Origin of the sequence: Salmonella sp. SAL04214 (genome assembly GCF_046550615.1) — a bacterium.
Classification (GTDB): Bacteria; Pseudomonadota; Gammaproteobacteria; order Enterobacterales; family Enterobacteriaceae; genus Salmonella; species Salmonella enterica.
The window spans coordinates 460,548-516,527 of sequence record NZ_JBGDXT010000002.1 but is presented as its reverse complement, the minus strand read 5'-3'; the positions used below and the strand labels follow the sequence as shown (position 1 = coordinate 516,527).

The 55,980-nt window shown below is 52.3% G+C and carries 59 protein-coding genes and 2 pseudogenes (2 of these 61 running past the window's edge); 26 read left to right on the top strand and 35 right to left on the bottom strand.

Going from position 1 to position 55,980, the window contains the following annotated elements:
• The 28 genes and pseudogenes from ACLJQD_RS05640 to ACLJQD_RS05505 all read right to left on the bottom strand — a co-directional run.
• Nucleotides 1–99: the 5' portion of a DUF3811 domain-containing protein gene (locus ACLJQD_RS05640; RefSeq protein WP_017441270.1), read on the bottom strand. It extends 174 nt beyond the left edge of the window; the window shows 99 of its 273 coding nt (coding positions 1–99); the start codon lies at nucleotides 97–99; the stop codon falls past the left edge of the window.
• Between the two features lie 97 nt (nucleotides 100–196).
• The gene (gene panS, locus ACLJQD_RS05635; RefSeq protein WP_000881647.1) at nucleotides 197–1,138 is read right to left on the bottom strand and encodes a ketopantoate/pantoate/pantothenate transporter PanS; all 942 of its coding nucleotides are present in this window, start codon (nucleotides 1,136–1,138) and stop codon (nucleotides 197–199) included.
• A 261-nt stretch (nucleotides 1,139–1,399) separates the two neighbouring features.
• Complete coding sequence (locus ACLJQD_RS05630) at nucleotides 1,400–2,128, bottom strand: hypothetical protein (protein ID WP_000587738.1); 729 nt, start codon at nucleotides 2,126–2,128, stop codon at nucleotides 1,400–1,402.
• A 578-nt stretch (nucleotides 2,129–2,706) separates the two neighbouring features.
• Nucleotides 2,707–2,994 (bottom strand): DapH/DapD/GlmU-related protein, encoded by a 288-nt coding sequence (locus ACLJQD_RS05625; RefSeq protein ID WP_223164424.1) that lies wholly within the window; start codon nucleotides 2,992–2,994, stop codon nucleotides 2,707–2,709.
• 30 nt (nucleotides 2,995–3,024) lie between these two features.
• Nucleotides 3,025–3,251, bottom strand: a pseudogene (locus ACLJQD_RS05620) (hypothetical protein); the annotation flags it as partial.
• Between the two features lie 248 nt (nucleotides 3,252–3,499).
• Nucleotides 3,500–3,955: a hypothetical protein gene (locus tag ACLJQD_RS05615; RefSeq protein WP_017441268.1), complete on the bottom strand. Its 456-nt coding sequence runs from the start codon at nucleotides 3,953–3,955 to the stop codon at nucleotides 3,500–3,502.
• Nucleotides 3,952–4,566 carry a DUF4376 domain-containing protein gene (locus ACLJQD_RS05610; RefSeq protein WP_017441267.1) on the bottom strand — a complete coding sequence of 205 codons (615 nt, stop codon included), beginning with the start codon at nucleotides 4,564–4,566 and terminating at the stop codon, nucleotides 3,952–3,954. The genes ACLJQD_RS05615 and ACLJQD_RS05610 overlap by 4 nt, the downstream gene beginning before the upstream one ends.
• Nucleotides 4,567–4,572: 6 nt before the next feature.
• Nucleotides 4,573–6,231: a phage tail protein gene (locus tag ACLJQD_RS05605; RefSeq protein ID WP_017441266.1), complete on the bottom strand. Its 1,659-nt coding sequence runs from the start codon at nucleotides 6,229–6,231 to the stop codon at nucleotides 4,573–4,575.
• A 2-nt stretch (nucleotides 6,232–6,233) separates the two neighbouring features.
• Entirely contained in the window at nucleotides 6,234–6,866 is a 633-nt protein-coding gene (locus ACLJQD_RS05600; RefSeq protein WP_000359502.1) for a phage tail protein I, read from the bottom strand.
• Nucleotides 6,859–7,974 carry a baseplate J/gp47 family protein gene (locus tag ACLJQD_RS05595; RefSeq protein ID WP_017441265.1) on the bottom strand — a complete coding sequence of 372 codons (1,116 nt, stop codon included), beginning with the start codon at nucleotides 7,972–7,974 and terminating at the stop codon, nucleotides 6,859–6,861. Before ACLJQD_RS05595 ends, ACLJQD_RS05600 begins: the two co-directional genes overlap by 8 nt.
• Nucleotides 7,965–8,324 carry a GPW/gp25 family protein gene (locus ACLJQD_RS05590; RefSeq protein WP_001093501.1) on the bottom strand — a complete coding sequence of 120 codons (360 nt, stop codon included), beginning with the start codon at nucleotides 8,322–8,324 and terminating at the stop codon, nucleotides 7,965–7,967. Before ACLJQD_RS05590 ends, ACLJQD_RS05595 begins: the two co-directional genes overlap by 10 nt.
• Before the next feature lie 163 nt (nucleotides 8,325–8,487).
• The gene (locus tag ACLJQD_RS05585; protein ID WP_017441264.1) at nucleotides 8,488–10,035 is read right to left on the bottom strand and encodes a DUF6056 family protein; all 1,548 of its coding nucleotides are present in this window, start codon (nucleotides 10,033–10,035) and stop codon (nucleotides 8,488–8,490) included.
• A complete protein-coding gene (locus ACLJQD_RS05580; RefSeq protein WP_000703634.1) occupies nucleotides 10,035–10,964 on the bottom strand; it encodes a glycosyltransferase family 2 protein in 930 nt (309 codons plus the stop codon). Before ACLJQD_RS05580 ends, ACLJQD_RS05585 begins: the two co-directional genes overlap by 1 nt.
• Complete coding sequence (locus ACLJQD_RS05575) at nucleotides 10,961–11,323, bottom strand: GtrA family protein (RefSeq protein ID WP_000593184.1); 363 nt, start codon at nucleotides 11,321–11,323, stop codon at nucleotides 10,961–10,963. The genes ACLJQD_RS05580 and ACLJQD_RS05575 overlap by 4 nt, the downstream gene beginning before the upstream one ends.
• Before the next feature lie 326 nt (nucleotides 11,324–11,649).
• Nucleotides 11,650–12,372 carry a phage baseplate assembly protein V gene (locus ACLJQD_RS05570; protein WP_000679395.1) on the bottom strand — a complete coding sequence of 241 codons (723 nt, stop codon included), beginning with the start codon at nucleotides 12,370–12,372 and terminating at the stop codon, nucleotides 11,650–11,652.
• A gap of 9 nt (nucleotides 12,373–12,381) precedes the next feature.
• Nucleotides 12,382–13,425, bottom strand: coding sequence for a phage late control D family protein (locus ACLJQD_RS05565; protein ID WP_017441263.1), 1,044 nt, complete (start codon nucleotides 13,423–13,425; stop codon nucleotides 12,382–12,384).
• Nucleotides 13,413–13,622, bottom strand: coding sequence for a tail protein X (locus ACLJQD_RS05560; protein ID WP_001269716.1), 210 nt, complete (start codon nucleotides 13,620–13,622; stop codon nucleotides 13,413–13,415). The genes ACLJQD_RS05565 and ACLJQD_RS05560 overlap by 13 nt, the downstream gene beginning before the upstream one ends.
• Nucleotides 13,622–14,575 (bottom strand): phage tail protein, encoded by a 954-nt coding sequence (locus ACLJQD_RS05555; RefSeq protein ID WP_017441262.1) that lies wholly within the window; start codon nucleotides 14,573–14,575, stop codon nucleotides 13,622–13,624. The genes ACLJQD_RS05560 and ACLJQD_RS05555 overlap by 1 nt, the downstream gene beginning before the upstream one ends.
• Nucleotides 14,575–16,929, bottom strand: coding sequence for a phage tail tape measure protein (locus tag ACLJQD_RS05550; RefSeq protein WP_017441261.1), 2,355 nt, complete (start codon nucleotides 16,927–16,929; stop codon nucleotides 14,575–14,577). The genes ACLJQD_RS05555 and ACLJQD_RS05550 overlap by 1 nt, the downstream gene beginning before the upstream one ends.
• 96 nt (nucleotides 16,930–17,025) lie before the next feature.
• Nucleotides 17,026–17,154, bottom strand: coding sequence for a GpE family phage tail protein (locus ACLJQD_RS05545; RefSeq protein WP_001185654.1), 129 nt, complete (start codon nucleotides 17,152–17,154; stop codon nucleotides 17,026–17,028).
• On the bottom strand, nucleotides 17,114–17,431 hold the full coding sequence (locus ACLJQD_RS05540) for a phage tail assembly protein (protein WP_001003641.1): 318 nt from the start codon (nucleotides 17,429–17,431) through the stop codon (nucleotides 17,114–17,116). The genes ACLJQD_RS05545 and ACLJQD_RS05540 overlap by 41 nt, the downstream gene beginning before the upstream one ends.
• 51 nt (nucleotides 17,432–17,482) lie before the next feature.
• A complete protein-coding gene (locus ACLJQD_RS05535; protein WP_017441260.1) occupies nucleotides 17,483–18,007 on the bottom strand; it encodes a phage major tail tube protein in 525 nt (174 codons plus the stop codon).
• Nucleotides 18,007–19,434: a phage tail sheath family protein gene (locus ACLJQD_RS05530; RefSeq protein ID WP_017441259.1), complete on the bottom strand. Its 1,428-nt coding sequence runs from the start codon at nucleotides 19,432–19,434 to the stop codon at nucleotides 18,007–18,009. The genes ACLJQD_RS05535 and ACLJQD_RS05530 overlap by 1 nt, the downstream gene beginning before the upstream one ends.
• Complete coding sequence (locus ACLJQD_RS05525) at nucleotides 19,424–19,621, bottom strand: hypothetical protein (RefSeq protein ID WP_000875313.1); 198 nt, start codon at nucleotides 19,619–19,621, stop codon at nucleotides 19,424–19,426. The genes ACLJQD_RS05530 and ACLJQD_RS05525 overlap by 11 nt, the downstream gene beginning before the upstream one ends.
• Nucleotides 19,618–20,073 carry a Gp37 family protein gene (locus ACLJQD_RS05520; protein WP_017441258.1) on the bottom strand — a complete coding sequence of 152 codons (456 nt, stop codon included), beginning with the start codon at nucleotides 20,071–20,073 and terminating at the stop codon, nucleotides 19,618–19,620. Before ACLJQD_RS05520 ends, ACLJQD_RS05525 begins: the two co-directional genes overlap by 4 nt.
• Nucleotides 20,074–20,232: 159 nt before the next feature.
• The gene (locus tag ACLJQD_RS05515; protein ID WP_000777266.1) at nucleotides 20,233–20,547 is read right to left on the bottom strand and encodes a membrane protein; all 315 of its coding nucleotides are present in this window, start codon (nucleotides 20,545–20,547) and stop codon (nucleotides 20,233–20,235) included.
• A 12-nt stretch (nucleotides 20,548–20,559) separates the two neighbouring features.
• Nucleotides 20,560–21,165: a lytic transglycosylase domain-containing protein gene (locus ACLJQD_RS05510; RefSeq protein ID WP_017441257.1), complete on the bottom strand. Its 606-nt coding sequence runs from the start codon at nucleotides 21,163–21,165 to the stop codon at nucleotides 20,560–20,562.
• Nucleotides 21,166–21,167: 2 nt separating this feature from the next.
• Nucleotides 21,168–21,455 carry a putative holin gene (locus ACLJQD_RS05505; protein WP_001226440.1) on the bottom strand — a complete coding sequence of 96 codons (288 nt, stop codon included), beginning with the start codon at nucleotides 21,453–21,455 and terminating at the stop codon, nucleotides 21,168–21,170.
• 576 nt (nucleotides 21,456–22,031) lie between these two features.
• On the opposite strand from ACLJQD_RS05505, the gene ACLJQD_RS05500 reads away from it, so the two are divergent.
• Nucleotides 22,032–22,379: a Mor transcription activator family protein gene (locus ACLJQD_RS05500; RefSeq protein WP_001651225.1), complete on the top strand. Its 348-nt coding sequence runs from the start codon at nucleotides 22,032–22,034 to the stop codon at nucleotides 22,377–22,379.
• 134 nt (nucleotides 22,380–22,513) lie between these two features.
• Here the strand turns inward: ACLJQD_RS05500 and lysC are convergent, their stop codons facing one another.
• Entirely contained in the window at nucleotides 22,514–23,863 is a 1,350-nt protein-coding gene (gene lysC / locus ACLJQD_RS05495; protein WP_000136392.1) for a lysine-sensitive aspartokinase 3, read from the bottom strand.
• A 388-nt stretch (nucleotides 23,864–24,251) separates the two neighbouring features.
• Between lysC and pgi the strand changes: the two genes are divergently transcribed.
• From pgi to psiE, 6 genes are all read left to right on the top strand, one after another.
• A complete protein-coding gene (gene pgi / locus ACLJQD_RS05490; protein WP_000790025.1) occupies nucleotides 24,252–25,901 on the top strand; it encodes a glucose-6-phosphate isomerase in 1,650 nt (549 codons plus the stop codon).
• A gap of 443 nt (nucleotides 25,902–26,344) precedes the next feature.
• Nucleotides 26,345–26,587, top strand: coding sequence for an exopolysaccharide production protein YjbE (gene yjbE / locus ACLJQD_RS05485; protein WP_001541297.1), 243 nt, complete (start codon nucleotides 26,345–26,347; stop codon nucleotides 26,585–26,587).
• A 63-nt stretch (nucleotides 26,588–26,650) separates the two neighbouring features.
• Nucleotides 26,651–27,289 (top strand): YjbF family lipoprotein, encoded by a 639-nt coding sequence (locus ACLJQD_RS05480; RefSeq protein WP_000824801.1) that lies wholly within the window; start codon nucleotides 26,651–26,653, stop codon nucleotides 27,287–27,289.
• The gene (locus ACLJQD_RS05475) at nucleotides 27,286–28,023 is read left to right on the top strand and encodes a capsule biosynthesis GfcC family protein (protein WP_017441256.1); all 738 of its coding nucleotides are present in this window, start codon (nucleotides 27,286–27,288) and stop codon (nucleotides 28,021–28,023) included. The genes ACLJQD_RS05480 and ACLJQD_RS05475 overlap by 4 nt, the downstream gene beginning before the upstream one ends.
• Nucleotides 28,023–30,119 (top strand): YjbH domain-containing protein, encoded by a 2,097-nt coding sequence (locus ACLJQD_RS05470; RefSeq protein ID WP_000750805.1) that lies wholly within the window; start codon nucleotides 28,023–28,025, stop codon nucleotides 30,117–30,119. Before ACLJQD_RS05475 ends, ACLJQD_RS05470 begins: the two co-directional genes overlap by 1 nt.
• A 142-nt stretch (nucleotides 30,120–30,261) precedes the next feature.
• On the top strand, nucleotides 30,262–30,672 hold the full coding sequence (psiE, locus tag ACLJQD_RS05465) for a phosphate-starvation-inducible protein PsiE (protein ID WP_000982752.1): 411 nt from the start codon (nucleotides 30,262–30,264) through the stop codon (nucleotides 30,670–30,672).
• Between the two features lie 165 nt (nucleotides 30,673–30,837).
• On the opposite strand, the gene malG is transcribed toward psiE, so the two are convergent.
• Nucleotides 30,838–31,728: a maltose ABC transporter permease MalG gene (gene malG, locus ACLJQD_RS05460; RefSeq protein WP_001252081.1), complete on the bottom strand. Its 891-nt coding sequence runs from the start codon at nucleotides 31,726–31,728 to the stop codon at nucleotides 30,838–30,840.
• A 14-nt stretch (nucleotides 31,729–31,742) separates the two neighbouring features.
• Entirely contained in the window at nucleotides 31,743–33,287 is a 1,545-nt protein-coding gene (malF, locus tag ACLJQD_RS05455; protein WP_000382573.1) for a maltose ABC transporter permease MalF, read from the bottom strand.
• 42 nt (nucleotides 33,288–33,329) lie between these two features.
• Here malF and ACLJQD_RS05450 point away from each other — a divergent pair.
• Nucleotides 33,330–33,470 (top strand): annotated as a pseudogene (locus ACLJQD_RS05450) (hypothetical protein); the annotation flags it as partial.
• Here ACLJQD_RS05450 and malE read toward each other — a convergent pair.
• Nucleotides 33,419–34,609 (bottom strand): maltose/maltodextrin ABC transporter substrate-binding protein MalE, encoded by a 1,191-nt coding sequence (gene malE, locus ACLJQD_RS05445; protein WP_001651229.1) that lies wholly within the window; start codon nucleotides 34,607–34,609, stop codon nucleotides 33,419–33,421. The pseudogene ACLJQD_RS05450 and the gene malE sit on opposite strands and share 52 nt — an antisense overlap.
• A 361-nt stretch (nucleotides 34,610–34,970) precedes the next feature.
• Here malE and malK point away from each other — a divergent pair, with 361 nt between their 5' ends.
• The 5 genes from malK (at nucleotide 34,971) to ubiA (ending at nucleotide 40,169) form a co-directional block, all read left to right on the top strand.
• Nucleotides 34,971–36,080 (top strand): maltose/maltodextrin ABC transporter ATP-binding protein MalK, encoded by a 1,110-nt coding sequence (gene malK / locus ACLJQD_RS05440; RefSeq protein ID WP_000179176.1) that lies wholly within the window; start codon nucleotides 34,971–34,973, stop codon nucleotides 36,078–36,080.
• A gap of 88 nt (nucleotides 36,081–36,168) precedes the next feature.
• Nucleotides 36,169–37,524, top strand: coding sequence for a maltoporin (locus ACLJQD_RS05435; RefSeq protein WP_001594897.1), 1,356 nt, complete (start codon nucleotides 36,169–36,171; stop codon nucleotides 37,522–37,524).
• A 163-nt stretch (nucleotides 37,525–37,687) separates the two neighbouring features.
• A complete protein-coding gene (gene malM / locus ACLJQD_RS05430) occupies nucleotides 37,688–38,605 on the top strand; it encodes a maltose operon protein MalM (protein ID WP_000782497.1) in 918 nt (305 codons plus the stop codon).
• A 180-nt stretch (nucleotides 38,606–38,785) separates the two neighbouring features.
• Nucleotides 38,786–39,283, top strand: coding sequence for a chorismate lyase (ubiC, locus tag ACLJQD_RS05425; protein ID WP_017441255.1), 498 nt, complete (start codon nucleotides 38,786–38,788; stop codon nucleotides 39,281–39,283).
• A 13-nt stretch (nucleotides 39,284–39,296) separates the two neighbouring features.
• The gene (gene ubiA, locus ACLJQD_RS05420) at nucleotides 39,297–40,169 is read left to right on the top strand and encodes a 4-hydroxybenzoate octaprenyltransferase (protein WP_000455249.1); all 873 of its coding nucleotides are present in this window, start codon (nucleotides 39,297–39,299) and stop codon (nucleotides 40,167–40,169) included.
• A 98-nt stretch (nucleotides 40,170–40,267) separates the two neighbouring features.
• On the opposite strand, the gene plsB is transcribed toward ubiA, so the two are convergent.
• Nucleotides 40,268–42,688 (bottom strand): glycerol-3-phosphate 1-O-acyltransferase PlsB, encoded by a 2,421-nt coding sequence (plsB, locus tag ACLJQD_RS05415; RefSeq protein ID WP_000017360.1) that lies wholly within the window; start codon nucleotides 42,686–42,688, stop codon nucleotides 40,268–40,270.
• Nucleotides 42,689–42,858: 170 nt separating this feature from the next.
• Here plsB and ACLJQD_RS05410 point away from each other — a divergent pair, with 170 nt between their 5' ends.
• From ACLJQD_RS05410 to ACLJQD_RS05390, 5 genes are all read left to right on the top strand, one after another.
• Nucleotides 42,859–43,227 carry a diacylglycerol kinase gene (locus ACLJQD_RS05410; RefSeq protein ID WP_000002902.1) on the top strand — a complete coding sequence of 123 codons (369 nt, stop codon included), beginning with the start codon at nucleotides 42,859–42,861 and terminating at the stop codon, nucleotides 43,225–43,227.
• Between the two features lie 108 nt (nucleotides 43,228–43,335).
• Nucleotides 43,336–43,944, top strand: a complete 609-nt coding sequence (lexA, locus tag ACLJQD_RS05405) for a transcriptional repressor LexA (RefSeq protein WP_000646079.1) — start codon at nucleotides 43,336–43,338, stop codon at nucleotides 43,942–43,944.
• Nucleotides 43,945–44,122: 178 nt separating this feature from the next.
• Entirely contained in the window at nucleotides 44,123–45,448 is a 1,326-nt protein-coding gene (gene dinF, locus ACLJQD_RS05400) for an MATE family efflux transporter DinF (protein ID WP_001128113.1), read from the top strand.
• Nucleotides 45,445–45,558, top strand: coding sequence for a hypothetical protein (locus tag ACLJQD_RS05395; protein WP_010989093.1), 114 nt, complete (start codon nucleotides 45,445–45,447; stop codon nucleotides 45,556–45,558). The genes dinF and ACLJQD_RS05395 overlap by 4 nt, the downstream gene beginning before the upstream one ends.
• A 21-nt stretch (nucleotides 45,559–45,579) precedes the next feature.
• Nucleotides 45,580–45,789, top strand: a complete 210-nt coding sequence (locus ACLJQD_RS05390) for a CsbD family protein (RefSeq protein ID WP_001030592.1) — start codon at nucleotides 45,580–45,582, stop codon at nucleotides 45,787–45,789.
• Nucleotides 45,790–45,887: 98 nt separating this feature from the next.
• Here ACLJQD_RS05390 and zur read toward each other — a convergent pair whose 3' ends face one another.
• Nucleotides 45,888–46,403 (bottom strand): zinc uptake transcriptional repressor Zur, encoded by a 516-nt coding sequence (zur, locus tag ACLJQD_RS05385; RefSeq protein WP_017441254.1) that lies wholly within the window; start codon nucleotides 46,401–46,403, stop codon nucleotides 45,888–45,890.
• Nucleotides 46,404–46,649: 246 nt separating this feature from the next.
• Between zur and ACLJQD_RS05380 the strand changes: the two genes are divergently transcribed.
• The 3 genes from ACLJQD_RS05380 (at nucleotide 46,650) to pspG (ending at nucleotide 49,456) form a co-directional block, all read left to right on the top strand.
• On the top strand, nucleotides 46,650–47,960 hold the full coding sequence (locus tag ACLJQD_RS05380) for a conjugal transfer protein TraF (protein ID WP_001039335.1): 1,311 nt from the start codon (nucleotides 46,650–46,652) through the stop codon (nucleotides 47,958–47,960).
• Nucleotides 47,961–48,047: 87 nt separating this feature from the next.
• Nucleotides 48,048–49,046 carry a tRNA dihydrouridine(20/20a) synthase DusA gene (gene dusA, locus ACLJQD_RS05375; RefSeq protein ID WP_001825318.1) on the top strand — a complete coding sequence of 333 codons (999 nt, stop codon included), beginning with the start codon at nucleotides 48,048–48,050 and terminating at the stop codon, nucleotides 49,044–49,046.
• 167 nt (nucleotides 49,047–49,213) lie between these two features.
• Nucleotides 49,214–49,456 carry an envelope stress response protein PspG gene (gene pspG, locus ACLJQD_RS05370; RefSeq protein WP_000891414.1) on the top strand — a complete coding sequence of 81 codons (243 nt, stop codon included), beginning with the start codon at nucleotides 49,214–49,216 and terminating at the stop codon, nucleotides 49,454–49,456.
• A gap of 174 nt (nucleotides 49,457–49,630) precedes the next feature.
• Here the strand turns inward: pspG and ACLJQD_RS05365 are convergent, their stop codons facing one another.
• Nucleotides 49,631–50,614, bottom strand: a complete 984-nt coding sequence (locus ACLJQD_RS05365) for a quinone oxidoreductase (RefSeq protein WP_000235555.1) — start codon at nucleotides 50,612–50,614, stop codon at nucleotides 49,631–49,633.
• Between the two features lie 64 nt (nucleotides 50,615–50,678).
• Between ACLJQD_RS05365 and dnaB the strand changes: the two genes are divergently transcribed.
• From dnaB to ACLJQD_RS05340, 5 genes are all read left to right on the top strand, one after another.
• A complete protein-coding gene (gene dnaB / locus ACLJQD_RS05360; RefSeq protein ID WP_017441253.1) occupies nucleotides 50,679–52,094 on the top strand; it encodes a replicative DNA helicase in 1,416 nt (471 codons plus the stop codon).
• Nucleotides 52,095–52,125: 31 nt separating this feature from the next.
• A complete protein-coding gene (gene alr, locus ACLJQD_RS05355) occupies nucleotides 52,126–53,205 on the top strand; it encodes an alanine racemase (protein WP_001147296.1) in 1,080 nt (359 codons plus the stop codon).
• A 185-nt stretch (nucleotides 53,206–53,390) separates the two neighbouring features.
• Nucleotides 53,391–54,584: an aromatic amino acid transaminase gene (gene tyrB / locus ACLJQD_RS05350; RefSeq protein WP_000486910.1), complete on the top strand. Its 1,194-nt coding sequence runs from the start codon at nucleotides 53,391–53,393 to the stop codon at nucleotides 54,582–54,584.
• Between the two features lie 186 nt (nucleotides 54,585–54,770).
• Nucleotides 54,771–55,484: an acid phosphatase AphA gene (gene aphA / locus ACLJQD_RS05345; protein WP_000724435.1), complete on the top strand. Its 714-nt coding sequence runs from the start codon at nucleotides 54,771–54,773 to the stop codon at nucleotides 55,482–55,484.
• A 128-nt stretch (nucleotides 55,485–55,612) separates the two neighbouring features.
• A protein-coding gene (locus tag ACLJQD_RS05340; RefSeq protein ID WP_000270392.1) for a secondary thiamine-phosphate synthase enzyme YjbQ crosses the window boundary here: on the top strand, nucleotides 55,613–55,980 show its 5' portion. It continues 49 nt past the right edge of the window; only the first 368 of its 417 coding nucleotides appear in the window; the start codon lies at nucleotides 55,613–55,615; its stop codon lies beyond the right edge, outside the window.

Genomic DNA, 55,980 nt, shown 5'->3' with positions numbered 1-55,980 from the left:
CGGACGTCCGTGCGCAATACGGGCGCGGTCCAGCAACGTTTTCAGTTCGCGCTGTTCGCGCTCGGTCATCTCTTTTTGGGTAATGCGGGGGAGTGCCATACGGGTGCCCTCAGTTAGCCGATGCATTTAGTCTACGGCAATACGCAACGGGCGGATAGCGTGTAAGCCGGGTAAGCTTGCGCCACCCGGCAATATTTTAATTTACCTTTGCCGTTTCGCCCGATTTTTCAACAATCGGTTTCCCGGACCAGTAACCAGCCAGTAGTGACCCTGAAAGGTTGTGCCACACTGAGAACAGCGCGCCAGGCAGCGCTGCGAGCGGGCCAAAGTAGATTTTACCCAATGCAGCAGCAAGACCAGAGTTCTGCATCCCGACTTCGATCGCCAGCGTTCGACAGGTTGACTCATCAAAACCGAACAGACGCCCACCCCAGTAGCCGCCAAGCAGGCCAAGGGTGTTATGCAGGATCACTGCGATGATCACCATAAAGCCGACGGAGGCGATATGTGAAGCTGAACCCGCGACCACCGCGCTGATGATTGCCAAAATGCACACCATCGAGAATGCTGGCAGATAAGGTTTTACCACTTTCACTACGCGCGGAAACAGATGGTGAATCACCAGCCCCAGCGTGATTGGAATGACCACAATCTGTAGAATGCTCAGCAGCATACCCATCACGTCGACTTGAATATGGGCATCGACGTACAGGCGCGTGAGTAGTGGTGTGGCGACCACGCCGACCAGCGTGGAGACCGATGAAATGGTGACTGAGAGCGCGACGTCTCCCTTCGCCAGATAGATCATTACGTTAGAGGCGGTGCCGCTGGCTACGCTGCCGACCAGTACCATCCCGGCGGACAGATCTGGCGGCATCTTAAACAGCAACGCCAGCAGCCATGCCGCGAGCGGCATTACCAGATAGTGCAGGAATATCCCTGCGGCGACAGGGGCTGGTCGGGAGAGCACGCGTTTAAAGTCGTCAACGTTAAGATGGACCCCCATACCGAACATAATCAACATCAGTAGTGTCGCGACCCACGGCCCAACAGGAGTGAAGGTGGATGGTGTGTAATACGCAATGAGAGAGAGCAGCAGCGCCCATAACGGGAACAGCCGGGTAATGACGGCGAGCATGTTGTTTTCCTTGCAAGTATGTTGTGTTTGTTATCAACGGGTCAGGATCGAGCCAGACCATAGTTATTGTTTATCGCGTGAAGGAAGATTATTCAAACAAATTACGCTCATGATCCAGTGTGGGCACATGGCAGGCTGGATGACGCGCCTGCGTCGCCATCCGGCAACGTATCGCCCGATGGCGCTTACGCTACCGTATTAGAAATATATAGAGGTTCTGGTGGCGTAAAGAAAAGCGCCGGCATTGAAGAGAAGGAAGCTTTAACGCAGTGATAACTTATATTGTTTCACTTTGCTTTGGATTGTGTTTTTTAAACTAAAATAAGGCACCCAGGGCAATGCTGTGTTCCAGGGGCGAGGGGAACCATGAAAACAGACTATGCTTGCTCCGTCAGGTAATTTTCCATTACCTGTCCCATCGTATAGTTCAGGGTTAAAACCAATCATTTTTGGTGTTGCTATATTAGCTTTGTAACTAATAATTCTTCCGGGTAAGATGTTTTGCCATCTTTCAGCATCTTGACATATTCTGCCGATAAATCCTTGATCGCCATGATAGGGCGGGGTTCTTATGGCATTGATTTCCTTTTCAGGATTTTTCATAAATTCATCCCACACATTTTTTTTTGCGGGTGCAGGAATAAACATAATACCTGTTGCTGGCGCAACTGAAGCACCATGCTGAGAAAAGTCATTAAGTAATGTTATTTTTTTCATAGTTGTCAGAGGAGTAATATCTCCCACAATAACGCTATCTATATCAATATAGAGAATATCCTCATTACCAAGAACAGGATGCAGTGGATTGAAAAGTTCTAGTTTTGCCCACCATCCTGGCCAATCATACAAAAGAGGCGCTGTATTTACCCCTTTTATCTTTAGCGCATCTGTTAAACAAACAGAATCATAACCTTTGAGCTGCTTATGTAACCATTGAGCATGTTTTGTGGTGAAGTCTTTGCTTTGTCTGAGCACAGAAACAATAATCATTATATTCCCCGGTGAATATTAGGTGTTTTTAGCCATGTTCCACTATATTTAATGTGCTTTATATTGCAACAAAATTAGTGTTCATATGGTTATTGAAGTTTAATTACATTCAAGATGTGAATGTAACTTATTTGTTTATAATGTTATTAATATATGTAATGTAAGTTGATAAATGGTTTAGTGATTGTTTTGTCTTTTATATTTTCATGGGGAGATATAAAATAAGAGTTGGGATGGGAGTGATCTTATTTCCCCTTTTTGTTTGTGGTGGTTTTTATGTTGCTGAATTGGATTAAACACTTCAGTGTTTAAAGCGCGAGGTCCGCAGTATTTTTATCCATCTTCTCAGGCAACCGGGAGGCAGGTATCCCGGAGTTGGACAGACTGCAGTGATGTTACGAGAACGATGCCCGATAGCGTTTACGCTACCGGGCCTTACTAAACGCTCTATCAGAATAGTGATGTGGACATCAGGTCAGAGAATGAACTTAACAATCATTCACAAAAGAAATGTTTTATTTTTAGTCTATTAACCTGATGAGAAAAGTCTATAAAATATTGCAATATTAAGATTTAGATTAATCCCATTTTTTGTGATTCATTAATGGGATTACTTCTGATATTTTTTTTGTTATATATATGCTATTTGCTGGAATGCTCTTATTTACAAATGACATTGCTCCAATAGTGACATTATCACCGATAGTAATAGAGCCTATAATGCAGGTGTTGGCTCCTATATCTACATTATTGCCGATAATAATGAAATCATCTTCTTTTAAACCTTGCTTGTTTCCTACTGTTGTATTTTGCTTAAGCGATAAATTACAACCGATACGAGCTTTTTTCGTGATGACGATCCCCATGTGATGCGGAATATCCAAACCATAGCCGATTACTGCTCCCAGCTCTATATCAATTCCAAATTTGGAATTTAGCTTGCGATTAATCCATAATCCAGTTTTTTTCTGTTTTTTTGAACCATAGATATACATCTCATTTGCCAGACGCCACCAAAATAAAAAGTTACGACGGCGATTGTTATTGGCCTGCATAAGTAATCGACATAATGAAAATTCATTCCTGCGAATAATCTCATGCCGCCAGTATTCCCGTAATTCACTTCCTTTTTTAGATATGGAAAATAATAAGCAATGTAAGAGTTTGATTTTTTCTTCCTCCAGTGAAGAAAGCTAGCTTGTTAGATAAATGTTATTATCGTAGGGGGTTCACGTATCAATTGGTAAAAATACTATAAGATGGTTTTTTATAATACTTCATTTGCTATGCAAACTGAACATTTGATGCTAAAAAATAATAAAGGGTATTACTTTAATTCAACACCGCCGGGCTTTATACCCGGCGAGAGATTCAACAATCGTATTGCCAGCTACTGACTAAGGCATAAAGGTGGCTGGGGGAGTAGCGCCAGCTATCGTTTAGCCCGAGAAATTCAGCGCAAAACTCGCTGCAAAACAGTCTATCTTTGCGCTCCCGGTTATACAGCGCGATACCGAGCGCGCCCTGCCAGTCATAGCGTTTGCCGTTATGTTTGCGGAAAAAGACTTCCACTTCCGGCAACGTGGCCTTTAACGGTAGCTTATCCCACTTATCGTCCGGTAACGGTATTATCTTTCCCCGCACGCCGCGATCGCGAAACGACGCGGAGTAGCAGAGGTATTCATTACCGCCGTGTTCTACCGCCAGTTCACAGTGAGAGTAGATACCGCGCGTGACTTTGCGCGTGAGCCAGTCGGCCAGCCTGGCGATGCCGCGATACTCCGATCGCCCCTTATAGCAAGCGAGCCAGACGGTGGTTTGACTCATGGCTGCCAGCCTGATGAGTAGTCGTAGTCGAGCACAGCCTCGATATCCTCCAGCGCCTCTACCGCCGCAATATGCCGCTGCGCGTTGGCAAACAGGCGCATATCGTGATCCACGGTGACGGTTTCAAACTGCGCGGCGATGTCGTTGGTCAGTTTAATCAAACCGTTATTTTTGGTCTGCCACATTAACCCTGCCGGAATCTGCTTTGCCTGACCCATTCTGGTGAGTGACATTTGCTGAATACGGCTGTTAGCATCGCTGTGGAAATGGTTGCCGTCGATAATGATGTAATCGGCGGTAACGGTGTCGCGCCGGGTTTTGATTTGCTGAATTTTGGCTGCTTTTATATCGCTAAGAACCATACGCATCTGAGTTTCATCAAATACCCATTCGCCTTTTTCCAGCTTATAAAAGTTACCTGGTGGTGGAGCAGTGACAAATGATAATGTTTCACTATTAACCCAGGTACGATTATTCGTGTTTGCGTATTCTTGCCATTGTTGTTCAGTAACTTCAATCAAATATTTTCTTTCTGGATAATTGTAGAGTTCTGTATCCATCCAGTCTAGGACAATAAATGATTGTGGATCATAATATGCGTATTTTGCCATTTTAATTTACCATGAAATTTTCACGAAACCGGAGGAGCCTTTTGTGCCACTGGTATTTCCAAGATTTGTTAAGTCACTATTTTGGTAATTAAATGGTGGAAGATAGGAGCCGCCAGCCCCTCCTGCACCATAGCCTGTCGCTGATGTAGGAGGTATCATATTTGCTTTATATCCTCCATTCGCTAATGATTCGGTTATAACTGTTCCTGGTTTCCCTCCGGTTCCATAAAGTGAGCCTTCACCGCTGTGTCCATAGTATAATTCTGCATATAAAACCATTTCGTGCGAGACATATGGCATAGGATGATCAACAAATTTAATATAAGGTTGAATATTTCTAGCATGGTAAATACTTTCGCCTCCAATCCCCCCAGCCGCAGTGATGTCTGAGAAGGAGGTGCTACCGCCATCAAAACTCTTTCTATAGAGAGTCGTTTGATCAGTCACTGTTCCTACTGATGTCGTCGGGGGATTTGACCAAAATGCTCCCCCACTCCCACCAGCTCCAATTTTTACGGGAAATTGTTGGCCTGGAACTACATTAACAATACTGACAATTTGTTCTCCAGCGTGACCGCCACGCGCCTCGTAATTGATTGATTGAGACCCGCCAGCCCCACCGCCGCCGCCGCCCATTATTTCGACAAATAGAGTCGTCACTCCATCTGGAACCGTAAATGTCCCATTTGTGGTAAAAAACTGCGTATGAGTATGGCTGGCCGGGGCCGCCGCGTTTGCCTTATCCATCGCCGCCTTTACCGCACTGGGCGTTGCCGCTTCTGTGGTACTGGTGCTGTCCGTCGCGCTGTTAAGCTTCACAATCCCTTTTTGCGTCAGCGTGCCGTCCGGGACGCCGATAATCTGGTTCCAGACGTGAGTATGGTTCGCCGGAGCTGCCGCATTCGCCTTATCCATCGCCGCCTTGACCGCGCTCGGCGTTGCCGCTTCCGTTGTGCTGGTGCTGTCCGTCGCACTGTTAAGCTTAACAATCCCCTTTTGCGTCAGCGTACCGTCCGGAACGCCGGTAATCTGGTTCCAGGTATGCGTGTGATTACGCGCTTCCGCCATCGCCGCTTTTACCGCCTTTGGCGTAGCCGCTTTGGTTTCGTCATCGCTGTCGGTGGCGTTACTGAGTTGCGTAAAGCCTTTCTGTGTTAATGTCGCATCCGGGTGATTTGTCGAATGTTCATGCTCGTCCAGCCGGACATCCACATAGTCGCGCGTCGCCAGCACGATGCTCGGATCTACGGTCAGCGTGACCGCCGTGGTGTTGGAGACTTCCATAATCAGGCGGATACAGACCTGCTTGCCGCAACCGCCCGGCAGCAGCGGTTTGTAGGATTCCGGGAATTTGCCGATCGCGATCAGCTCGCCCTCGTCGTCGAATACGCCCACTTCGCGCACGTACCAGCCGCCAATCTCTTCCGGCAGCACCAACTCGGCAATCAGCCAGTTAGGATTATTCGGCGCAACGGTCAGCGTATTCATCTCGCCGCGCCAGACTTCGTGGCGTAATTTGGTCTGGCTGGCGGTGGGCTCATAATATTGCCCACCGCCGTCGCCAACCGCCATCTTTTGCAGATGTATCTGTTTCTTATCCGCAAGGGCGCTGGCGATTTTCGCCATTCCCCTGTCGGTCAGGAGGGTATAAAACTCATTATCCATAATTACTCCGGGTAAATAGATGTAATTTCAAGGCTCCATTGCCCTGTACCGAAATAGAACGGTTTAGTTTGTTGAACTTCCAGAACCTGGAAGGGTAAGACGGTCGTTATTTCTCCACCGTAAAGCGCGCTGCCGATAACAGGAATAGCGCTTTGGTTAATTATCCAGACAATTAACGCTTCCAGCTTTGAGCGCACGTTCTTATACTCATGAATAAGATCGACCAGGTTATTAAACAGATTTTCATCCATGCCCTGGTTAATTAGCTCAATTTCAACCTTAAAAAAATAAGCCTTACCGCCATACTCAAACCATTCGGAAATCGTGCCGGGTAAGGATAATATTTCCAGAACGCGGCGAACGGCCCAGGGAGTTCCTTTATATTTATGCAGTTCAATCGCCTGTTTAATTAACTCTCGTTTCTCCTGTTCATTGGCGGCAAATAGCCAGCCCTCCAGCCCCTGAACATGAAACTGTCCGGCCAACGAGGGCAGTGCCGAGGCATCAACGATATCCACCAGATAGACCAGCAACGCCGTCAGGTCGATTTGCGCAAAGCGTTCGGCGGCAATATTCGCCAGAATCGAAAAACGTTCGTCGCTGGCCAGCGGCGGCGGCAGAAGCAGTTTATCCATCGCTGACCCCGGCAATCGTCACGTCAATGGCCGTGCATTCCGCCCATTCGTGTGCCTGCAATACCTTTTTCGCGGGCATATCCAGCGCCACGTCGTAAACGCCATCAACCTGCAGCACTTTAATTATCTGGTTTGGCACAATGTCCTGGCCCAGCCGGGTCTGGCGCGAGCGCGTCCATGTATTAATCGCTTCACGCGCGGCGGCAAGCGTCGTCTCCTGATCGGCGGTGGTAAACAGCGTTAGCCGGGCGCGGATCTGATAAGCCACGCGCGGAGAACATTTAGCGCTCACCTTATCGGTTAGCGGGCGCTTTTTCTCTTTGCTCACCTCCCGTTCGATCTGGGCAAGAAGCTCCGGCCCCGGCAAACCGTTCAGGGTCAGCGGATAGAGTTCCACGCAGCCTTCCGCCAGCCCTTCATCCGGCCCCAGCACCGCCACGTCGATAATCGACTGGCTGACCGAGAGCGTATGGAAGCGATAGGCGCCATAGCTGCCCGCGTTGCTGAAACTCTCCGGCGCCAGTTGAATACGCTCGCGCAGCGCATCGTCGTTTTCTTCGCCGCAGCCGCCTGTCGATGCGGTCAGGTTGGTGACGCTGAGATCGTAATTGCCTACCCGGTCCACCAGCGCGCTGATTTGCGCAGGCTGCCAGTTGTTGCCGGATTCACCGGTCGTTACACAGGTTGCAGTTACCGCAATGCTCAGGCTGCCCGCAGGCAACAGAACATCTTCGTCGGTGGCGAACATCACGCTATCCGACGCGCTGGCGCGGGTACCCTGTGGAATCACCAGGTTGGTTTTAGCCGCTGTCGTAACGGAAAACTGTAGCGTGGTTTTCGCCGCCTGAGCCGGCAGACGGTGAACGCCGACCAGTTCGCCTAAATAATCCAGCATCGGCGCGCGGGAATACGCGACCAGGTTTTGCTTCGCCGCCTCCTGGATGGCGATGCGGACAAGGTTTTCACGATAAGCAAACAGGTCAATGAGCAGCCGCTCAGCCTGTGCCGGGTAGAGTTTTTTACCGCTGGCTTCTTCATATTGCGCAATCATCTCGCTGGTGATTTGCGCGGGATCGCGGTCAATAAAGTCGGGTTCGGCTATCGCCATAACACCTCCGTTGAGTTGATTACGCCGTCTGCGGCGCGCCATTGCACGCGTAACGTCAGGTGTTCGCCGTCAATCGTCGGCGTCACCTTCAGCAACCGGCAGCGGGGTTCCCACATGCGAATCGCTTCCACCGATTCGCGAACAACGTGCGGAATGGCCCGCTCGATCGGGTAATCGATGTAGCGCCACAGATTGCTGCCAAAAAGCGGCCTGTGGGGATCGCTGCCGCGCGGCGTGCGCAGAATGATGTGTATTGCCTGATGAATATCATCCAGCCCGCAGACGTATTCTTCAGGACGTTGCAAGGCAGGTTGCCAGTGCAGGGTCGAGGGTCGTGTTTTCGTGTTCATGAGGCTATTTTCGCCTTCCGGCGGGGGGAGAGATATTAAAGCGCTTTAAGGAAATAATTGATGGCGGGGTCAGAATGTGTTTTGCCCGGCGGCGCTTCTGCGCTTACCGGGCCTGTGTTGATGCACATTTTGTTAAATGGCGAAGATCGCGTTTTACGTAAAGTTAAAATGAAATTGCTGTAATTTCACCTTTGCCTACAGAAGCGTAGTACCAGAATTCATCATTGATTTCTGCGTGCTTCATTTTTTCAACTGGAATCGTTTTCTGCCGTCCATTAACCGAGAGTGTGATCGAACCCGTTAGCTGCTCCCGGCTGATAATAGCGAAATCCCCGCGGGTGTTGCTATAAGCCGTCGTTTCATTGGAAAGGCTGTGCTTCGCTCCATTAGCGATTACAGAATAATCAAAATTGACTTTCTTTTTGAAAATAGCTTGTACATGATAATACTCGCCGTAAACAGCAGGATCATGGAATAAACCAAAATGACCACCGCTATTTTGCAATTTGACGAAATAATAGTCAGGGATGATAAACTCCTGCTTACCTGCCGCTATTTCTTTAGTAATGATTTTTTGTCTTACGATTTCCTGTCCGGCCGTTTTTTTATAACCGTTAAGCATCAATGAATAGGACCAAAGGAATACGATACCACAGAGGACAGTCACGGCAGTTACGCCTACGACTCCAGCCTTAACGCCACTTTTCAACAGGGCGTAAGCGATGAAGGAGATAGCTAAAAGGAAAAACATAAACGTACCGTTCATAACCCGATCGGGGTAGGACGGCGACGCGAACATGATTAAGGAAGTGCCAATACCTATACATACGACTAACGCAGCGCAGATAAGGGACGTTTTATCAATTTTGGCGCGAATCTGCTTATTGAATATGACCAGTAAGACCAGCAATAACAAAACAACATAAGCTATCCAGATCAGCGCCAGATGGTTATGAACGCGTTCTGTTAAGTGAATGAAAATACGTTCAAAAATCGGCCTTCCATACCAGAATTCTTTGCCGCTGGCGCGGATGAAATTGCCCGGAGAAAGTATCAATACGCATGAACCTGCGATTGCACAGAAACTATAAACTATCTTATTGCGCGAAACAGATTTGTTTTGCCATAACTCGTATGCAATGGCCAGAACAGAAATAAGCGAGACGAAAGGTGAGACGCTTTCATTGGAACAGCCTGCCATAAAGCTTAGTAATGCAACCCACGGGCTGATCGCTTTACTGTTTTTTATTGTTATGGTGTAAAAGAAGAACAGCCATGCAACAACGAACAGATTCGTCCACAAATAATTCGCAGCACCAACGATCCAGAAAGTGGTTTGACCCAAATTCGGGTTCGAAATCCAGTAAGTGAAGAATATTAGTGGGAATAATAAGTAGTCGGATTTATTCCAGCGTAATGTACCTGAGGGTGTCTTCACAATGAAATAACAAAATACCAGTGTCGAAACGGCAGCGCTGATGGAATACACGAGTTGAGAACGTGTATACAGGATGAGTGCGCTGGTGTAATCAGCTATAATCCTGCCACTCCATGTCATATAATGATGAAAATGTGATTCCGGCGAAATTCCTAAAAGGTAATAGCGGTAATCATCAGAGTGAATGGGGGTATACCATTCAATAAGAAAAATGGCCAAAAAAGCCAGTAGTATCATCGCCGTTTTCGGTAATATCTTGAGCATAGTAATCATTATTCCATCATTGTTTTTTTGTTTTTCACGATATAGCGGGGTCTTTGCTTCACCTCCGTGTAAACGCGTCCGATATATTCACCCATGATGCCTATGCCGATAAGCTGGATGCCGCCTAAGAAGAGAATCGCGGTCATAAGCGAAGGATAACCAGGAACAGGGTTTCCCCACATCAATTTATCAATGATCATCCACATGGCATATATCAGGGAGAGGGCAGAAACGCTCACTCCTATATACGTCCAGATACGCAAAGGGAAAGTAGAAAAACTTGTAATCCCCTCCAGCGCCAGGTTCCAGAGTTTCCAGCCATTAAATTTTGAGCTACCTGCGACACGTTCAGCACGGGCATATTCGACAACATCTGTTTGACCTCCAACCCATGAAAGTATACCTTTCATGAAAAGGTTACGTTCTGGTAATAGCTTGATATTTTCTACAATCTCGCGCGACATCAATCGAAAATCACCGACATTCTCTTCAATCTTTGGCGTACTGATTTTGTTATGCAGCCTGTAGAACCACTCAGCGCTTTTACGCTTCAGGTGGCCATCCGTTGAACGATCGATACGTTTAGCTAGCACCATTTCTGCACCAGCCTGCCATTTATTGATCAAATGTGGGATTACTTCGATGGGATCTTGTAAATCAACATCGATAGGGATCACCACATCTCCGGTCGCGTAATCCAATCCGGCAAAAAGTGCAGGTTCTTTACCAAAATTGCGGGTAAATGAGATCGGAACAACAAGAGGATCGGCAACAGCTAATGCGCTGATGATTGATTCAGTCGCATCGTGACTCCCATCATTAACGAAGATAATCTCAACGTTATAAGGTTTAAGTGAACTGTATTCTCTGACCGTTTTATAGAAAATAGGGATCGCGTCCTCTTCATTAAAGACGGGAACCACTAATGAAATTTTCATTTCTCATTCCTGAAAACAATGAATCTGGAATATAAAAATCCGCAAATAAGGCTAATTGCGGAAAATACAATGAGCGTAAAAATGGGAGGCATAGCACACTTGTCGCCTGTCCATCCCACGACAGCGCTCAGCACGCCCATAAAACCGACGTACAGCAAATAACGTCCGGTTGATACGCTGGCTCCAAAGGTAAACCGGGCGTTAGCGAAAAAACTAAAACTGACAGCGACAGCAAAGCCCGTTACGTTTGCCAAAGCCTGACTTGTTTGAAATCCATAGACGCAAAGGGCAAAGATAGCCCAGTGCAAAGCAGTATTAAGTACGCCTATCGAAACGTACTTTATAAATAATTTTATCATTATAGCAATCAAGAAGTTGTAATTCAGCGAAGTCTACCAGACAAAACTGAGAGGATCATTCCTGAACAGCAGATTTTATGTAAGCAGGGCGAAGTTAAAGTAAAAAATAGCGTTAGTTTTCCAATATACATATATGCAATATTTGCAGTGCAAAGTGATTACATTTTCATCGGAAATAGCGCGGGAAAAGGGCTTAATCACGTTGCGCTGAAATAAATATCCTCCAGCAATTTGCCCGGTGGCGCTTCTGCGCTTACCGGGCCGGTGTTTATGCACCTTTTGCAGGCTGGATAAGGCGAAGCCACCATCCAGCAGCAATTTGCAGGTTAGTGAGAGTGGTGGTTGGAGTTGCCGCCGCTGTCCATCACTGAACCGCTGGCGTTAACGTTGCCGAGGACATTCACGTTGCCCGTGATAACCGCGCTGTTTCCGACGCCGCCGCTACCGGCCATACCGCCAAGCCAGGTGAGTTTTTTCATCACGGTAACGTCACCGGTAAAGGTGCTGAGCGGCGCATCGACGGTGACATTCAGCGCTTTAATGCCCGTATGGGACGCTTCCACGTTGACATCTACCGCCTTGACGCCCACGGAGGTGGCCGCCACGTCTACGGTTTCTGATATCACCGTGACGTGCTGCGCCCTGACCTCCACTTGCGGCGAAGTAAGCTGCGTACGTTCCTTCACTTCAATGACGATTTTTTCTATGCCGCCGTTGACGGTGAGCTGGTGTAACGCACGGTCATATTCAAAGGCCGCGCCGTCGGAAAACTGCACGTAGCGTTTGTCGCGCGAGGCCAGCGGCGCGGTATCCACGCTGGAGTAGACCGCGCCCAGCACCACCCCATCCTCGCCGTTGTCGTCGAGCAAAACTTCCACCTGTTCGCCAATATCCGGCAACCAGTAATCTTTGTTGTCCTGCGTGTTGCGTTGCAGCACCGCAAGCCAGTTACTGCGCAGGTTATCGCACTCTGGTAGAGTGACTCTGACGCGCACGACCGCCTCATCAATATCGCTGATAATGCCCGTCTGGCGGGTAACGCCTTTCATATTGCCTCCTTACTGGCTGGTTGCCGGTCCGCGTGAAATGTCGATTTCGGTAGTGTAGCCGCCGCTGCGCGTGAGTTTGTGCATGGATTTATCAATCAGCCACTGCCCGGAAAGTACGCCAAAATCGCTCAGTTCTATCTTGTTGCCCGCCGTCAACTGCGGGCAGCCCATCAAGCTGAGCGTGCCGGTTTGCTGGTATTCGTTGTGGCTGTCCAGCGCGGCATTGGCTTTAGCCTGCGCCGCGCCGGCATCTGGGGCGCGACTGTTGATCTTCAGGGTATCGGCGCTGGTCGCCGCACCGCGCGCCGGGGCTTTTTCCTGGCTGTCATGGGTGTAGATAACCAGTTCTTTTTGCTTGCTATTTTGATGCTGCACGGTGGCGTTTTTGTAGATCCGGTTGATGGTATCTTTGAACGTGTAGTGCGAAATATCCGTCCGCCTGAGCGTCTTCACCGGCGCCAGACAGCGCAGCGTCGGCAGATGCGAAAAGATCAGCTCCGTCGCCGTCACTTTCACGGTATAGCCATATTCACTCGCCAGCCGTTTGAGAAACGCCACATCGGTTTCGGCATATTGCGTGACCCGATCAATCGTCAGCGGCGCAATCTTGCCCGCCAGTGTTAAACCGTGTTTTTGCGCGATGCGACTGGCGATGGCGGAAAGCGTCGTCTCCTCAAAGCCCTGGCTGTTTTTGGTGCGTAGCGCTTTGCTGACCGAGGTGGCGATACCGTCGATATTGACCGTCGAAGGTGGCGCGCTGATATCAATTTTATCAATGATATAGGTTCCGCAATCGAGCAGATCTTCACCCTGGTAGCCCAGGCGCAGCGCCAGCGTGTCGCCTTTTCCCGGATACCATTCGTTTACCCAGCGCCCGGCGCTATCTTCCAGCGCAATGGCAATAACATCCGACTCGTTTTTAATGCTGTCGCTGTAACTGATGCTGGTGACATAAGGCGCGATGTCGTAAGTGATCTCTTTATGTCCGTACCAAAGGGTAAAAATAGGCGTCAGGGTGGCGAACACCCCGCCGGATACCGTTATCTCAGCCATGGCGGTAGCTCCGGGGTCGTTTGCGTGACGCTGATAACCGGGATGATCAGCCGCACGCCTGACGGTAAAACCGGCATAATAGCGACGTGCGGATTGGCCGCGATGATGCGTTCGTAGGCCAGCGCATCGCCGTAATAGCGCCAGGCGAGATTATCCCAGCGTTCGCCGTCGGTGGTGACATGTTCAAGGTAGCGCATTACAGACTCCTCGTAATATCGGCGGCGGCAAGCTGGCTCACGTCGGGCGCGCTTGTTTGCAGCGCGCCGCGCGCCTGATTGACCAGCGTCGCGGCGCTGTCGTAAGTCGCTTCCGCGACGCTGCTGGTGATAGCGTCAAACAGCGATTCGGCGTGTTCAATAAGCGTGCCGGCATCGCCCGCGCATTCGCGGATCCCCGGCAGGCTGTCGACCAGTTCCTGCATTTTTGCCGCCAGCGCTTTCGGCAGCCCGGCCAGCGTTTGCAAATCCAGCGGCTGCTGGAACAGCGCGTCTATCGAACGAATGGTTTTTTTCAGCGAATCGACGATATCGCCGCATTTTTCTTTCAGCGCTTTGGCTTCCTTCACCAGCTCTTTCGCCTGGGCGATCGTTTTTTTGATGTCATCAATGGCGTCGGCCACCTCATCCATCATCTCTTTGGCTTCACGCATACCCTCTTCAACGGCGCTCAGCAGTTCATCAAACCAGGAATCGCTAACGTCGGGAAGCTCATCCAACATCTCGTCAATGTTCGGTTCCTGGGTGGTGATGGCCGGAGGCAGCAACGGGCTCTTCGGATCGCCGGTGTACTCCTGTAGCGACAGAGTGCCGCCCTGGGCAATGACGTTACCGTAAGGATCGGTGTGTTGGTGGGTAGCGGTCAGATCGGTAATCACGAACCAGCCGCGATAATCGCCATTGCCGAACACCAGCGCCATCGCCTGGTGCGCGGTCATCGCTTCCCGCAGACGGTTCAGCTCGGTGGTCGGCTGGCAATACTGACTATGAAAGTTGAATTTCAGGGTGATTTTGTCCAGCTTATCGCCGATAAATTGCACGCCCGGTTTCCCTTCAATACGGGCATGGCTGGTATAATCCACGCCCATCGTGCTTTCAAATTCGTCCCAGTAAGCGACGACGTCAAATTCTATTTCGCCTAATACGGCATACATTATGCGTACTCCCGGCGCCGTTGTTGCGCCATGACATCGTTAATCATTCTCTCCAGCTCGCGTTTGCTCAGCGACAGCACGTTGTTGATATCTTTGGCGGCATTCGCGCCGCTTCCCTGCACGGTAACCTGCGGGGAAAAGTGTACCTGCACGTTGCTTTGCGCGCGGGAGGGCAGCGTATAAGGTTTCCCGCCGGATTTGCCGGGAAGCGCAGCTGGCGTCGGCGGCGTGGCGGCGCTTTTCGTCTTCATAGGCTGCGGCGAGGTCATCGTTTTGGCCGAGGTTGTCACCGCTTTCGCTCCCGATGCCAGCGGCGCGCTGGCCTGTTGCGCGACCATTGTTCCGGCAATACCGGGGACGGCGGCGGCGACAGACGGCATTTCAGCGCTGATGCCCAGCGCGCTTTTCGCCCAGTCGGGGATCAGCGCTTTTATCTTCTCAATCGCCCCGTTCAGGAAAGGAAGCGCGTTCAGAATGCCGTTGATCAGGCTATCGAGAATATTGCCGCCAAATTCGCTGAAGCTGGCGGGGAGTTCAATGCCAAACCAGTCCAGTACGCTGGCGAAGGCGCGGTAAAACAGCCCCAGCGGCGACCAGTCGAGAATCAAACGCGTGACGCCGGCAACGCCTCCGTCAAAGGCGGTTTTGATGCGCTCCCAGACTCCGGCAAAGAAACCGGAAATCGGTTCCCAGTAGCGATAAAGTAAATAGGCGGCGCCTGCGATAGCGATGATAGTCAGACCGACAGGGTTCATCAGCAGCGCCCGACCCAGCCAGATAAACGTCTGGCCGACCAGCCGTAGCCCTTTTATCAGGCCGTTTCCCAGCAGCATCGTCAGGCTTTTCGCACCGTTGCCAAACGATTTCAGAACCGATAGCGCGCGACTGCCGCCGCCCAGCGCCAGACCGGCTTTGACCTTCAGGAAGATATCGATCAGGCGAATAAACGGCGACGCAATGAGGTTTGCTCCCAGCCTGAGAATATTCAGCGCCCCGTTGAACAGCCAGATAACGCCAACGACTTTAGCGACCCCTTGCACCAGAGCCGGATTTTCCCGCAGCCAGGCGCTGAACTGCCGCACCAGCGGCGTGATGCTTTGCGCCAGTTCGCCAATGGCGGGCATCAGCGCCAGGCCGACGGTCAGCCACAGATCGTTAAGTGAAAGTTGTAACGCTTTGGTCTGTTCTCCGGGCGATGTCATTTTCGCGGCGAAGTCATCATCGATAAAATGTTGCTCCGCCGCCTGCATTGCGGAGGCTTTTAGCTGGCGATATTCGTCCATATTCGCCAGCATCGGGGCGAGAAAATCCCGCGTTTGCGCATCGCCGAACATCGCGCCGAGGTTAAATTTCTCCGTCATGGCCTGTAGCGCGTTGCCGCGCGCGGAAAGATCCTCAATCTTCATGGTTTGCCTGAAGGTGTCGAGGATCTGCGGGTTCATTTTCTCCAGTTGCATCTGCACGATGTGGGCCATCGCTTCCGTCACGCCGATCCCGTTTTGCTGATGCTCCAGCAGCGATCCCTGAAGATCCACGCCCTGACGGGCAAACCAACTGTCCGTCTCTTTCGAGAAGGCGGATTTCAGGAAATGGTCGAAATTCGCTGCCGCCACGCTTGCGTCAGGGGCGTTTTTCATGGCGATTTGCATCGTTGCGGTCAGTTCCGCAATGCCTTCTTTCCCCTGAGCGTCGGTTTTTCCGGCAAAGGCGTTAATCCACTGGGTTTGTTCTGCAACGGAGCCGCCGCCGCTTTTTGCCACGCTGTACAGCATATTTTGCGCAAAACGGAAGTCGTCAGGGGCGATGTTCAGTTTGTCGCGAGTGGCCAGAGCCGCCTGCGCCCAGCTTTGCGCGCTGTCGCGGGAGGCGGTCGCGGCTTTGGCGATATCGGGCATGTAGCGGCTAAGATCCTGCAATGCGCTGACGCCGCCTTCGATCATCGTGGCGGCGGCGCTTTGCAGATCTTTTTGCTCCTGATTGAAATCAAGGCTCCAGTCGCGGATATTCAGGCTCAGGGCGTCCCGCGCGGTGTTATCCATGCCGCCTTTCGCCGCCATATCGACCATGTTGCCCTGAAATTCGTAAGGCAGCTTCCAGTCGGGAGTGTCAACGTTCAGGAGCTTGCCGAACTGTCCGGCGAACGTTTGTGTTTTTTCCAGCAACCCGACGCGCTGTTTATCGTTCTCTTCCCGGCGAAGGGCAGAGTTAGCGAGCTGTTGCGTAAGCCGGGAGATTTTTGTTTGCTCAAAGCTGAGCGTGTGCAGCGTGCTGGCGTTGAGTGAGCCGTAACGGGCTATTGCCTGCGTCAACGTCTCATTACGCGCCTGAAGCTGAGTAATAATGTCGTTGGCCAAAATAGTGTCTCGTATAAGTTGCCCGGTAACAGGCTGCTTGCCGAAAAAAGAACAGGGAAGGAGTGAACCGGGCTTGGGTCAGGAAACCCGCAGGCATTAAGCCTGCGAGTCGTATTCGTGTTTAATTTGCGCGCTGGCTTCATCCAGCCAGCAGGTAAAATCGTCAACCGACAGCGCGTCAATTTCACTGGGCGGAAAGCGAAACCACCTCGCCAGCAGCGCCATTGCCTGCCACAACTGCTGTGGGTTCTGTAGCCATGCTAAGCATGGCCTGAAATCGTTTCTGCAATGCCTGATAGTCCAGCAGATCCATTTCCGCCAGATCTTCTGTTACCAGCCCGGTCATAGCCGCCATCAGCGGCTCATCCCACTCTTCCGGTTTATCGCTGGCGCGTCGCGCGGCGCGCATATCTTTTACCTTCAGGCGACGTAATTGCAGAACGTCGATACGTTCCCCGGCGGCGGAGGTAAACGGGAATTGCAGGGTATATTTTTCGTTCATGGTGTAGTCCTTATTCGTCGTGTTAAATTCGGGGCCGTAGCCCCGAAGTAATTAACCACCAATATTATTGCGGTAGGCATTTAATTGATCCGCGTCATTTACGCGGAAAATATTCGCCAGATAATCCAGTTCAAGAAGCGTTTCACCGTCAACCACCTGTTTAATATAAGTGCAGCCGAAGGCGCTGCTAAATTCCGGGTTTTCATTCTGTTTAAACGTTCCCAGCGGGTTCTTTTTAAACATTACGGTCATATGCGTCACCAGCGCTAACTGATCCGCTTTACCCTGCGAGTTATAACAATCGATGCTGGAGCGGCACTGCAATGCCACCGCCTGCCACGGGTTTGCCGTTTTACGCATGACGTCGTGGTAAAACGAGTTCCATTTAATTTCGCCCTCCAGTTTGTCAAAACCGGCAGGCAGCTCAATTTTACCGACCATCCCCAGCGCTTTATGCTCCTGCATAATCATGCTGATATCAGGCAGTTTAATTTCACTCGCGCGACCTAAAAGATTATTACCATCAAGATAAATATTGGCGTTGGTAATACGGTTAATTTGAATTTTTCCAGCCATTAGCGATTGCTCTCCAGAGAAACTAAATATTCAGAGGTAATTTCGGTTTCAAACGTCAGACGTTCCAGCGGCGGCGGCGGGGTGAATTTATAGCTCAGCAACAGATGCCCGGCTGCCAGTTCAGTCTGTTCGTTACGCGCCGGGTCGTACCAGCATTCAAAGCCCAACAACGCGCCGTCGGCAATCAGCTTGCGACCCCAGGTGTTCACCGATTCGGTCAGCGCGTCGATCAGCGCTTGGTTTATCGGCATATCCATATACTGCTGGCTGAAATAGCGAATGGATTCGTTAATCACATCACCAGTACGGCGCACGTTCTCAAAGTTACGCATATGAGTAACCGTCGGCCAGGCAGCGGTACGGTTGCCCCACAGGCGCAAACCGGAGCCATAGCTGTTGAAGACGGTGGTGATGCCGTTTTCGTTCAGTTGATTCACCTCGCTTTGCGGATCGTCGATCATCGCTGACAGCGAGCGCTCTACGCCGGTAATGCCCTGAATTTCCTGATTGGAGTTGCTCCACCAGAAGCCTTTTTCCAGATCCACTTTAGCACGCAGGCCAGCGGCGCGGGAGGAGAGCGGCTCCAGGACTTCGCTGTCCGTCGCGCTGTCGTAAACTTTGACATGCGGATAGCACAGACGCGCGCGATCGGAACTGGTATTGAAGTTAATCGCCCCCTGCGGACCGCGCCCTGCCAGAACCTGCTGGAAAGTCGTGCCGATGGGCGCATCAATGTAGGTAATGGCTCCCAGCGCTTCTGCCTGAGCGATAAGCTTAACGGCGACCGAGTTTTGCGTACAAAAGACCGGCGCAATCAGGATCTTTGCGTAAAAACCAAACTGGTTCCAGGTGTCCTGTAACAGCTTCATACCGGTACGGTCACCCGCAGTGTTTACCGCGCCAACAATATCGGCGGCAGTCACTTTGGTGGGGTCCGCGTAAGTATAATTTACATAGGCCTGAACGCCGGGTTTCAGGTTGGTCCCCATGCAGGTGATTTTACCGGTCAGCATATCAATGGTGTAATCGGTGCCTTTGATATAAGCGTTTCCGGCGTTCGTGCTGCGGCCAATGTTCATCGTTTGCACGGCCCCGTGCTTGAGTTGAATCTGACCGTTGTCATCAACCTTCACGGTTTCACTGGGAATGGTACTTTTGTGTACCGCCGGATTCAGCACGTTAATCACCACGACCGTCCCCGCGCCGTGATCGTAGATCGCCTTCAGCGCCTGCGGGATGGTGAAATTTGCCAGGCCTGGGCCAAACTGCGCCGCGTCGCTTTCAGAAAGGCACAGCGTTGGCTGGTTAACCGGGCCGCATGGCGCGGTGCCGATCAGACCAATAACCGCAGATTTAACCGCCTTAACCGGACGTGGACCGGTTTCGATCTCAATGGTCTCTACACCGTGCAGGTAATTAGCTGCCATGGACAATTTCCTCTTCATTAGTTTCTACTTCTTGCGTAACCACTGGCGCCAGGTGACGGCGGGCAATCATGGTGATTACCCACTCGTTATCTTCCGGTAGCGAGATTTCGCTATTGGGCCACAGTAAGACTTCCTGACCGTCGGCGAGCGTGACGCCGCTTGCCGGGCCACTGTAGATATATTTCATTGAATTTCCTCATAATTAACGACTGTAAGCAGGGGTAAATCCTTGCTTTCCTGTTCCGCGATAAACAGGGTGCCGGCGGTCATGTCCAGGGCGTAACGGCAGAAATTTGCGGCGTCGCCGATATATTTTTCGCTTTCCAGCCAGAGCGGACGATCGCAGTCTGGAAGTTCAATGCCCCCCAACGAACGACGTAGACGATCCAGCGCGTTTATCGCGTCACTTATTTGCGGAACAATAACGGTGGCGGAAATCCGGATTAGTTGTTTTTGTACCGTGGCATCCGTATTTTCTGGGGCGGTAAAAACCGAACCGCAGTAGTGAATTAATACCGTTACCTGCTGTCCTGTTGGGATATATACTTTCGCATCGGTTGATGAAATATGTATATCCATATCAGGGTTTAATTCACGTAATCTATTCGCCACGGTATGTATAACAGATAATGTTTCCATATACGGTTTTCCTTGATTTACCGGGAGAGATAATATTCTCTCTTCGTTATCGTTCAGACATATTTTGATGTATCAGGCATCAGGCGTCTTTTAATCTCCTTTAGAGAAAAAAGTTAAAACAAATAAAAAATCCCCGGCGTATAAACGACGGGGATTTGTTTAATGGTTACCTCGTTGAATCAGTTCTATTTTGCTATATAGCGCATCCAGTTTTGCTTCCAGAACGGCCTGGCCGCGAAGATAATCCTCGCGGCGGACATAATGCAGCGGTAAATCGGCGCGAAATTCCAGAAATTCTCTCTCCAGCCTGGACCAGCCCGCTTCTGATTCGCGCCGGGCAGCTTCCAGTGCTTCAAAACGTTCATTCAGCCGTTTTTCAATTTGCGCCAGCAGCAATTTACCGGCGGCAAACATTAATCCAACAAACGAAAGTAAGAGGGAGATGACTTCCCAAAAATCGATACTGAGTTTCATTACTCCCTCTGATTAATGAATGCAGCTAGCCTGCCCCCATTGCAAATAACGGGAAGCGTGTTGATATAAAATCGCTTTGGAATAGTGACGATTCTCGCGCCAGTTTGCGGCACTGCGCCCGGCGTTAACGCGTTCTACATGTTCAAACCAGATGGACGCATCTAACCCCTTTGCGGCGGCCAGCTTTTTATCTCTGTTAACCCAGCCTTGCCCGCCGTTATAGGCGCTCAGAGTGAAAGCCATTCGCTGGCAGCTATTTTTTGCTAACACGCTTTTCCACAACTGGCGGTCATACTGTACCAGCGCGCGTATCGCCCAGGCGGGATTAAACGGCTTGTTCTCGCGAAGCGCTGGGTACAACTGGCTTACCCATTTTGCCGTTGCGGGCATAAATTGCGCCATACCCTGCGCGCCAGCCGGAGAAAGCACGTCAGGCGCCCAGCCGGATTCCTGATGTAGTTGCCCGGCAAAATCAGCAACGGGGGCGTTAAGCCCCCAGATTTCGCGCGCGGTACGAATCACTTCGTTGCGCCATTGCAGAGAAGCGCGCGGCGGTTCGGCAGCATCGGCAGGCAAGAAAGTCATAGCGCAGACCAGGCATACGTATTGATAACGCATCGTTACAGCCCCAGCGCGACGGCAAGGCAAATTGCCGCAACGATGATCGCGCGACGAATCATCGCAGCGGCGCAGCACAGCGATTCTTCCCAGGGGCAAAAGGAGTCGGGACGCGCCCAGGGGAAAAGACTGCGGTCGAGCCAGTAACCCAGCACCGCTGATAACGAAACCAGGCTGAGTTTATAGATAACGACCGGAATTTGCGCTGATGATGTCCAGCCGATAAGCGCAAACAGTACGACAGAGGCCATCAGCCAGCCGGAAAGTCGGGGAACAATAATTTTTCGCATACTCTATCTCCTGATAATTGAGAGAAAAGTATCGCTTTTCCCCATAGCGGAAGAACGAAAAGGGCTTTAATAAATAACTTTAAAAAATGTTTAGCGCATGGTGTCAAATGCCAACAAATAAACGAATAAATAAAGCTTTCGGGGCAGGGGGTAGAGGCTGCCTGCGGAGAGTCAGTATGTGTCTGTGGCAGGCTACGATGGCGGTATTGCTGCGTCATAATAATCTTTGATTAAAATTATCTTATTGATTTTTAAAGTCACTTTAAAAATTCACGCGATCGTGAGGAAAGCGATCTTTTTGATCGAACGCAGAAAAAAATGCAAAAAATTAACTGTATGTGCATACAGTATTGTGTAAAATGATGACATCAGTGAAGGCTTACTTCACCTATAAAATAAATACATATTATAAATTGAAAACGATATATACATTCTTTTAATTTATAATTAAATGTCGTTGATAGTAAATATTTATATATATTTTGAATATATTGTTAGGTAGTTATTGCACCGTTTTTTACGCTTCCCTTTTTGGTGCCGTCACGGGGAGCATGGTGCTGGATATGGAGATAAAATATGATTCAGAAATCAAAAGAAATGGTTCGGCTTCCGGAGATTATTAACGATCTGGCGTTTCATGCGTCGCAGGTACTTATTGAAAGCATGAATATTGATAGCGCGTCAGCCGAAAATGCCGGTCAGGAAATTGCTGACAGAATGATGCGCAACTGGGGCGGGCAAAGCATTTATTTCCCCAAAGGTATCTCTGGTCGGGCTTCGGAACGGGATTATCAGATTTACAGCGAGTGCGATGGGCGTAATTATGCGGAGCTGGCCAAAAAGTACAATTTGACACTGCAGTGGATCTATAAAATCGTTAAGCGGGTCCACACGGAAAAACAGCACCAGCGGCGTATGCTGTAAGCGATATCGGGTATGGCGTATAGCGAGCGAAAAGCGCTATACGCCGGTAGCTGCGACAGGCCGGATAAGGCGCTTGCGTCGCCATCCGGCAGCGTATTGCCTGATAGCGCTCACCCGCTGCCGTGTCAGGGCGATTATTCAAATAAGTTCTGATGTAGCTTTTGCACCACTTTCTCGGCATCGTCTCCCGGCACGAGGAAGCACAGATTGTGGCTGGAGGCGCCGTAACAAATCATGCGAATGTTGAACGGTTCCAGGACGCCAAACACTTCTTTACCAACACCGCAGGCTTTTGACAGGTTGTTGCCAATCAGCGCGACCAGCGCCAGTCCTTCTTCGACTTCGACCCGACACAACGCGGAAAGCTCCATCAATAAGGATTGGGTCAGTAACGTATCGCCCGTGGAGGTGGAGCCGGTAGTATCCAGCGTCAGCGCGACGCTCACCTCCGAAGTGGTAATCAGATCTACCGAAATATTATGCCGCGCCAGAATGCCGAACACCTCTGCCAGGAAACCTCGTGAGTGCAGCATATTCAGGCTGTGCAGCGTCAATAGCGTTTGATTGCGGCGCAGCGCCAGCGCGCGGAACAGCGGCGGGTTTTGGGTTTTATTGCACACCAGCGTACCGCCCGCTTGCGGATCTTTACTGGATCCAACGAAGACCGGGATATCACTACGCACGGCCGGGAGTAAGGTGGCTGGATGCAGTACTTTTGCGCCGAAGGTTGCCATCTCCGCCGCTTCTTCAAAGTCGATTTCATCAATTCGCTGCGCGACGGGCACTACGCGCGGGTCGGTGGTGTAAATACCGGGCACATCTGTCCAGATATCAACTCGCGCGGCATGGAGCGCTTCAGCCAGCAACGCTGCCGTATAGTCGCTGCCGCCGCGGCCTAACGTCGTGGTGCGGCCTTTGCTTTCACTGCCGATAAAGCCCTGAGTAATGACCAACGTTTCGTTCAGGCGCGGGAGCAACTGCTGCGCGGCCAGTTCCGCAAGCGCTGCAACGTCCGGTTCCGCACGGCCAAAGCGATCGCTGGTACGCATCACTTTGCGCACGTCGAACCAGTGGGCCTGTACGTCGCGTTCACGCAGGATCTCAACAAATAGCAGGGTAGACATCAGCTCGCCGTGGCTGACCAGTTCATCGGTCAGGGCTGCCGATGTCGCCAGCGATGCCGCCTCCGCCAGAATAGTGATGTTTTCCAGCAGGCGTTCAATCTCTTCGCGAATGACATTCGGATGACGCAGACGATCAAGGATATCGAACTGGATTTTACGGATGGCGTCGAGCGTAGCGAAACGTTCGCCGGGCTCCATCCCTTCGGCCAGCGCCACCAGCAGATTAGTGATGCCGGCAGACGCGGAAAGCACGACTAAACGAACATTGGCGTCGGAAAGTACGATATCCGCGCTACGGTTCATGGCGTCAAAATCAGCGACGCTGGTACCGCCAAATTTGGAAACAACGATCTCTGTCATATCAACCTCGTGTCAGGAAATGAAAAACGCGACCATGGCACAAGGGCAGAACAGAAACCGGTGCAGGCGCAAATGCAAGTAACGTATTTATAAATAAAAGTTGTGGCCTGGACTGTCAACGTTGGGATTATGCGGATTTTTTATGCTGAGTTTAGGCTCAGTAACAGCGCTTATAACCCCGATACCCGTTTGTAGGAATGTTGGCTTATCTATGCGCCCGGCGACTCACCCACTTGCCGCCTTTCTGCACCTCGAATTATTTAGGGTATATACTTTTTATCCTCATTCGACAGTGCCTGGGGCAACGGCACTAAAACAATCACACTTTTCTGTGACTGGCGTTACAATCGATCCCAGTCACAATTCTCAAATCAGAAGAGTATTGCTAATGAAAAACATCAATCCAACGCAGACTTCTGCCTGGCAGGCGCTCCAGAAACACTACGATGAAATGAAAGACGTTACGATCGCTGAGCTTTTCGCGAACGATAGCGACCGTTTCGCTAAATTTTCCGCGACGTTTGACGATCTGATGCTGGTGGATTTCTCCAAAAACCGCATCACCGAAGAGACGCTGGCAAAATTACAGGATCTGGCGAAAGAGACCGATCTGGCCGGCGCGATTAAATCCATGTTCTCCGGCGAGAAGATCAACCGCACCGAAGACCGCGCCGTGCTGCACGTGGCGCTGCGTAACCGTAGCAATACGCCGATCATCGTGGACGGCAAAGATGTGATGCCGGAAGTGAACGCCGTGCTTGAGAAGATGAAAACTTTCTCGCAAGCGATTATCTCCGGTCAGTGGAAAGGCTACACCGGTAAGGCCATCACCGACGTGGTGAACATCGGTATCGGCGGTTCCGACCTCGGCCCGTTCATGGTGACCGAAGCGCTGCGTCCGTATAAAAACCATCTGAACATGCACTTCGTCTCTAACGTCGATGGCACCCACATCGCTGAAGTGCTGAAGAAAGTGAACCCTGAAACCACACTGTTCCTGGTCGCTTCTAAAACTTTCACCACCCAGGAAACCATGACCAACGCCCACAGCGCGCGCGACTGGTTCCTGAAAAGTGCAGGCGATGAAAAACACGTGGCGAAACACTTTGCTGCGCTCTCCACCAACGCCAAAGCGGTCGGCGAATTTGGTATCGACACGGCCAATATGTTCGAGTTCTGGGACTGGGTCGGCGGTCGTTACTCGCTGTGGTCTGCCATCGGCCTGTCCATTATTCTGTCCGTCGGTTTCGACAACTTTGTCGAGCTGCTTTCCGGCGCGCACGCGATGGACAAGCATTTCTCCACCACTCCGGCGGAGAAAAACCTACCCATTCTGCTGGCGTTGATTGGCATCTGGTACAACAATTTCTTCGGCGCGGAAACCGAAGCCATTCTGCCGTATGACCAGTATATGCACCGTTTCGCCGCCTACTTCCAGCAGGGTAACATGGAATCCAACGGTAAATACGTTGACCGTAACGGCAACGCCGTGGATTACCAGACAGGCCCAATTATCTGGGGCGAACCAGGCACCAACGGTCAGCACGCGTTTTATCAATTGATTCACCAGGGTACTAAAATGGTGCCGTGTGACTTTATCGCCCCGGCTATCACCCATAACCCGCTATCCGATCATCATCAGAAGCTGCTGTCTAACTTCTTCGCGCAGACCGAAGCGCTGGCGTTTGGTAAATCCCGCGAGGTGGTTGAGCAGGAATATCGCGATCAGGGTAAAGATCCGGCGCAGCTTGAACACGTTGTGCCATTCAAAGTGTTTGAAGGCAACCGCCCGACCAACTCTATCCTGCTGCGTGAAATTACGCCGTTCAGCCTGGGCGCGCTGATTGCGCTGTATGAGCATAAAATCTTTACGCAGGGCGTCATCCTGAACATCTTTACTTTCGACCAGTGGGGCGTTGAGTTGGGTAAACAGTTGGCTAACCGTATTCTGCCGGAGCTGGGCGATGATAAAGCTATTTCGTCCCATGATAGCTCTACCAACGGTCTGATTAACCGTTATAAAGCCTGGCGCGCCTGATGGCGCTGCGCTTATCCGGTCTACGTAATGCATAGCGTCTGTAGGCCGGATAAGTCGTTTCGCCGCCATCCGGCAAAAAGAGAATAAGATAATAAAAAGGCCGATATTCACATCGGCTTTTTTTATAAGATAATTCCGCTTGTCCGTCTTTATCCCCACAATTTTATATTGAGCTTAATCCTAAAATAAGCAATAACCAGAAAATCACTCTGCGTTATTTTCAGATTATACGGATGCTGATGTCTTTTAGTTTAATTTTAACTTATTGATTTTATTTGTTTGTTAATTAAATAATGTAGGCGTTACTTCTTTAAAGTTTAATTATCCTAAAACCTCGCTGTTATTTCTCCCGGACATAATCCGCCTGCTTTGGTTGTGTATACTCGGTAGCGCCCGAAATTCTTTTGGGTAAATCTCCATTCATTCAATGAAGGGAAATTATGATGAAAAAAGTACTGTATGGCATTTTTGCCATAACCGCGCTTGCGGCGACATCTGTCTCGGCAGCCCCCGTTCAGGTGGGTGAAGCGGCAGGGTCGGCAGCGACGTCGGTATCGGCGGGAAGCTCCTCCGCTACCAGCGTTAGCACCGTAAGTTCGGCGGTGGGCGTCGCGTTAGCGGCAACCGGCGGCGGCGATGGTTCTAATACCGGAACCACGACCACCACGACCACCAGTACCCAGTAGTATCGGTACGTTTAACCATAACCACACTCCGGTGTGGTTATTTTGCCCCTCTGGAGAAGCGTCGTGAAGCGACTCGCACTTATCCTGATTTGCCTGCTATTACAGGCGTGTTCGGCCACCACTAAAGGCCTGGGCGATTCACTGTGGGACAGTTTGTTCGGTACGCCAGGCGTACAGCTAACGGATGACGATATTCAAAACATGCCGTATGCCAGCCAGTACATGCAGCTTAACGGCGGTCCTCAACTGTTTGTGGTGCTCGCTTTCTCGGAAAACGGGCAGCAGAAATGGGTGACGCAGGATGGCGCGACGATCGTGACGCAGCATGGCCGTCTGGTCAAAACTCTGCTCGGCGGCGACAACCTGATCGATGTGAATAATCTGGCGACCGACCCGCTGGCGAAACCAGGACAGATTATCGATGGCGCGACCTGGACTCGCACCCTGGGCTGGACCGAACATCGCCAGGTGCGTTACGCCACCGCCCGTTCCGTTTTTACATGGCGAGGGACCGATAGCGTTAGCGTCGGCAGTGAAGAGACCGCCGTGCGGGTGCTGGATGAAGAAGTGACGACCGATCAAACGCGCTGGCGTAATCGCTACTGGATTGATAGCGAAGGCCAAATTCGCCAGACGGAACAGTATCTGGGCGCGAATTACTTTCCGGTGAAAACCACGCTGATTAAGGCGGCAAAATCATGATGAAAAGGACGATAAGCGCGCTGGCGCTGGCCTTTATCGCGTCATCCGCCTTTGCCAGCGGCACTGTTACCGTTTTTACCCAAGGTAATAGCGAGCCTAAAACGCTGACAGACGCTGAGCGTCTGCTCGATTTAGTCGGACAGCCGCGCCTGGCAACGAGCTGGTGGCCTGCGGCGGTGATAGGCGAAGAACAGGCGACCGTGACGGCGCGTCAACAGCAACAGGAACTTCTCGGGCGACTGGCGGCGCTCAGCGCTGAGGAAGACGGCGATGCGGCGGCAGCGATAAACACACTGCGCCGACAGATTCAGGCGGTGAAGGTGACGGGCAGACAATTCGTGAATCTTGATCCTGACGTGGTGCGGGTGAGCGAACGAGGTAACCCGCCGCTGCAAGGTCACTACATGCTCTGGGTCGGGCCGCAACCCACGCAGGTGACGCTCTTTGGCTTGATTAGCCAGCCGGGCAGCCAGCCGTTCGTCCCTGGGCGGGACGTCGCCAGTTATCTCAAGGGTCAGCGCTTACTCAGCGGCGCGGATCGTAGCTATGCCTGGGTGGTTTACCCTGATGGACGCAGCCAAAAAGCGCCGGTGGCTTACTGGAATAAACGTCATATCGAGCCGATGCCCGGCAGCATTATTTTTGTCGGTTTTGCCGATTCCCTTTGGCGCGGCACGCCGGAGGCGATAAATGCCGACATTCTTCATACCCTGACGCAGCGGATACCGGAATAATGAAAAAAACACATCTGCTCAGCGTGCTGGCGCTGGGTATTAGCGCGGCCTGCCATGCCGAAACATATCCAGCCCCTGTTGGGCCTTCACAATCTGACTTTGGCGGCGTGGGCCTGCTGCAAACGCCGACAGCGCGTATGGCGCGTGAAGGGGAGATGAGCCTGAACTATCGCGATAACGATCAGTACCGCTACTACTCGGCTTCGGTTCAGCTTTTCCCGTGGCTGGAAACCACGTTGCGCTATACCGATGTCCGTACGAAAAAGTACAGCAGCGTGGAATCATTCTCCGGCGACCAGACTTACAAAGATAAAGCGTTTGATGTGAAACTGCGGTTGTGGGAAGAGAGTTACTGGATGCCGCAGGTGGCGGTTGGCGCGCGCGATATCGGCGGGACGGGGCTGTTTGATGCGGAATATATTGTAGCGAGTAAGGCCTGGGGGCCGTTTGATTTTTCATTAGGTCTCGGCTGGGGCTATCTTGGCACCAGCGGCAATGTGTCTAATCCTTTCTGTTCGTATAGTGATAAATTCTGTTCGCGTGATAACAGCTATAAAGAGGCCGGTTCCGTCGACGGTAGCGATATGTTTCACGGCCCGGCTTCGCTGTTTGGCGGCGTGGAATACCAGACCCCGTGGCAACCGCTACGCCTGAAGCTGGAGTATGAAGGCAATAACTATCAGCAGGATTTTGCGGGGAAACTGGAACAGAAGAGCAAGTTTAACGTCGGCGCCATTTACCGCGTCACCGATTGGGCCGACGTTAACCTCAGCTACGAGCGCGGCAACACCTTTATGTTTGGCGTTACGCTGCGCACCAATTTCAACGATTTACGTCCCGCGTATCATGACAATTCACGCCCGCAATACCGACCACAGCCGCAGGATGCCATCCTGCAACATTCGGTAGTGGCTAATCAATTAACGTTATTGAAATATAATGCCGGTCTGGCGGACCCGAAAATCCAGGTCAAAGGCGATACGCTATACGTTACCGGTGAACAGGTGAAGTACCGCGACTCCCGTGAAGGGATCGTGCGCGCTAACCGGATCGTCATGAACGATCTGCCGGAGGGGATCCGCACGATCCGCGTGACGGAAAACCGCCTTAATCTGCCGCAGGTCACCACTGAAACCGATGTCGCCAGCCTGAAACGCCATCTGGAAGGCGAACCGCTGGGACATGAAACTCCGCTGGCGCAAAAACGCGTGGAGCCGATCGTGCCAGAGAGTACTGAACAGGGTTGGTATATCGACAAGTCGCGCGTTGATTTTCATCTTGATCCCGTGCTGAATCAGTCGGTAGGCGGCCCGGAAAACTTCTATATGTATCAGTTGGGCGTAATGGGAACTGCGGATCTGTGGGTCACGGATCATCTGCTCACCACGGGCAGCGTGTTTGCCAATATCGCCAACAACTACGACAAATTTAACTACACCAATCCGCCGAAGGATTCGCATCTGCCGCGGGTGCGTACGCATGTCCGTGAGTATGTGCAGAATGATGTTTATGTGAATAACCTACAGGCCAACTACTTCCAGTATTTTGGCAATGGTTTCTATGGGCAGGTCTATGGCGGTTATCTGGAGACCATGTTTGGCGGTGCCGGGGCGGAAGTCCTGTATCGCCCGGTAGACAGCAATTGGGCGTTTGGCCTGGATGCCAACTACGTGAAACAGCGTGACTGGCGTAGCGCGCAGGATATGATGAAGTTTACCGATTACAGCGTGAAGACCGGACATTTGACCGCATACTGGACGCCGTCGTTCGCCCAGGATGTGCTGGTGAAAGCCAGCGTTGGTCAGTATCTGGCGGGCGATAAAGGCGGTACGCTGGAGATCGCCAAACGCTTCGATAGCGGCGTCGTTGTCGGTGGTTACGCGACGATTACCGATGCGTCGCCGGATGAATATGGGGAAGGGGATTTTACCAAAGGCGTATATGTTTCCGTGCCGCTGGATCTCTTCTCGTCCGGCCCAACCCGAAGTCGTGCGGCAATTGGCTGGACGCCGCTGACGCGTGACGGTGGTCAACAGCTTGGCCGTAAGTTTGGCCTGTATGATATGACCAGTGACAGGAGCGTAAATTTCCGTTAATACTCAGGCCGGATAAGGCGTTCACGGCGCTATCCGGCAAATTATCTTATTGAACAAAATATAAACATAAATAAAAAATATAGATGCCCGTCACATTTGTGCGTTATACAGAAACCTCGCCGCAGAGAAAGAGGGGGCTGTTATGATGCCATTATCGCGCTCACGTCTTGAGTTTATCGCCACGATTTTACAAAACGTACTAAATTTGGGGCTGCTTACCCTCGGTCTGATCCTGGTCGTTTTTCTCGGTAAAGAGACGGTGCACCTGGCGGATGCCTTATTCGTGCCTGAGCAAGCCAGCAAATATGAACTGGTGGAAGGGCTGGTGATCTACTTTCTTTATTTCGAATTTATTGCGCTGATTGTGAAGTACTTTAAGTCTGGCCTTCACTTTCCGCTGCGCTATTTCGTGTACATTGGGATCACGGCGATTGTGCGTCTGATCATTGTCGATCATAAAACGCCAATGGATGTATTACTCTATTCGGCGGCGATCCTCCTGTTGGTTATCACGTTGTGGTTATGTAATTCGAACCGACTACGGCGAGAATAGGCGTCGCCACACCGTAACGGACGTATGGCGTGGCAATAAATTAGCCGCTGTCTATAACGCATAAAAAAAGCGCTCCGAAGAGCGCCAAAATACGACCATAAGTGGGGATAACATAAGTTGAGGGCAGTGGCATTGCCCGTTGCCGGGCAGGTACTTCGATAAAACTTAACCTTTCACACCCCCAGCCGTCAGGCCGTTGACCAGCCAACGTTGCGCCAACAGGAACACCAGGGTGATAGGAATAGCAGAAAGGACGGCGGCGGCGGCAAAGTCGCCCCACAGGTAGTTTTGCGGGTTGAGATATTGCTGCATACCCACGGCCAGCGTATAGCTGTCCACATCGCGCAGTAACAACGAGGCGACCGGAACTTCGGTAATCGCCGCGATGAACGACAGAATAAACACCACCGCCAGAATCGGTACGGAAAGCGGCAGCAGCACCAGGCGAAATGCCTGCCACGGGGTTGCGCCATCCAGCGCGGCGGCCTCTTCCAGCGAGCTGTCGATAGTTTCGAAGTAGCCTTTAATCGTCCAGACATGCAGCGCGATGCCGCCAAGATAGGCGAAGATCACGCCGCCATGCGTATTCAGACCGATAAATGGAATATATTGTCCCAGACGGTCAAATAACGCATACAGCGCCACCAGAGACAAAACCGCCGGAAACATCTGGAAAATCAGCATCCCTTTAAGCAGTGTTGCTTTACCTGGAAAACGCATTCGTGCGAAAGCGTAGGCGCAGGTGGTGGAGAGCGCCACGATGCCGATGGCGGTAATACCGGCGATTTTCACCGAGTTCCACAGCCACAGCAGGACCGGGAAGGGAGGCGGCGTTACCCGACCATCCGCATGTTCCACGCTGAAACCCAGCGCCAGCCGCCAGTGTTCCCAGGAGATTTTGTCCGGGATCAGGCTTCCGGTGGCGAAGTTCCCTTCACGTAGCGAGATAGCGATGACCATCAGCAGCGGGAACATAATCGCCGCGATGAAAATCAGCAGCCCCAGGTGCGTGATGAAGAGACGCAGTTTCTGAGATTTGGGTTGGACCATAGCCATTGTTATTATCTCCCTTAATCAAACTTCATACGCGTGGCTTTCAGGTTCACTATTGCCAGCGCGCCTACCAGCAGGAAGATCAGCGTGGCAATGGCCGCCGCCAGACCGAAGTCCTGACCGCCGCCGCCTTCAAAGGCGATACGGTAGGTGTAGCTGACGAGCAGATCGGTATAACCGGCAGGCGTGGTGGTGCCGAGACGGTCTGGCCCGCCGTTGGTCAATAACTGAATCAGGACAAAGTTATTAAAGTTAAAGGCGAAGCTGGCGATCATCAGCGGCGTTAGCGGCTTAATCAGCAGCGGTAAGGTGATCTTAAAGAAATTCTGAAACGGACCGGCGCCGTCCATTGCGGAGGCTTCGTACAGGTCGTCCGGAATCGCTTTCAGCAGTCCCATGCACAGGATCATCATGTAGGGATAACCCAGCCAGGTATTCACGATAATCACCATTGCCCGCGCGGTGTTGGGGTCGCTGAACCAGGCAGGTTTAATGCCGAACAGCGCGCTCAGCATCATATTGATTTCACCAAAGCTTTGGTTGAATAACCCTTTGAAAATCAAAATTGAAATAAACGACGGTACGGCGTAGGGCAGAATCAGCAGGACGCGGTAGATAGCTTTACCTTTCAGCGCTTCCCACTGTACGAGGCAGGCCAATACCATCCCAACCGCCACGGTTAACACCACAGTGAGGACCGAAAAGACCACGGTCCAGACGAAGATAGCGAAAAAGGGCTTCTGGATCCCTTCGTCGGTAAAGACGCGCGTAAAGTTTTTCGCGCCGATAGTAACGGTATAACCAGGACTGAGTTTTTCATCACCCCAGCTTCCGTCGGCGTTGATCGACTGATAATAACCGCTATCGTTGTTTGGCCGGTATTTTACGCCGCTCTGGTTATTGGTAAGCAGGCCGTCATCAGCCAGTGTGTACAGCGGACGAGTACCGGAAAACTGACGTAGCGAGCTCATAATCACTTTACTTTCATCCGGCAGGACGGCGGTTATCTGGTTCAGCGCCAGACGGTTCTGGGTGATTATCCGCAGATTGGCGCGTTCGCCGCCCGGCAGGGCATCGGTCTCTTTCAGCTGTAATTTTTGTTCGCCGCCGAAGGAAAATGCGTCAGACAGGTAATGTTTGCCCGTTTCTCCGTCGGTGAGGGCCAGTTGCCACTCGTCGCCGGTCGGGTAAAGACCGAAGTTATAGGTTTTTCCTGCCTGATAAGAACGGTCCATCAGCACTTGCTGGGCGCGTTCAAAGGTGAGCTGGTTGGTGCTGCTGTAGTTAGTAAAGGCGATGGCGATGGTGCACACCAGCGGGAATAGCACAAACAGCCCCATGCCGGCGAGGCCAGGGTAAACGTAGCGCCAGGCATAGGTTTTACGATTTGCGAAAATATACAGGCCAGCAGAGCTTAAAATCAGCGTCATGATGGCGAACAGATACTCCCCTTGTACGTACATTAAAACTACAAGGTAACCCACCAGCAGGCCCAGCAGACCAATTACTGACCATTTAAGCTGGTCGCTTTGCCACCAGTGTTTCTTTTTAATGACATCCATGGGGGATTTCCTCTACAGCGTTGAAACTTCCTGGCCGGAGATGTGCCTGATGGCGCTGCGCTTATCAGGCCTACGGTGTGTTGTAGGCCGGATAAGGCATTTATGCCGCCATCCGGCACAGGCTCGCGGCATTACTTAGTGATACGGCTTTGTGCATCTTTCAGCGCGGCATCCACGGTTTGACGGCCGCTGGCGGCGTTGATCACAGCCGTACGTACCGCATACCAGAAGGCGGACATCTGCGGAATATTCGGCATGATCTCGCCTTTCTGGGCGTTATCCATGGTGGCAGCGATACGGGGGTCTTTCGCTAACTGCTCCTGGAAAGATTTCAGCGCCACGGCGCCCAGCGGTTTATCTTTGTTCACCGCTGCCAGACCCTGATCGGTCAGCAGGTAGTTTTCGAGGAACTCTTTCGCCAGCTCTTTATTCGGGCTGGCAGCGTTAATCCCCGCGCTCAGCACGCCGACGAACGGTTTCGAGGGTTTACCTTTGAAGGTCGGCAGCAGGGTGACACCGTAGTTGACTTTGCTCTTGTCGATGTTCGACCATGCCCACGGACCGTTGATGGTCATTGCCGTTTCGCCTTTATTGAAGGCCGCTTCGGCGATGGAGTAATCGGTATCGGCGCTCATATTTTTGTTCTTGATCATATCGATCAGGAAAGTCAGGCCCGCTTTCGCGCCGGCGTTGTCGACGCCAACGTCTTTCACGTCATACTTGCCGTTTTCAAATTTGAACGCGTAACCGCCGTCAGCAGCGATCAAAGGCCAGGTGAAATACGGCTCTTGCAGGTTGAACATTATCGCCGACTTCCCTTTCGCTTTTAGTTCTTTATCCAGCGCCGGGATCTCTTCCCAGGTTTTCGGCGGGTTCGGGACGAGATCTTTGTTATAAATCAGGGAGAGGGCTTCAACGGCGATGGGGTAGGCGATCAGCTTGCCGTTATAACGTACCGCATCCCAGGTGAACGGATAGAGTTTGTCCTGAAACGCTTTATCCGGAGTAACCTCCGCCAGCAGACCAGACTGCGCGTAGCCGCCAAAACGGTCGTGCGCCCAGAAGATAATGTCAGGACCGTCGCCGGTGGCTGCCACCTGCGGGAATTTCTCTTCCAGCTTATCCGGGTGCTCAACGGTCACTTTAATACCGGTGTCTTGCTCAAATTTTTTACCGACCTCGGCCAGACCGTTATAGCCCTTGTCGCCGTTGATCCAGATAACCAGTTTACCTTCTTCAATTTTGGCGAGAGCCGGGGCGGAAATCATCATCGTCGTAAGTGCGGATAATGCGAGGATGCCTACGCCAGTTTTAATCTTCATATCTCCCATCCTTTTTGGTGATGTACACAGAGGTGGTTTAACGGTCTCTAGTTTCTTTATACGACAACCTCTTTCCATCCTCCCCGCCCCTACGCCCCACCCCGGCTTTATGTGATCTGTGTTGCATAAATGTGAGTAATGCGTGCTGGCGCACACAAAAACACGCCGATTTTTGCGGGCGGCATCACGAAATTCCTTTTCTGTCCGCGCCCGTGGTCTCAGGCGCTGTGTCCTCATCCTCCCGCCTCCTCCCCCATAAAAAAGCCGGGGGGTGGAGGATTTACCCCAGTCAGGGATCGCGCATAGTCAGGCCATCATGAATGTTGCTGTCAATGACAGGTTGTAACGAAGGGAGAAAGGCATGGCGAGCGTACAGCTACGAAATGTAACGAAAGCCTGGGGTGACGTGGTGGTATCGAAAGATATTAACCTCGATATCCATGACGGGGAGTTCGTGGTGTTTGTGGGACCGTCAGGCTGTGGTAAATCGACCTTGCTGCGTATGATCGCCGGGCTTGAAACCATCACCAGTGGCGACCTGTTTATCGGGGAAACCCGTATGAATGATATCCCGCCTGCCGAGCGCGGCGTGGGCATGGTATTCCAGTCTTATGCGCTCTATCCCCATCTCTCCGTTGCAGAAAACATGTCTTTCGGCCTCAAGCTGGCGGGCGCCAAAAAAGAGGTAATGAATCAACGCGTCAACCAGGTGGCGGAAGTGCTGCAACTGGCGCATCTGCTGGAACGTAAGCCAAAAGCGCTTTCCGGCGGGCAGCGTCAGCGCGTAGCGATTGGCCGCACGCTGGTGGCGGAGCCGCGTGTGTTTTTGCTGGATGAACCGCTCTCTAACCTGGACGCCGCGCTACGCGTGCAGATGCGCATTGAAATTTCTCGCCTGCATAAACGTCTGGGCCGCACGATGATTTACGTCACCCACGATCAGGTCGAGGCGATGACGCTGGCCGACAAAATCGTGGTGCTGGACGCCGGTCGCGTCGCGCAGGTCGGTAAGCCGCTGGAGTTGTACCACTATCCGGCGGACCGCTTTGTCGCGGGCTTCATCGGCTCGCCGAAGATGAACTTCCTGCCGGTGAAAGTGACCGCCACCGCAATTGAACAAGTCCAGGTCGAACTGCCGAATCGCCAGCAAATCTGGCTGCCGGTCGAAAGTCGCGGCGTGCAGGTCGGCGCCAATATGTCTTTAGGCATTCGGCCGGAACACCTGCTGCCGAGCGATATCGCCGATGTCACCCTGGAAGGCGAAGTCCAGGTGGTCGAGCAGTTAGGGCACGAAACACAAATTCATATCCAGATCCCCGCCATCCGTCAAAACCTGGTTTATCGCCAGAATGACGTGGTGTTGGTAGAAGAGGGCGCCACATTCGCTATCGGCCTGCCGCCAGAGCGCTGTCATCTGTTCCGCGAGGATGGCAGCGCATGTCGTCGTCTGCATCAAGAGCCGGGTGTTTAAGGCCTCCATAAAAAAACGAAACGCAAAACCATTCGCAGTTTTAGAAGGTGGCAGCGTTTAAAGAAAAGCAATGATCTCAGGAGATAGAATGATGATTACTCTGCGCAAACTCCCACTGGCGGTTGCTGTCGCAGCGGGCGTAATGTCCGCTCAGGCAATGGCTGTCGATTTCCACGGTTACGCCCGTTCCGGTATTGGCTGGACGGGAAGCGGCGGCGAACAACAGTGTTTCCAGGTGACCGGTGCCCAAAGTAAATACCGTCTTGGTAACGAATGTGAAACCTATGCGGAGCTGAAACTGGGCCAGGAAGTGTGGAAAGAGGGCGATAAGAGCTTCTATTTCGACACCAACGTCGCTTATTCGGTTAACCAGCAGAACGACTGGGAATCGACCGATCCCGCCTTCCGCGAAGCGAACGTGCAGGGTAAAAACCTGATTGAATGGCTGCCGGGCTCTACCATCTGGGCCGGTAAGCGCTTCTATCAGCGTCATGACGTACACATGATCGACTTCTACTACTGGGATATTTCAGGTCCTGGCGCAGGTATCGAAAATATCGATCTGGGCTTCGGTAAGCTTTCACTGGCGGCGACCCGCTCTCAGGAGGCGGGCGGTTCTTACACCTTCAGCAGCCAAAATATTTACGATACTTCTAAAGATACCGCGAACGATGTTTTCGATGTCCGTTTAGCAGGCTTGCAGACCAATCCGGATGGCGTGCTGGAACTGGGCGTTGACTATGGTCGGGCGAATAAGAGCGACGGCTACAGCTATGTTGATGGCGCAACTAAAGACGGCTGGATGTTCACCGCGGAACATACCCAAAGCATGTTGAAAGGCTACAACAAGTTTGTCCTTCAGTATGCGACTGACGCGATGACCACGCAGGGTAAAGGCGGGGCGCAGGGTACCTATGGGTATGCCTATGATACAAAAGACGATGACGGTAATGTCATCCACCACGTTGACGACTACGTCAATAACAACGGCAAACTATGGCGTGTGCTGGATCACGGCGCGATTTCGCTGGGCGATCGTTGGGATCTGATGTACGTCGGTATGTTCCAGAAACAAGACCTGGACAATAAACTCGGTACCGATTGGTGGACTGTAGGCGTACGTCCGATGTTCAAATGGACGCCAATCATGAGTACCCTGCTGGAAGTGGGTTATGACAACGTGAAATCTCAGCAGACTGGCGATCATAACAACCAATACAAAATCACCCTGGCGCAACAGTGGCAGGCAGGCGACAGCATCTGGTCGCGCCCGGCTATCCGTGTGTTTGCGACTTATGCGAAGTGGGATGAGAAATGGGGTTATATCAAAGATGGTGATAAAACCTTACGTTATGCCGCCGCAAGCAACAGCGGTTTCAATACCACCAGCCGTGGCGATAGCGATGAGTGGACCTTCGGCGCCCAGATGGAAATCTGGTGGTAATACGATGGTCATCTGACGTAACGAGGGGCGCAAGCCCCTCTGAAATATCAGGTCTGATGATGCTTGTAAGCCGAATAAGGCGCCAGCCGCCATTCGGCGATATGTTTGGGTTGGCGCGCTATTGCCTGGCTACCGCTGAACCCGCCTTATTGAGGTGAGAATAATGAAAATGAAGAAAAGTCTCGTCGCCCTCTGTTTAACCGCAGGGCTGTTCGCCAGCGTGCCGGGTATCAGCCTGGCGGAAGTGAACTATGTACCGCAAAATACCAGCGCCGCGCCCGCTATTCCTGCTGCTGCGCTACAGCAATTAACCTGGACGCCTGTAGATCAGTCAAAAACGCAGTCTACCCAACTGGCGACGGGCGGCCAGCGCCTTGACGTCGCCGGCATTACCGGCCCGGTCGCCGCTTATAGCGTTCCGGCGAATATCGGCGAGCTGACATTAACTCTGACCAGCGAGGTCAATAAGCAAGCCAGCGTTTTTGCGCCAAACGTGTTGATTCTTGACCAAAATATGACGCCTTCGGCGTTCTTCCCCAGCAGTTACTTTACTTATCAGCAGCCGGGCGTCATGAGCGCAGACCGGCTGGAAGGCGTGATGCGCCTGACGCCTGCGTTGGGACAGCAGAAACTCTATGTTCTGGTGTTTACGACCGAAAAAGATCTTCAGCAAACCACTACGCTGCTCGATCCGGCAAAAGCCTATGCCAAAGGCGTCGGTAACTCTATCCCGGATATTCCCGATCCAGTTGCTCGCCATACCACTGATGGCGTGGTGAAACTGAAGGTGAAAACCAACAGCAGCTCCAGCGTATTGGTCGGGCCGTTGTTTGGCTCGTCCGGTACCGGGCCGGTAACGGTAGGCAATACCGCCGCGCCGGTCGCGGCGCCAGCGCCAGTCGCGCCGAAGAAAAGCGAACCGATGTTGAACGATACGGAAAGCTACTTTAATAAAGCGATTAAGGATGCCGTAGCGAAAGGCGACGTCGATAAAGCGCTGAAACTGCTTGATGAGGCCGAACGTCTGGGATCGACATCTGCCCGTTCCACCTTTATCAGCAGTGTAAAAGGCAAGGGGTAATTATTTCCCCACAGTGCTGATTTTGCAGCAACTGGTGCGTCTCCTGGCGCACCTTTTTTTGTCATTTCATGCGAATTGTTATTTTTTTGTTGCGCAACAGATCACTTAATTGTGATTGCGCCCCCCGTAATGTCTTTTCTGAGATACAATGACTTTAGGTTATGAATCGGAGAGTAAGGCATGTCACACCCTGCGTTAACGCGACTGCGTGCGCTGCGCTATTTTGATGCGATTCCTGCGCTTGAACCCCATTTGCTGGACTGGCTGTTGCTGGAAGATTCTATGACTAAACGTTTTGAGCAGCAGGGAAAGCGGGTAAGCGTGACGCTGATTCGGGAAGCGTTTGTCGGCCAAAGTGAGGTCGAGGAAGCATCAGGTTTACTGCCATCCGAATCCCGCTACTGGTTACGTGAGATACTGCTTTGCGCTGACGGCGAGCCCTGGCTTGCCGGACGTACCGTGGTACCGGAATCCACGCTGTGCGGACCTGAACAGGTCTTACAACATCTGGGTAAAATCCCGCTTGGACGTTATCTATTTACATCATCGACACTGACCCGCGATTTTATTGAAATTGGACGCGATGCAACGCTGTGGGGGCGCCGCTCTCGACTGCGGTTGAGCGGAAAACCGCTGTTGCTTACCGAGCTTTTTTTACCTGCATCGCCGCTGTACTGAGAGGAAGATAAAGATGGAGTGGAGTCTGACGCAGAGTAAGCTGCTGGCGTTTCACCGTTTGATGCGTACAGATAAGCCTATTGGCGCGTTGCTGCTGCTCTGGCCGACGCTTTGGGCGCTATGGGTGGCGACGCCGGGTATGCCTCAGCTGTGGATTTTGGCAGTTTTTGTCGCTGGCGTGTGGTTAATGCGCGCGGCGGGCTGCGTGGTGAATGATTATGCCGATCGTAAATTTGACGGACATGTAAAACGTACGGTCAACCGACCTTTACCCAGCGGCGCCGTGACAGAGAAAGAAGCGCGCAACCTGTTTGTGGTGCTGGTGCTGCTGGCGTTTCTGTTGGTGCTGACGCTGAACGCCATGACGATTCTGCTTTCCGTGGCGGCGCTGGCGTTGGCCTGGGTTTATCCCTTTATGAAACGCTACACTCACCTGCCGCAGGTCGTGCTGGGGGCCGCTTTCGGCTGGTCAATCCCCATGGCGTTCGCCGCGGTGAGCGAATCCCTGCCGTTGAGCTGCTGGCTGATGTTCCTCGCCAATATTCTCTGGGCGGTGGCTTACGATACGCAATATGCGATGGTCGACAGAGATGATGATATCAAGATAGGCATTAAATCGACGGCGATCCTGTTTGGTCGTTATGACACATTAATTATCGGGATTCTGCAGCTTGGCGTCATGGCGTTAATGGCGCTGATCGGTTGGTTGAATGGTCTGGGATGGGGATATTACTGGGCTGTGCTGGTGGCGGGCGCGCTGTTTGTCTACCAGCAAAAACTGATTGCGAACCGTGAGCGTGAAGCCTGCTTTAAAGCCTTTATGAACAATAACTACGTTGGCCTGGTGCTATTTTTAGGGCTGGCGATGAGTTACTGGCACTTCTGATGTCATGCCGGGCGAACCCGGCCTACAAAGCCAAAATTTTCAATACGTCATATCAGTCGCCCGATGAGCTTACGCCATCGGGCATTTCAGGCACTGGCTTACTCGCCCTGCGTCGCGCTTTCAATCGTCAGACGGACATCAGAGGTAATCAGATCGGCAAGCATCTGATATATCTTCATCGTTTCTGCCGGTTCGGCATCGCCCGTATCACTGATATAACCCTCATCCCGTAGCGTCAACACGAGTGAACTGAACACCGCTTTGTCGAAAAACTCCGGCGCGTTAATACCGTGCAGGACAGACAGACGTTGCGCCACGGTACGGCTTTCTTTCTCCAGCGTACTGCGGTTGATGGACGGATTGGCGCTCAACAGCCAGAACGTAATGGCATAACGCTGTAGCGTTTCACGCGCGCCTGCCGCCAGCAGTTGCAGCGTACGGGAATGCGTCGGGTTGATATGCAGTTCATCATCCTGCAGGGTAATTAGCCCCTGACGCTGCATTTCACTGGCCAGCGCGTCAATGACCGAGGCTAACTCCTCGCGCTCCCAGCGCAGGAACAGCTCCGCTTTTAACATCGGATAGAGCGCTTCAACATGCTGCTGCAACGCATCACGCGAAATGCGACGATGCTGGGTGATAATCGCCGCCATCAGCGAAGGCATAATCAACATATGCGCGATATTGTTACGATAATAGGTCATCAACACCGCCTGCTCGCGCGGCAGGATGATGATATCGCCAATGGTGTCTTTCTCGACCTCAAACTTATTCATCTGCAGCGCGTGAGCGATGAGCTCGCCAGCGCTGGCGGCAGGAACGGTTGAGTCTGTGGAATAAGGAACATTGCGCATCAGATCGAGATAGCAATCAAGCTGCTCGGTGAGCTGCTCGCGGGTGAGCGAGCGCTGACGCGACGCTAACAGCGCGGTACAACACAGGTTCATCGCGTTTGCCGCGCCAGCGTTGTTAATACGCACCATCAGATCGGCGGCGATACTATTTACCGTCGGCGTCAGCCAGGCTGGGCGTATGGCCTCTATAGGGTCGATAGATTCGCGCCACTCCGGCACATGCTGGTTCAGGTACGTCATGAGCGGCATCGGTTCGCCAAAGTTAACGTAGCCCTGACCCAGATTGCGCAGCTTGCTCAAGCCTTTCAGCATCTGCGGCAGACTCTCTTTCTCTTTTGTCGCGCCGCGCAGCTCTTTCGCATAGGTGCCCACTTCCATGACGTGCTCATAGCCGATGTAAATAGGCACTAACGTAATTGGACGGGTACCGCCGCGCAGCATCGCCTGGATAGTCATCGACAGGGTGCCGGTTTTCGGGTCTAACAAACGTCCGGTACGCGAACGTCCTCCTTCGACAAAATACTCAACCGAGTAACCGCGGCTGAACAGCTCGCCCAGGTATTCGCGAAAGACAGTGGAATAGAGTTTATTCCCCTTAAAGGTGCGACGAATAAAGAACGCGCCCAGACGACGGAAAATCGGGCCAGCGGGCCAGAAATTAAGGTTAATACCGGCGGCAATGTGCGGCGGAACCAGTCCCTGATGGTACAGCACATAAGAAAGGAGCAAATAGTCCATATGGCTGCGGTGACAGGGTACATAGACGATTTCATGCCCGTCGTGCGCCAGTTGGCGTACGCGCTCGGCGTTATGCACGTTAATCCCCTGGTACAGTCGGTTCCAGGTAAACCCCAAAATCCTGTCGGTCAAACGAATCATCTCGTAAGAGAAGTTCGCCGCGATCTCTTCCATCAGCGCAATGGCGTTTTGCTGCGCTTTTTCATGAGAGATTTTTTTACTGCGCGCTTCGTCTTCTACCGCGCGGGCGATCGCTTTCGAGGCCAGCAGTTTGTTAAACAGATCCTGACGGGCGGGCAGGCGTGGGCCAACCGCCGCCAGGCGCTGGCGGGCAAAGTGCATACGCGCCACGCGAGCCAGCTTCTGCGCGATGATTTTATCGGTGCCGTGTTCATCAGCCATGCGACGCAATGAGACGGACGGCGAGAATCGGACAAAGCTATCGCGACCCAGCCAGGAGATGGCAAAGAATTTCTGTACGCCGTTCAGCATACGTAAAGGCGGGTTATCTTCTCCCTTTTCACGACCCGGCGCGCGGCCAAACATCACGGAAACGGGCACCATCTGCACGTCCAAAGCCGGATTACTCCGATGCAGATCGAGATAATCGTGAAAAAGTTTCACCGACTCTTCTTTTGGCGTGTAATAGGTAAAGACACGCGGTCCGCCGTGAATAAATACATAGCGTGGCAGCAGCGCGCCGTCGATCTCCAGCGGCTCCAGCGGATCCGGGAGATCGTGCGCCAGACATTGCGCCCGCAGCGTCAGTAAGTCCGCTTTTGAGTTGTATGGCAAGACATACATAATGGGGCGAGAAGTATCGAGCCCCAATTCCTGGGCGGGTTCCGCCGGAATAGACTTGCTTTTTACCAGTATGCTTAATGGTAAATTCAGTAATTTGTAGTAAATTCGTGGCCAGCCGGACATAAACGATGTAAAGCCTCTGGTTAATAATGCAAATGCGGTGCAAGGATATCAGAAAGTTTAGCGAATTTCTGTTGTATCCCGTCATACTTCGCGCTGCGTTACGGCAGTCCGAATCGTGCAGGGCAACCGTATAATGTCATTGACGTTAATAATGTAAAAAGGTTCTTTTGATGGCCAATAATACCACTGGATTCACCAGAATTATCAAAGCGGCAGGATATTCCTGGAAAGGATTTCGCGCCGCATGGACTCACGAAGCGGCGTTTCGCCAGGAAAGCCTCGCGGTATTGCTGGGCGTCATCATCGCCTGCTGGCTGGATGTGGATGCGATTACCCGTGTATTATTGATAGGTTCCGTTTTACTTATCATGATTGTTGAAATCCTCAACAGCGCTATTGAAGCGGTCGTGGACCGCATCGGTTCTGAATACCATGAGCTTTCCGGCCGTGCGAAAGATATGGGATCGGCTGCGGTGCTACTGTCTATTTTCGTTGCCCTGATGACCTGGGGCATCCTGTTATGGTCACATTTTCGATAAAGGTTCCAAATTTTATAAATCTCTTGTTTTTTGCGCCGTTTGTGGTTCCAAAATCACCTTTAACTGTATATACTCACAGCATGACTGTATATACACCCAGGGGGCGGAATGAAAGCGTTAACGGCCAGGCAACAAGAGGTGTTTGATCTCATCCGGGATCACATCAGCCAGACAGGTATGCCACCGACGCGTGCGGAAATCGCGCAGCGTTTGGGGTTCCGTTCCCCAAACGCGGCGGAAGAACATCTTAAAGCGCTGGCGCGCAAAGGGGTGCTTGAAATCGTTTCCGGTGCATCGCGAGGTATCCGTCTGTTACAGGAAGAAGAGGACGGATTACCGCTTGTCGGGCGTGTCGCGGCGGGTGAACCGCTTCTGGCGCAGCAGCATATTGAAGGCCATTACCAGGTCGATCCTTCACTGTTCAAACCCAGCGCCGATTTCCTGCTGCGCGTGAGCGGTATGTCGATGAAAGACATCGGTATTATGGATGGGGATTTGCTGGCGGTACATAAAACGCAGGACGTCCGTAATGGCCAGGTGGTTGTCGCTCGCATTGACGATGAAGTGACAGTAAAACGCCTGAAAAAGCAGGGCAATAAAGTGGAGCTGCTGCCGGAAAACAGCGAGTTTACACCGATAGTGGTGGATCTGCGCGAACAAAGCTTTACGATTGAAGGGCTGGCGGTAGGCGTCATTCGCAACGGGGAATGGTTGTAATCTCTTTTTAATCTCCTTGTAAGCCGTCATCCGGCAATCGTGCAGCCTGATGGCGCTGCGCTTATCAGGCCTACGGGAATGCAGTTCCTGAGATGATTAATTTGTAGGCCGGATAAGGCGTTACGTCGCCATCCGGCAATGCGCTCGTTTCGTTTAACTCCTTGTCAGGCTTTTCTCCATGCCGCTTTTTACCTCCTCTGATAAAGCTCTCTGGCGTCTCGCGCTGCCGATGATTTTTTCTAACATCACCGTCCCCTTACTGGGGCTGGTCGATACGGCGGTGATTGGTCATCTGGACAGCCCGGTTTTCCTGGGCGGCGTGGCGGTGGGCGCGACTGCCACCAGCTTTCTTTTCATGCTGCTGCTATTTCTACGTATGAGCACCACCGGCCTAACGGCGCAGGCATTTGGCGCCAAAAATCCGCAGGCGTTAGCCCGGGCGCTCATTCAACCGTTATTGCTGGCGCTGGGCGCTGGCGTGATGATTGTGCTATTTCGCACGCCGCTTATCGAGCTGGCTTTACATATTGTCGGCGGGAACGACGCTGTCCTGGTGCAGGCGAGACGCTTCCTTGAAATTCGTTGGCTAAGCGCTCCCGCGTCACTGGCGAATCTGGTGCTGCTCGGTTGGCTGTTAGGCGTTCAGTATGCGCGGGCGCCGGTTATCTTGTTGGTCGTGGGCAATATCCTCAACATCGCGCTCGACCTGTGGCTGGTGATGGGGCTTCATATGAACGTGCAGGGCGCCGCCCTGGCGACGGTCATCGCAGAATATGCCACGTTACTGATCGGCCTCATGATGGTACGTAAAGTTCTCCATCTCCGCGGTGTGTCGCTGGATATGCTAAAACAGGCCTGGCGCGGCAACGTGCGCCGCCTTTTGGCGCTCAATCGCGATATCATGCTGCGCTCATTGCTCCTTCAGCTTTGTTTTGGCGCAATCACGGTGTCAGGCGCGCGGCTGGGCAGCGATATTATCGCGGTAAATGCAGTCCTGATGACCTTACTCACCTTTACGGCCTATGCGCTGGACGGTTTTGCTTATGCGGTGGAGGCGCACTCCGGTCAGGCTTACGGCGCGCGTGACGGTAGCAAGCTACTGGACGTCTGGCGAGCAGCGTGTCGTCAGTCAGGGATTGTGGCCTTATTGTTTTCCACAGTCTATGCCCTGGCAGGCGAACATATTGTCGCGTTACTGACCTCATTGCCGCAAATACAGCTACTGGCGGATCGGTATCTTATCTGGCAGGTGGTATTACCGCTGGTGGGCGTATGGTGCTATCTGCTCGACGGTATGTTTATTGGCGCGACGCGCGCCGCCGAAATGCGCAATAGCATGGCAGTCGCCGCGGGAGGATTCGCGCTGACGCTCTTCGCCCTGCCGGTATTAGGAAATCATGGTTTATGGCTGGCATTAACCGTGTTCCTGGCGCTTCGCGGTCTGTCGTTGAGCCTTATCTGGCGTCGTCACTGGCGCGAGGGTACATGGTTTGCCAGATCGTGACGGTTAAAAATTCTGAATATAAAACCGAAGGCCGAATTCCTGCCTACAATTATTATCACGTCCAGCAGAAATTGCAGAGCATTTGGGCGAATAACACCTGCTATTCCTAACCGAATGATGAGGACAAGATGATGAATAAAGACGAAGCCGGCGGTAACTGGAAACAGTTTAAAGGTAAAATGAAAGAACAATGGGGTAAACTGACCGATGACGATATGACCGTTATCGAAGGTAAACGCGACCAACTGGTAGGTAAAATCCAGGAGCGTTACGGTTACCAGAAAGATCAGGCGGAAAAAGAGGTTGTTGACTGGGAAACCCGTAACAACTATCGCTGGTAATATGTTTTCCCCTACCAGGAGTACATGGATGTGCTTCCCACTGTTTGCTTATGAATGCGGGCGTGCCCCTCTCTACTGCCGCCCGTTTTCCGTTCAGGCTAACGCGGTTTTTTCTTCATCAGCACCGAGTGATCGTGACCACAGTCGCCCGGATGGCGACACGCTTCCACTTCTACGCACGCAGGGCACAGACCGTGCGCCTCAATAACGTTATGTCGTAGCGCAAATCCCATTTTAGCCGCCAGCGTATGCATGATGTCTTCCACGCCCTCGGCACACTCTTCCTTCACCACGCCGCAACGATCGCAGATAAACATGGCCGAGCTGTGCGTCGGCTGATCGAACAGGTGGCAAACCACATAACTATTGGTGGATTCCACTTTATGGACAAAACCCTGTTCGAGCAAAAAATCCAGCGCGCGGTAAATGGTGGGCGGTTTGGCCTGTGGTTCCGTTTCGCGCAGCAAATCGAGCAAATCGTATGCGCTGATGGCACCCTGTTGCAGACTCATCAGGCGCAGCACTTCGAGGCGCTGAGGCGTCAGGCGCACGTTGCGCTGCGCGCAGAGTTTTTCAGCTTGCGCCAGTAACTCTTGCGTTGTGGTCTTTTCCATGTAGCACCTCGAATGGCATGAAAGTCTAATCCGTTACTTTACCACGAGCTGCTTAAAACTCTGAAATTACCCCGCGACAATATATCGCCTGCTAAGCTTTTCCGCGCCAGTATTCTCATCTATACCTAATGAGGGTCGATATTATAACAACAGGATTTAACATCACTATTTCACAGCAATAGTTCGCCTCTGTCCGGTAAAGCGTGGCGGAGGGATTACTTCACCTGATAATAAGATGGGCTAACTGTGAACAAAAACGTCAAACTTTCACTGATTGCTATCGCGGTCTCGCTTTTTATGGCAAAGCAGGCGAGCGCCGCCAATACCTGGACGGAAGCGCGTAATGACGCAATGGGCGGGACGGGCGTTGCGTCCGCGAATTATGGCAGCGGAGTACTATTAAATCCGGCGTTACTGGCAAAAGCCAAACCGGAAGACAATATCACTGTTGTCCTTCCTGCGGTCGGCGTCCAGATTACGGATAAAGACAATCTCCAGGATGAAATTGACGATATCAGCGATAAAGTGGATTACTACGATGAGGTCGTCGATAACCTTACGCTGGGGCAAATTCTGCTCAATCCGCGAGGCGTGCTGAATCAATTTCAGGGCGCCGCGCGCGACCTGGCCGATGAGCTGGAATATCTCAACGGAAAAACCGCCCGCGCCAATGCCGGCGCCGGGTTGGCGGTAAGTATTCCAGGGCAAACGCTTTCCGTGGCGTTTATCGCCAAAGGTTATGCGCATGGGCGCGTGAGTTCGTCCATTGATCAGAACGATATTCAGTATCTGCGCGATATCCAGCATGATGAACGTGTCGCGCTTCGTGAAGCAGGACGCGCTGCTTTGCTGGGGTCTGACGAAATTACAAAGCATTTAAACTCTACCGCGTCGGGGCGGGTAGCGATTGTATCTGACTACGGTATTGCGCTGGCGAAGCAGTTTGTGGTGGGCGAGGTGCCTGTTTCCATTGGCGTTACGCCAAAACTGCAAAAAACCTGGCTCTATAACTACACCACCTCAATTTATAACTACGACAGTAGCGACTGGAATAGCAGCCGTTATCGCAATGACGATACGGGTTTTAACATTGATGCGGGGCTTGCTGCCGATATCGGTGAAAACTGGACGTTGGGGCTGAGCGGGCAAAATCTGGTATCTCGCGATATCGATACGAAAGATATTTACATCACTAATGGTATGACGGGAGAAACCACCAACTACAAAGATACATACCAAATCCGCCCCCTGGTTACCGCGGGCATCGCATGGCATAACGATTTGCTGACCGTAAGTGCCGATGGCGATCTGACGGAAACGAAAGGCTTTAAGAGCGAAGACAATTCACAGTACGTGGGTGTCGGCGCTGAAGTTCGACCGTTGTCATGGCTGGCGGTGCGCGCAGGGTATCGTGCGGATGTGAAAAATAACGATAGCAATGTGGTTACCGGCGGTCTTGGCTTTGCGCCCTTTAACCGTGTGCATCTCGATTTAATGGGACTGTACGGCGAAGATGAAACCTGGGGGGCTGGCGCGCAGCTTACGATGACATTCTGAGGTGCTTTCACCGGAGGCGCTACGCCTCCGGTTTAGCGTTATGCTATAGTAACGCCCCTTTTTTAACCGGATGCTTATTTATTCGCCATGCAGCCTGAAACCCAGTCCTCCGCTTTTCCTGCTTATCGCTTCTCCATCGCGCCTATGCTCGACTGGACGGACAGACATTGCCGCTATTTCCTGCGTTTGCTGTCTCGCCAGACGCTGCTCTACACCGAAATGGTGACCACGGGCGCGATTATTCACGGTAAGGGTGACTATCTGGCTTATAGCGAAGAAGAGCATCCGGTCGCTCTACAGCTTGGTGGAAGCGATCCGGCTCAGCTTGCGCATTGTGCAAAGCTGGCGGAAGCGCGTGGCTACGATGAAATTAACCTCAACGTGGGGTGCCCTTCCGATCGCGTGCAAAACGGTATGTTTGGCGCCTGTTTGATGGGCAATGCGCAACTGGTCGCCGATTGTGTTAAAGCCATGCGTGATGTCGTCTCGATTCCGGTGACGGTAAAAACCCGCATTGGTATTGACGATCAGGACAGCTATGCGTTTCTGTGTGATTTCATTAATACGGTTTCCGGTCAGGGCGAATGCGAGATGTTTATTATCCATGCGCGCAAAGCCTGGCTTTCTGGCTTAAGCCCGAAAGAAAATCGTGAGATCCCGCCGCTGGATTACCCGCGCGTCTATCAGCTAAAGCGGGATTTTCCGCACCTGACCATGTCCATTAACGGCGGCATCAAATCTCTGGAAGAGGCGAAGGAGCACCTGCGCCATATGGATGGCGTCATGGTTGGCCGCGAAGCTTATCAGAATCCGGGTATACTGGCCGCGGTGGATCGGGAGATCTTTGGCGCCGATACCACCGATGCCGACCCGGTTGCGGTGGTTCGCGCGATGTATCCCTATATTGAGCGTGAATTGAGCCAGGGAGCGTATCTGGGGCATATCACTCGCCATATGCTGGGGTTGTTCCAGGGCATCCCCGGCGCGCGGCAGTGGCGTCGCTATCTGAGCGAAAACGCCCATAAAGCTGGCGCGGATGTTGCTGTACTGGAGCAGGCGCTAAAACTGGTGGCAGACAAGCGTTAAAAGTTCGCCAAAAATTAGTCAATCTCACCACGCTCTGTGCAGTCTTGCAGGGCGTTTTCTTTATATATCAAAAACATAAATATTGGCATGATTTTTGTAATAGCTTACCTGACCAAACCCGGTAAGCGCCGTGCCGCCGGGCAATGCCATCTTTATGGGGAGCGACTATGCTGGAACTACTTTTTGTGCTTGGCTTTTTTCTGATGTTAATGGTGACGGGCGTCTCCTTGCTGGGCATTCTGGCCGCGCTGGTTGTAGCGACTGCCGTCATGTTCCTGGGCGGAATGTTCGCCCTGATGATCAAGCTGTTACCGTGGCTACTGCTGGCGGTGGCTGTGGTGTGGGTGATCAAAGCAGTAAAAACGCCAAAAATCCCACAGTATCAGCGCAATAACCGTCGGTTTTACTAAGGTATTGAGCGGTTCGTCACAACCTGGAACTTTGCCCTCACAGGCAAATAGGAATCGATTATTAAATCTGTCATGATTGCGCTGGTAACGAATTCATCGCGCTGTACCCTACATACAGCCGAACAAAAAAAGAAAGGGCTTCCCGGGTGGAAGCCCAATTTCTTTGCAGAGCTATTACGGAATCAGCAGGCTTGAGCCCTGTGTGGCCCGGCTTTCCAGCACCTCATGCGCGCGACGGGCATCTTTTAACGCATAGCGTTGATTTTCAGCCACATCAACTTTAATCACGCCGCTGGCGATCAATGAGAACAATTCATTGCTGGCTTCGGTTAGTTCTTCACGCGTCGTAATATACCCCTGTAGTGAAGGTCGCGTGGCATACAGGGAACCTTTCTGATTCAGAATACCTAAATTCACGCCGGTGACGGGGCCGGACGCATTGCCGAAACTGACCATCAGTCCCCGACGTTGCAGGCAGTCCAGTGAGGCTTCCCAGGTATCTTTCCCCACGGAGTCATAGACCACGCGGACTTTTTTGCCGCCGGTGATCTCTTTTACCCGTTCTACAATGCTCTCCTCACGGTAATTAATTACCTGCCAGGCGCCGGCGTCCAGCGCCCGCTGCGCTTTTTGCGCGCTACCGACGGTACCGATAAGCTTCGCGCCCAGCGCTTTCGCCCATTGGCAGGCGATCAGACCGACGCCGCCCGCAGCGGCATGAAACAGGAAGGGTTCGTCGGGTTTCACTTCATAGGTTTTGCGCAACAGGTAAAAAACGGTCAACCCCTTGAGAAAAGAGGCTGCCGCCTGTTCGAAGGAAATGGCGTCAGGTAAAATCGCGGCTTTATCTGCGGGGACGTTATGGACGGAACTGTAAGCGCCGAGCGTTGACTGCGCGTAGACGACGCGATCGCCGACGCGAATGTGCTCCACGCCGTTGCCGACTTTACTGACCACACCCGCAGCTTCGGTTCCCAGGCCCGCAGGCAACGACGGGGGCGGATAGAGTCCGCTACGGATATAGGTGTCGATGAAGTTGATACCAATGGCTTTGTTCTCAACCTGGATTTCGTGTTCCGCCGGTTCCGTTGGCGTAAACTCCACGGTCTGAAGCACTTCCGGACCACCATGCTTGTGAAATTCAATACGCGTTGCCATGCTTCCTCCAAAAGAAATGTGGTAATCTTTCGACCCAATCACTATCTCGGTAACTCCATTCACTATGGCAGGAAATAAACCCTTCAACAAACCACAGACTGATGCCCGCGACCGCGATCCGCAGGTTGCCGGGATAAAAGTGCCGCCGCACTCGATTGAAGCGGAACAGTCGGTGTTGGGCGGTTTAATGCTGGATAACGAGCGCTGGGACGATGTGGCCGAGCGCGTGGTGGCGGAAGATTTCTATACCCGCCCGCATCGCCATATCTTTATGGAGATGGGGCGCTTGCAGGAAAGCGGCAGTCCTATCGACCTGATTACGCTCGCGGAATCGCTGGAGCGGCAGGGCCAACTGGACAGCGTCGGCGGTTTCGCCTATCTGGCGGAGTTGTCTAAAAACACGCCAAGCGCGGCGAATATCAGTGCTTATGCGGACATTGTGCGCGAACGCGCCGTGGTCCGCGATATGATCGCGGTGGCGCATGAAATTGCGGACGCCGGTTACGATCCACAGGGGCGCAATAGCGACGAACTGCTGGATCTGGCGGAGTCGCGCGTCTTCCAGATCGCGGAAAACCGGGCCAACAAAGACGAAGGTCCGAAAAGCATCGACCAGATTCTCGACGCTACCGTGGCGCGTATTGAGCAGTTGTTCCAGCAACCGCACGATGGCGTTACAGGCGTGGATACCGGCTATCAGGATCTCAATAAAAAGACGGCAGGGTTGCAGCGTTCGGATTTGATTATCGTCGCGGCGCGTCCCTCCATGGGTAAAACCACTTTTGCGATGAACCTCTGCGAAAATGCGGCGATGTTGCAGGATAAACCGGTACTGATCTTCAGTCTGGAGATGCCCGGCGAACAGATCATGATGCGTATGCTGGCCTCGCTGTCCCGCGTCGATCAGACACGTATTCGTACCGGTCAACTCGATGATGAAGACTGGGCGCGAATCTCCGGCACGATGGGCATTCTGCTGGAGAAACGCAATATGTATATTGACGACTCCTCAGGTCTTACGCCGACAGAAGTCCGTTCGCGCGCGCGGCGTATTTTCCGCGAACATGGCGGGTTAAGTCTGATTATGATCGACTACCTGCAATTGATGCGCGTGCCGTCGCTTTCTGATAACCGTACTCTGGAAATCGCCGAAATTTCTCGCTCGTTGAAAGCGCTGGCGAAGGAACTCCAGGTGCCGGTCGTGGCGCTATCGCAGCTTAACCGCTCCCTGGAACAACGCGCGGATAAACGTCCGGTGAACTCCGACCTGCGTGAATCCGGCTCTATTGAACAGGATGCCGACTTAATTATGTTTATCTACCGTGATGAGGTTTATCACGAGAACAGCGACTTAAAAGGCATTGCTGAAATTATTATTGGTAAGCAACGTAACGGTCCTATCGGTACGGTTCGTCTGACGTTCAATGGTCAGTGGTCGCGCTTCGATAACTATGCGGGACCGCAATACGATGATGAGTAACTCTCCGTCATTCTGTTAACAAGGAATTCAAATGCAAGCGGCAACAGTCGTCATTAACCGCCGCGCTCTGCGACACAACCTGCAACGTCTGCGTGAACTGGCGCCTGCCAGTAAGCTGGTTGCGGTGGTGAAAGCGAACGCTTATGGACACGGTCTTCTGGAGACCGCGCGAACGCTCCCTGATGCTGACGCTTTTGGCGTGGCGCGTCTTGAAGAGGCTCTACGTCTGCGAGCGGGCGGGATCACGCAGCCTATCCTGCTGCTGGAGGGTTTTTTCGACGCCGCCGATCTGCCGACCATTTCCGCGCAATGTCTGCATACCGCCGTACATAATCAGGAGCAGCTTGCCGCCCTGGAGGCGGTAGAGCTGGCGGAGCCGGTAACGGTCTGGATGAAGCTGGATACCGGTATGCATCGTCTCGGCGTGCGTCCCGAAGAGGCGGAGGCGTTCTACCAGCGTCTGACGCACTGTAAAAATGTACGCCAGCCGGTGAATATCGTCAGCCATTTTGCCCGTGCGGATGAGCCGGAATGCGGAGCTACCGAACATCAGCTCGACATTTTTAATGCCTTCTGTCAGGGTAAACCCGGTCAGCGCTCTATTGCCGCGTCTGGCGGTATTCTGCTGTGGCCGCAGTCTCACTTTGACTGGGCGCGTCCGGGCATCATTTTGTATGGCGTATCGCCGCTGGAGCACAAACCCTGGGGGCCGGATTTTGGTTTTCAGCCGGTGATGTCCTTAACCTCCAGTTTGATCGCGGTGCGTGACCACAAAGCGGGCGAACCGGTGGGCTACGGCGGGACATGGGTGAGTGAGCGCGACACGCGCCTGGGCGTGGTGGCGATGGGGTATGGCGATGGCTACCCACGAGCGGCGCCTTCCGGTACGCCAGTACTGGTCAATGGCCGTGAAGTTCCGATTGTCGGGCGGGTGGCGATGGATATGATTTGCGTGGATTTGGGGCCAAACGCGCAGGATAACGCGGGCGATCCGGTGGTCTTATGGGGTGAAGGTCTGCCGGTTGAACGTATCGCTGAAATAACAAAAGTAAGTGCTTACGAACTTATCACGCGCCTGACCTCAAGGGTGGCGATGAAGTATATTGATTAAATACGCGGCGGGCCGGGTGGCGCTTGCGCTTATCCGGCTTGTCTCGCGCATTGACTGTAGGCCGGATAAGACGTTCACGCCGCCATCCGGCAATATGCGCATCCACCACAACATCCTCTCGATCTTCTCGTCCTTCCGGTTTATTGTGGTATTTCCTGCCATCTGTAAACCTGGAGAACCATCGCGTGTTTCAAAAAGTTGACGCCTATGCCGGCGATCCGATTCTTTCACTGATGGAGCGTTTTAAAGACGACTCCCGTCACGACAAAGTAAATCTGAGCATTGGCCTGTATTACAACGAAGACGGGATTATCCCACAGCTTAAAACGGTGGCCGAAGCCGAAGCCCGGCTTAACGCGCAGCCGCATGGCGCTTCGCTGTACCTGCCGATGGAAGGACTCAATACTTATCGCCATACTATCGCGCCTTTGCTCTTTGGCGCCGATCACCCGGTTCTTCAGCAACAGCGAGTGGCCACTATCCAGACATTAGGCGGTTCCGGCGCGCTGAAAGTGGGCGCGGATTTCCTGAAGCGTTATTTCCCCGACGCAGGCGTATGGGTGAGCGACCCCACCTGGGAAAACCATATTGCGATATTTGCCGGGGCAGGATTCGAAGTGAGTACTTACCCCTGGTATGACGACGCGACTAACGGCATCCGTTTTAACGATCTGCTGGCCACGCTGAATACGTTACCTGCGCGCAGTATCGTGCTGCTGCACCCCTGTTGTCACAACCCGACCGGGGCGGATTTAACGCCTTCGCAATGGGATGCGGTGATTGAGATAGTGAAAGCGCGCGATCTGATTCCGTTCCTTGATATTGCCTATCAGGGGTTTGGCGCAGGCATGGACGAGGATGCTTACGCTATTCGCGCCATTGCCAGCGCCGGGTTACCTGCGTTAGTCAGTAATTCTTTTTCGAAGATTTTCTCGCTGTACGGCGAGCGCGTCGGCGGCCTGTCCGTGGTGTGTGAAGATGCTGAAATTGCCGCGCGGGTTCTGGGACAGCTAAAAGCGACGGTGCGCCGAATTTACTCCAGTCCGCCGTGTTTCGGCGCTCAGGTGGTCGCTACGGTCCTGGGCGATGAGGCGTTAAAAGCGGGCTGGCTGGCGGAAGTCGACGCGATGCGTAACCGCATTATATCGATGCGCCAGACGCTGGTGAAGGAGCTGAAGGCGGAGATGCCTGACCGCAACTTTGATTACTTGTTACAGCAGCGCGGTATGTTCAGCTATACCGGGTTAAGCGAGGAGCAGGTCGAGCGGTTGCGCGATGAGTTTGGCGTTTACCTGATTGCCAGTGGCCGCATGTGTGTCGCCGGGCTTAATGCTTCAAATGTACACCGCGTGGCGAAGGCATTTGCCGCTGTCATGTAATATTCAGGCCGGACGGCGATAACAGTGCCCTCCGGCCTGACAATAGCTGTTGTGATCATCCTCTTTTTTCGTAACAAAACCGCAGATAATCCTTCCTTTTGACCGTTACTGGCGTTATGGTCAGATAGTTTTTTGAGCAAAGACTCATCTTAATAATTATAATATTTTGAATTTTAAGGGAAAAGCATGAAAAAAATAACCCTGGCGCTGAGTGCCGTCTGTTTGTTGTTTACGCTAAACCATTCCGCGAATGCGTTAGTATCTTCCCCTTCGACGCTCAATCCGGGCACTAACGTTGCAAAACTCGCGGAACAAGCGCCTGTCCATTGGGTCTCTGTCGCCCAGATTGAAAACAGCCTCACCGGACGCCCGCCGATGGCGGTCGGCTTTGATATTGACGACACCGTGTTATTTTCCAGCCCCGGATTCTGGCGCGGAAAGAAAACCTACTCCCCGGACAGCGACGATTATCTGAAAAATCCGGCCTTTTGGGAAAAAATGAACAACGGCTGGGATGAGTTCAGTATTCCAAAAGAAGTGGCCCGACAGCTCATTGATATGCATGTTCGCCGTGGCGACAGTATTTACTTTGTCACTGGTCGTAGTCAGACGAAAACGGAAACCGTGTCGAAAACGCTGGCGGATAACTTCCATATTCCGGCGGCGAATATGAATCCGGTGATTTTCGCCGGCGATAAACCGGAACAAAATACGAAAGTACAGTGGCTGCAGGAGAAGAACATGCGTATCTTCTACGGCGATTCGGATAACGATATTACCGCGGCCCGTGATTGTGGTATCCGCGGTATTCGCATCCTGCGCGCGGCTAACTCCACCTACAAACCGCTGCCACAGGCAGGAGCGTTTGGCGAGGAAGTCATTGTCAACTCGGAGTACTAAAAATCAGGAGAGCGACAGGCTCTCCTTTTTTGCATGATTTTTGCACAAACTTGCCCCGCTGGCTTTTACCTTTTCCAGACTTGCTGCACACTATTCAGGAGACGTTTGTTTTTAGGAAGGAGCAGCCTATGTGGTATCAGCGCACCATTACACTGAGCGAGAAGCCGCGCGGGTTTCATCTGATAACAGATGAAATTATCGATAAATTGTCTGGCTTACCGCCTGTCGAAACGGGTTTGCTGCATCTGTTGTTGCTACATACCTCGGCCTCGCTGACGCTAAACGAAAACTGCGATCCCACCGTGCGCGCTGATATGGAGCGCCATTTCCTGAAAACCGTTCCCGATAATGCGGCGTATGAACATGATTACGAAGGCGCGGATGACATGCCTTCGCATATTAAGTCGTCAGTATTGGGCGTCTCGTTGCTGCTGCCTGTACGCCAGGGGCGTTTACAGTTAGGAACATGGCAAGGTATCTGGTTGGGAGAGCACCG

Bases quoted from the DNA above. Each gene is read 5' to 3' on its own strand.
- ACLJQD_RS05475 (WP_017441256.1), top strand. From the start codon at position 27,286: ATGATGAAAAGGACGATAAGCGCGCTGGCGCTGGCCTTTATCGCGTCA.
- pspG (WP_000891414.1), top strand. From the start codon at position 49,214: ATGCTGGAACTACTTTTTGTGCTTGGCTTTTTTCTGATGTTAATGGTG.
- ACLJQD_RS05585 (WP_017441264.1), bottom strand. From the start codon at position 10,035: ATGATTACTATGCTCAAGATATTACCGAAAACGGCGATGATACTACTG.
- psiE (WP_000982752.1), top strand. From the start codon at position 30,262: ATGATGCCATTATCGCGCTCACGTCTTGAGTTTATCGCCACGATTTTA.
- lysC (WP_000136392.1), bottom strand. From the start codon at position 23,863: ATGACAGAGATCGTTGTTTCCAAATTTGGCGGTACCAGCGTCGCTGAT.
- ACLJQD_RS05410 (WP_000002902.1), top strand. From the start codon at position 42,859: ATGGCCAATAATACCACTGGATTCACCAGAATTATCAAAGCGGCAGGA.
- ACLJQD_RS05515 (WP_000777266.1), bottom strand. From the start codon at position 20,547: ATGAAACTCAGTATCGATTTTTGGGAAGTCATCTCCCTCTTACTTTCG.
- ACLJQD_RS05575 (WP_000593184.1), bottom strand. From the start codon at position 11,323: ATGATAAAATTATTTATAAAGTACGTTTCGATAGGCGTACTTAATACT.
- ACLJQD_RS05390 (WP_001030592.1), top strand. From the start codon at position 45,580: ATGAATAAAGACGAAGCCGGCGGTAACTGGAAACAGTTTAAAGGTAAA.
- ACLJQD_RS05600 (WP_000359502.1), bottom strand. From the start codon at position 6,866: ATGGATAAACTGCTTCTGCCGCCGCCGCTGGCCAGCGACGAACGTTTT.
- ACLJQD_RS05560 (WP_001269716.1), bottom strand. From the start codon at position 13,622: ATGCGCTACCTTGAACATGTCACCACCGACGGCGAACGCTGGGATAAT.
- ACLJQD_RS05570 (WP_000679395.1), bottom strand. From the start codon at position 12,372: ATGAAAGGCGTTACCCGCCAGACGGGCATTATCAGCGATATTGATGAG.
- malK (WP_000179176.1), top strand. From the start codon at position 34,971: ATGGCGAGCGTACAGCTACGAAATGTAACGAAAGCCTGGGGTGACGTG.
- yjbE (WP_001541297.1), top strand. From the start codon at position 26,345: ATGAAAAAAGTACTGTATGGCATTTTTGCCATAACCGCGCTTGCGGCG.
- ACLJQD_RS05505 (WP_001226440.1), bottom strand. From the start codon at position 21,455: ATGCGAAAAATTATTGTTCCCCGACTTTCCGGCTGGCTGATGGCCTCT.
- malG (WP_001252081.1), bottom strand. From the start codon at position 31,728: ATGGCTATGGTCCAACCCAAATCTCAGAAACTGCGTCTCTTCATCACG.
- zur (WP_017441254.1), bottom strand. From the start codon at position 46,403: ATGGAAAAGACCACAACGCAAGAGTTACTGGCGCAAGCTGAAAAACTC.
- ACLJQD_RS05365 (WP_000235555.1), bottom strand. From the start codon at position 50,614: ATGGCAACGCGTATTGAATTTCACAAGCATGGTGGTCCGGAAGTGCTT.
- ACLJQD_RS05500 (WP_001651225.1), top strand. From the start codon at position 22,032: ATGATTCAGAAATCAAAAGAAATGGTTCGGCTTCCGGAGATTATTAAC.
- alr (WP_001147296.1), top strand. From the start codon at position 52,126: ATGCAAGCGGCAACAGTCGTCATTAACCGCCGCGCTCTGCGACACAAC.
- ACLJQD_RS05510 (WP_017441257.1), bottom strand. From the start codon at position 21,165: ATGCGTTATCAATACGTATGCCTGGTCTGCGCTATGACTTTCTTGCCT.
- dinF (WP_001128113.1), top strand. From the start codon at position 44,123: ATGCCGCTTTTTACCTCCTCTGATAAAGCTCTCTGGCGTCTCGCGCTG.
- panS (WP_000881647.1), bottom strand. From the start codon at position 1,138: ATGCTCGCCGTCATTACCCGGCTGTTCCCGTTATGGGCGCTGCTGCTC.
- ubiC (WP_017441255.1), top strand. From the start codon at position 38,786: ATGTCACACCCTGCGTTAACGCGACTGCGTGCGCTGCGCTATTTTGAT.
- ACLJQD_RS05555 (WP_017441262.1), bottom strand. From the start codon at position 14,575: ATGTATGCCGTATTAGGCGAAATAGAATTTGACGTCGTCGCTTACTGG.
- ACLJQD_RS05630 (WP_000587738.1), bottom strand. From the start codon at position 2,128: ATGATTATTGTTTCTGTGCTCAGACAAAGCAAAGACTTCACCACAAAA.
- malM (WP_000782497.1), top strand. From the start codon at position 37,688: ATGAAAATGAAGAAAAGTCTCGTCGCCCTCTGTTTAACCGCAGGGCTG.
- plsB (WP_000017360.1), bottom strand. From the start codon at position 42,688: ATGTCCGGCTGGCCACGAATTTACTACAAATTACTGAATTTACCATTA.
- malF (WP_000382573.1), bottom strand. From the start codon at position 33,287: ATGGATGTCATTAAAAAGAAACACTGGTGGCAAAGCGACCAGCTTAAA.
- ACLJQD_RS05610 (WP_017441267.1), bottom strand. From the start codon at position 4,566: ATGGCAAAATACGCATATTATGATCCACAATCATTTATTGTCCTAGAC.
- ACLJQD_RS05625 (WP_223164424.1), bottom strand. From the start codon at position 2,994: ATGGGGATCGTCATCACGAAAAAAGCTCGTATCGGTTGTAATTTATCG.
- ACLJQD_RS05580 (WP_000703634.1), bottom strand. From the start codon at position 10,964: ATGAAAATTTCATTAGTGGTTCCCGTCTTTAATGAAGAGGACGCGATC.
- ACLJQD_RS05595 (WP_017441265.1), bottom strand. From the start codon at position 7,974: ATGGCGATAGCCGAACCCGACTTTATTGACCGCGATCCCGCGCAAATC.
- dnaB (WP_017441253.1), top strand. From the start codon at position 50,679: ATGGCAGGAAATAAACCCTTCAACAAACCACAGACTGATGCCCGCGAC.
- ACLJQD_RS05535 (WP_017441260.1), bottom strand. From the start codon at position 18,007: ATGGCTGGAAAAATTCAAATTAACCGTATTACCAACGCCAATATTTAT.
- ACLJQD_RS05525 (WP_000875313.1), bottom strand. From the start codon at position 19,621: ATGAAATATATCTACAGTGGCCCGGCAAGCGGCGTCACGCTCGCCGAC.
- lexA (WP_000646079.1), top strand. From the start codon at position 43,336: ATGAAAGCGTTAACGGCCAGGCAACAAGAGGTGTTTGATCTCATCCGG.
- ACLJQD_RS05435 (WP_001594897.1), top strand. From the start codon at position 36,169: ATGATGATTACTCTGCGCAAACTCCCACTGGCGGTTGCTGTCGCAGCG.
- ACLJQD_RS05605 (WP_017441266.1), bottom strand. From the start codon at position 6,231: ATGGATAATGAGTTTTATACCCTCCTGACCGACAGGGGAATGGCGAAA.
- ACLJQD_RS05530 (WP_017441259.1), bottom strand. From the start codon at position 19,434: ATGGCAGCTAATTACCTGCACGGTGTAGAGACCATTGAGATCGAAACC.
- ACLJQD_RS05540 (WP_001003641.1), bottom strand. From the start codon at position 17,431: ATGAACGAAAAATATACCCTGCAATTCCCGTTTACCTCCGCCGCCGGG.
- ACLJQD_RS05565 (WP_017441263.1), bottom strand. From the start codon at position 13,425: ATGGCTGAGATAACGGTATCCGGCGGGGTGTTCGCCACCCTGACGCCT.
- ACLJQD_RS05520 (WP_017441258.1), bottom strand. From the start codon at position 20,073: ATGGAAACATTATCTGTTATACATACCGTGGCGAATAGATTACGTGAA.
- ACLJQD_RS05590 (WP_001093501.1), bottom strand. From the start codon at position 8,324: ATGAACACGAAAACACGACCCTCGACCCTGCACTGGCAACCTGCCTTG.
- ubiA (WP_000455249.1), top strand. From the start codon at position 39,297: ATGGAGTGGAGTCTGACGCAGAGTAAGCTGCTGGCGTTTCACCGTTTG.
- malE (WP_001651229.1), bottom strand. From the start codon at position 34,609: ATGAAGATTAAAACTGGCGTAGGCATCCTCGCATTATCCGCACTTACG.
- ACLJQD_RS05470 (WP_000750805.1), top strand. From the start codon at position 28,023: ATGAAAAAAACACATCTGCTCAGCGTGCTGGCGCTGGGTATTAGCGCG.
- ACLJQD_RS05615 (WP_017441268.1), bottom strand. From the start codon at position 3,955: ATGAGTCAAACCACCGTCTGGCTCGCTTGCTATAAGGGGCGATCGGAG.
- dusA (WP_001825318.1), top strand. From the start codon at position 48,048: ATGCAGCCTGAAACCCAGTCCTCCGCTTTTCCTGCTTATCGCTTCTCC.
- aphA (WP_000724435.1), top strand. From the start codon at position 54,771: ATGAAAAAAATAACCCTGGCGCTGAGTGCCGTCTGTTTGTTGTTTACG.
- pgi (WP_000790025.1), top strand. From the start codon at position 24,252: ATGAAAAACATCAATCCAACGCAGACTTCTGCCTGGCAGGCGCTCCAG.
- ACLJQD_RS05545 (WP_001185654.1), bottom strand. From the start codon at position 17,154: ATGGCGCTGCTGGCGAGGTGGTTTCGCTTTCCGCCCAGTGAAATTGAC.